Source organism: Luteibacter sp. Sphag1AF (genome assembly GCF_014192715.1).
In the GTDB taxonomy this organism is placed as follows: Bacteria; Pseudomonadota; Gammaproteobacteria; order Xanthomonadales; family Rhodanobacteraceae; genus Luteibacter.
This window is the reverse complement of sequence record NZ_JACHYH010000001.1, coordinates 57,672-111,983: the sequence shown is the minus strand read 5'-3', so window position 1 is coordinate 111,983 and position 54,312 is coordinate 57,672. Positions and strand designations below refer to the sequence as shown.

Sequence of the window (54,312 nt, the reverse complement as noted above, 5' to 3'; positions counted from 1 at the left end):
CAGCTGGGCAATTCGTCACCGTCGTCGTCCTTGCCACCGCCAAGCCAGCCGACCACGATCGAGCGCACCTTGCGGCGACGCTGCAGATCAACGATGCGGCGGCGCAGGATGCCCCAGAACAGCGGTGTCCATTCCTCGGCCGGTTTGTCGCCGTAATGCCGGACCAGACGCAACATCGCATCCTGGACCGCGTCCATGGCGTCTTCGCGGTTGCCGAGATTCAGCTCAGCCATGCGCCAGGCGCGACGTTCCACCTGAGCAAGGAAAGCGTCCATGCTTCGGGGTACCTCGCGCACAGCCTCCAGCAAGGTGCTGTCGAGAGCGACTCCGGCGTTCATGGGCCCGGGGTCCGCCTTGTCCGGTTGCGCATCCTCATGCTCCATACAGCTTGAACTCTCCGGTTAACGCGGTGTGGACCCAACCGTTGACGTATGATCGGGCGGAAACCGGACACAGGCTACGGGGAGTAGGCATGCTCGACGGGTTCCTGGCGTTGTACATCTTCATGCTGGCGGCATTTACGGGTTATGAAGTCATCGCGCGTGTGCCGGTGATTCTCCATACCCCGCTCATGTCCGGTTCCAACTTCATCCACGGCATCGTGGTAATCGGGGCGATGATAGCGCTGGGACGGGCCGAATCGACGCTGGAGATCGCCATCGGCTTTGTGGCGGTGCTTCTGGGCGCCGGTAACGCCGTTGGCGGCTATGTCGTCACCGGGCGGATGCTGGACATGTTCCGCGCCAGCCGGACGCCCCGTTCATGACGGGCTGGCTGACGTCCGTCATCCAGGTCTGCTATTTCGCTGCTGCGTTCCTCTTCATCCTCGGGCTCAAGCGCATGAGCTCGCCCCGCACCGCGCGGGGCGGGATCGGCTGGGCCGGGGTGGGCATGCTGCTGGCGGTGGTGGCCACGCTGTTCCTGCCGGGCCTGAAACACCGGGAACTGATGATTCTGGCACTGGTGCTGGGCACGCTGGCCGCATGGTGGTCGGCACGCCGGGTGGCCATGACGGCCATGCCCGAGATGGTGGCGCTGTACAACGGCATGGGTGGCGGGGCGGCGGCGGCCATCGGTGGCGCGCAGCTTTATGGCTACAGCTCCCATGTGGTGCAGCTGCTGGGCGGCGGCACCTATGCGGTAGCAGGCTACGAAGCGCCGTCCACCTCGCATCTGGCACTGGCCCTGCTGGGAGCGCTGATCGGCGCGGTGAGCTTCAGCGGTTCCCTGGTCGCCTTTGGCAAATTGCAGGGCTGGCTGGACCGGCGTTTCGTGTTTGCCGGCCAGCGGGCCGTCAACGGGGTGCTGCTGGTGGTGACGGTGGCCCTGGGCATCTGGCTGACCACCGGCCACCTGGATACCGCCTCCATCACGATCTTCTTCGCGCTGGCCCTGTTGCTGGGCATCGCCATGACGATGCCCATCGGGGGCGCCGACATGCCCGTGGTGATCTCCCTGTACAACGCGCTGACGGGGCTGGCCGTGGCCTTCGAGGGTTTCGTGCTGGGCAACGAGGCCATGATCATCGCCGGCACCGTGGTGGGGGCGGCAGGCACGCTGCTGACCCAGTTGATGGCCCGCGCGATGAATCGCTCGCTGGGCAACGTGTTGTTTGGCAACTTCGGGGCGTCCGGACAGCCGGGACAGGCCATCGCGGGTGCGCAAAAGCCCATTGATGCGCCGGATGTGGCCGTGATGATGGCGTACGCCGAACGCGTGGTGATCGTGCCGGGCTATGGCCTCGCTGTGGCGCAGGCGCAGCACAAGGTGTGGGAGCTGGCCCAGTTGCTGATCGCTCGGGGCGTGAAAGTGCGCTTCGCGATCCATCCGGTGGCTGGCCGCATGCCGGGGCACATGAATGTGTTGCTGGCCGAGGCCGGCGTGCCTTACGACCTCATCGCCGACATGGAAGACATCAATCCTGAATTCCCGTCCGTGGACGTGGCGCTGGTGATCGGCGCGAACGACGTGGTGAATCCCGTGGCCCGTACGGACCCGTCTTCACCGGTATACGGCATGCCCATTCTTGATGTGGACGCCGCTCATCAGGTGGTGGTGATCAAGCGCGGGAAGGGTACGGGCTTTGCCGGCATCGAGAATGCGCTGTTCTACGCGGACAACGCACGGATGCTCTACGGCGACGGCCAGGCGGCCGTGTCGGCGCTGATCAGCGCGACGAAGGCGCTCGACGCCTGAGGGGCCACGCCACGAAGGCGGACAGAAGGGCGCCGGCGGCATACCAGGCCAGTTCCTGCGCCCCGACGCCCAGCCACGCCAGTTCCAGCAGCATGTGAGCGCCGGCGTCGGATAACGCGTCGCCGAAGCCCATGCCCATGGATGCGGCGATCATCGCGGCGGACACGAGGCACGCCGTGTAGACGCAGGCGACCAGGGTGGCGATAGCCGCCACGACAGCGCCATACAGGCCCGAAGCGCGCAGCCAGCGGCGCACGACCACACCCAGCACCCAGCCCGCAGGCAGCGCGAGCAACGGCAGTGCGCGTCCGTAGAACATGGACGGCAGCATCCAGATGGCGCCCACGGCAAGGCCGAACATGACGGCGCACAGGACGGTGAACAGTTGGCCCGCAAGGGCGCGCAGACGATCAGACGGCATCGGTAGCCTTCAGGAGGGCTGGCACGGTCGTGGGAACCCTGTGGGCGAAAAACGGGGATCATAACCCGGCTGGCTCGCGGGCGCCTTCCCGCGTCTTGAGAAGCGCCATTACGCCCAAACCTTAGCGGTATCGCCCGATGGGCGGCATAATGAACGACTTTGCGGCCGTAAGCGGCCCCATCTCAGGACAGGCATGAGCGGTTTCAGTCTCAGCAGCGAGCCCTTCACACTGGAGCGCGACTGCCAGGCGGTCATGGTGCCCCAGGGTGAAACAGTCACGCTGCCCGCAGGGCAGATTGGCTACATCACCCAAGCATTGGGCGGCAGCTTCACCGTATATGTGGAAGGCAATCTTTTCCGTATCGCAGGCAACGATGCCGATGCACTTGGCAAGGAACCGCCGCGTCCGATCGAACTGGCCGAAGGGGCAAGCGACGACGACGTGGAGAAACTGGTGTGGCAGCAACTGCGCACGTGTTTCGATCCGGAAATTCCCATCAACGTGGTTGAGCTCGGTCTTGTGTACGACGTGAGTCTTGAGCGCGGCGATGATGGCGCGCGCAAGGCATACGTGAAAATGACGCTCACCGCGCCCGGTTGCGGCATGGGCGACATTCTTGTGGATGACGTGCGCACGAAGCTCGAACTCATTCCCACAGTGAACGAAGCCGATGTGGATCTCGTGTTCGATCCACCGTGGAATCATTCCATGATGTCCGATGCCGCGAAGCTCGAAACAGGCATGCTCTGACGCATCGCATGGCAACCCTAGGGTAATCCCTAGGTAGTTCCCCTCTGGCTGTTGCGCTAGTTTCTGTCCCCGACGACCGGTTGGGAGGCTGGCGCGTCGATTCCGGTTACGTGGGACCGTCGTTCCGCGTTCATCATTTTCATGTCCATGTTGTTCCTCTACGGATGCAGGAGGAGAGAACGACGCCCGGACGGATACGGAATCGCAAGGCAAACATACTGCCGCGCCATGCGCGGTTCATACGTTTGGATGTGGTCCGACCGGCCGCAGGGGCCGTGCCGTGCCCATCCTCTGGAGGAGGACGTAATGGCAAGTCATGTTCGCTTGAAATTGCTTGTGGCTGCATTGGGGCTTACTGCCACCACGATCGCGACCGCCGCGACCGAACAGCACCTGCAGGCGCAGTCGCTGGGTGTTACCCCGACCAATCAGCTGGTCACGCGTCTTGGCCTCAGCGCCGACAACGCATTCGTTGCAAAAGCCGCTCTGCCGACCGTGCGTGGCACGCAGACGGTGCGCATGCAGCAGACGTTCAAGGGCGTTCCCGTCTTCGGTCGCGACATCGCGGTTGAACAGGATGCGCAGGGAAATGCCCTGGTTGCCTCGGGCGTCGTCGCCCAGGACCTCGGTGTTGATCTGGCATCGGTAACGCCGAAGATCACGGGTGCAGCAGCGCTGGCCGTCCTTCAGCGCCAGTCGCGTTCGCTGGTGGCGGGCTCTGCCCCCATCTCGAACAGCAAGGCTGATCTGTACGTGTATCCGGTGGAAGGTGGCGCGGCACGTCTGGTCTACCTGACCTCGTACGTGTCCGGCGGCGATCAGCCGTCGCGTCCCACCGCGATCATCGACGCCAACACCGGCGAAGTGATCCAGCAATGGGAAGGTCTGACCACCGCTGACTACAGCGCCACGGGTCCGGGCGGTAACCAGAAGGTGGGCCAGTACACGTACACCGGCACCACCGGTTCGCATCCTTATCTTGCCGTGACGCAGTCGGGCACGTCCTGCACGGCGTCCAATGCCAATGTCAAAACCTACAACCTGAACCAGGGAACGGGTGCCGGCACGCTCTACTCATTCACCTGTACCGCCGGTAGCGCCACGGGCGTGACGGGCAGCGTCAGCGATGCCATCAACGGCGCTTACTCGCCGATCAACGATGCGCATCACTTCGGTGGTGTGGTGCATGACATGTATGTGTCTTACATGGGCGCGCCGCCGTTGAACCAGGTGCTGCTGATGAAGGTGCACTACAGCAAGAACTACGAAAACGCCTACTGGGATGGCACCCAGATGACCTTCGGCGACGGTGCCAGCACGTTCTATCCGCTGGTGGCCCTCGACGTGACCGGTCATGAAATCAGCCATGGTTACACCGAGCAGCATTCCAACCTCACCTACAGCGGCCAGTCCGGCGGCATGAATGAGGCGTTCTCGGACATGGCTGGCGAGGCGGTGAAATACTTTGACCGTGGCACCAACGACTTCCTGGTTGGCTCGGACATCTTCAAGGGCACCGGCGCACTGCGCTACATGTGTAACCCGACCCAGGATGGTGCCTCGATCGACAATGCTGCGAACTACACCAGCAGCCTGGACGTCCATTACTCCAGCGGCGTGTACAACAAGGCGTTCTGCCTGCTGGCCAAGACCTCTGGCTGGGATACGGCCAAGGCGTTCAAGGCTTTCGCCCGCGCGAATGCCGTGTACTGGACCGCTTCCAGCACGTTCAACTCCGGCGCGTGCGGCGTTGAAAGTGCCGCCGTGGACCTTGGCTACACCAAGGCAGATGTCACCGCAGCGTTCACTGGCGTCGGTGTCAGCTGCTCGGGTGGCACCGGCGGCAGCACGGCTCTGACCAACGGTACGGCCGTCACTGGCCTTTCCGGCAGCGCCAGCCAGGAACTTAACTACACCGTCGTGGTTCCGGCCGGCAAGACCCTGGTCATCAAAATGTCCGGTGGCACCGGCGACGCTGACCTGTATGTGAAGTTCGGCTCCGCGCCGACCACGTCCAGCTACGGCTGCCGTCCGTACCTGTCGGGCAATGCCGAGACCTGCACGTTCACGGGCACCTCGGCCGGCACGTACTACATCAAGGTTCGCGGCTATTCCGCGTTCAGCGGTGTGTCGCTGCTCGCTACCTGGTAATACTTGGCGTTGAGTGAGAAGAGAGCCCGGGCGGAGCCGCCCGGGCTTTTTTTCGCCTGTTGACGTCGGTGCCGCGCGTCGCAGATATCGCTCGCGGGCCGTCCGCTCGTTGAGTTCGCCCGCTGGTTTCTTCTGCGCAACTACTACGCATAGCGACGCCAAACACTCATCACCAGCAACCGCCGATATCTTCAGCATGTCCGTTCCCCAACTCAAAGGAATGGTCATGTCGACTCGTCTGTTTGCAGGATGTCTGCTGTTTGTCGCGATGGGTGCGCAGGCTGCCGCGCCATCGTCGCCCCGTCGCGTCATTGTTCATTTCGAGAACGACGCCATGGCGCGCCATGCCAGGGCCGACAGCTCCCGTGCGTTTTCCACCGGCTCGCGGCGAGGTGTAACACACGTGCGCTCACTGGCGGCGGGTGGCGAAGTGTTCGAACTTGAGCCGGGCATGACGATGGAGTCCGTCGCCCACGGGCGGGGCGTGGTGGATGTGGAAGAAGACATCTACATGCAGGCGCTTCGCGTCACCGATCCGTTGTGGAAAAAACAATGGTCACTGCATGACGCGAAGGTTGGCATGGATGTCGAAGTGGCATGGAAGCGTACGAAGGGAGAAGGTACCGTCGTGGCAGTGCTGGACACCGGCATCGTGCCGCATCCGGACCTGGACAGTCAGCGATTGCCCGGCTACGACTTCATCAGTGAAGCGACGGATGCACGCGACGGCGATGGACGTGATGCTGACCCTGCCGATGAAGGCGACTGGAACGAAGCGGGGCAATGTGGGGCCAGATCGTTTATTCCTTCGTCCTGGCATGGCTCGCACGTGGCCGGCATCGCTGTGGGGCGGCAGGGCAACGGGCAGGGAATTGCGGGCGTTGCACCGGAGGCAAAAGTGTTGCCTGTCCGCGTGCTGGGCGCGTGTGGCGGCGCTACCTCCGATATCGCCGACGCCATCGTGTGGGCCTCGGGCGGAAAAGTGAAAGGCGTGCCGCTCAACCCGCATCGCGCCGACGTCATCAACCTGAGCCTCGGCTCGCTGTCATCGTGCGGCCGTGCCTTTTCGCGGGCCATATCGAAGGCGCGTGCCAACGGTAGCGTCGTTGTGGTGGCAGCGGGCAATTCGTCGGTGAACGTGAATTACGCGTCGCCCGCGAATTGCCCCGGCGTGGTCGCCGTGGCGGCGCTGGGACGCAAAGGCGATGTGGCCGGATATTCCAACTTTGGCAAAGGCGTGACGTTGTCGGCTCCAGGCGGGTCCAACAATGGGGCGAAAGAAAACAACGTGGTGTCGTCGGTGGATGCCGGTGAGCGGGGGCGCGAGCGTGCGGGCTTCAGCTACTACGCAGGTACGTCGATGGCAGCACCGCACGTGGCAGGGTTGGTGGCGCTGATGCGCGCGGTGGACCCGGCGATCTCGGTAGATGCCGTAATGCAACAGCTGATGGACAACGCCCGGCCGCTGCCGGGACGCTGTACGGGTGGCTGCGGCGCCGGACTTGCCGATGCCGGAGCCACGGTGGATGCGGTGTCTGAAGACCGCTCGCTGCGTGTGCGCTGAACGTCAGACCGCTTCGAAGCGGTTGGCGTCGCGATTCTTGCGGACTTTCGACGGGTCCCACACACGGCCGTTCATGGCGATGTAGACGCCTTCTTCCAGCGTCTGCACCGCGCCAACGGCGCATCCAATGTTGAAGACGGCGTCCGAACCCTGGAAACGTGCGGGGTTCAGGGCGCCGGTCAGCACGATGACCTTGCCCGGGATGCCCATGAGCACCTGCGCGGTTTCCACCATCGTGTCGGTGCCATGGGTAATCAGCACATGCGAGGTCGGCTGCGCTTCGATGGTGCTGCGGATCAGCGCACGGTCTTCCGCCGTGACGTGGAGGCTGTCCTTGCGCAGGATGGGAATCACGTCGAATCGGAACGCGACGCCAAGCTGCGTCAGGATGTCGCCAATCTGCGGGGCGCCGATCTGGTAGTCCGACTTGTCGTCGAAGTAGACCTTGTCGATGGTGCCGCCAGTGGTGATGATCGTGAGCTGCTGCATGATGGCCTGGGAGTGCGGGAAGGCAAGCGGGCAGTTTACCTCAAACCGGTCAGGCTCCCTGGAAGCTGCGGTGAGTGCCCGTGGAAGGTTCCGGGCTGCTGGCCAGATCAGCTGCCAGCATGACATCGTCGGAGCGCTCATGGACCACCAGGCGATCCAGCCCCAATCCCAGGAATCGGCGGAATGCGGCGGCCGGTCGCGGGTCGCCGTGGCTGCTGGCCCAGTGCGCCGCGTGAGCGAGCAAGGCGGCGGCCATCACCCGTGACAGCGTGATGGCGATGCCCCGGGCGCATGCCTCCAGCCCGGCGCGGTCATTTTGCAGCGACGTGAGCAGGCGCTCGGCGTTGATGAAGGTTTCGTCGATGGCCACGCGCTCGTGTCCGCTGTGGCCTGCCAGCAACTGGTCCAGTGCCTCGCGCATCGGTTGCAGTCCCGCCGGGCCGAAGGCACGCAGCGTGTCCAGTGACAGCACGTTGGTCGTGCCTTCCCAGATGGCATAAACCTGCGCGTCGCGAAGCAACTGCGGCAGCCCCGTGTCTTCGATATAACCCGCGCCGCCAAAGCACTCGATGGCCTCGGAGGTGATGCGGATGGCCATCTTGCCGGTCCACAGCTTGGCCATCGGCGTCAGCAGGCGCAGCAGCGCCGGCTCATGGGCCGCCGCCATGCCTTGTTCCACACGGTCCAGCAATTCGACCACGAAAAAGGTGAGGGCGAACGATGCTTCGAATTCGGCCTGCATGTCGGCCAGGGTGCGTGCGTGCAGGGGCTGGTCGATCAGGCGCGAGCCGAAGACGCTGCGCCGGCCCGCGTAGTCGCGTGCCAGCGAGATGGCACGCGCCATGCTGGCAATGGCACACACCGCGTTCCACGTACGGGTGACATTGAGCATCGGGGTGATCTGCCGCACGCCGTGATCCAGCGCGCCTACCGGCGTGGCCGGTACGCCGTCCAGATGGATTTCGGCGGTGGGCAGCTCGCGTGTGCCGAGCTTGTGCTTCAGGCGGTCGATCGTCACGCCCTGCCAGGCACCCTGGGCGTCTTTGGTTTCCACATAGAACAACGCCAGCGCGGAGGTGCCGCCGCCTGCGCCGTCCGGGCGAGCCAGCGCGAGCGCGGCTTCGCCCACAACGGCCGAGCTGAACCATTTGCGTCCGTAGAGGCGCCACTGGCCGTGCTCGTCCATGCGCGCGGTGGTTTCCGTACGGCCAACGTCCGAGCCCCCCGGGGTTTCCGTCATCCATTGGCCGGAGAGCCAGAAATTGCCTGCCTCCGCGCTGAGAAAGTGTGGCAGTGCGCGGCTGGTGAGTTCGCGATTGCCTGACGCCTTCAGCGCCGTGGCAGCGCCGTCGGTCATGGCAAGCGGGCAGGTGTAGAACTCGCTGGCCACGTGATAGAGGTACACGCGGGCGAACTGCTCGATGCGCGCATAAGGCGAATCGGCATGTCCACTGGAAAGCACACGGTGTGTGGTTGTGATGTGCGGACCTTCTTCCCATGCCGGAGTCAGCGCGATGCGGTCGACGCGGCGACCCCATGCGTCCCACTGGGTAAGCTCTGGCTCGCGGCGCGGCGTGAGTTCGCGACGTCGCCATGCCATCACGGCGTAATCGCTCAGCGCATCCAGGTCCGGCTCCAGTGCGTCGAAGCGGTCGCCGGGCAACGCACGTCCGAGAAAGGCGTGGAGCACGCGGTCATTGCGGTACGGGTGGGCGAGTTTCGGGGCGTCCTGCAGAAAACTCATGGGGTTCTCCATCGCATCGTCGTGGCAGACGCCAAGGGTGCGCCAACTCGCCCGGCCGCGTCCATGCTGCGGTGCACGGTTCAACGACGCCGCTGGACGCCCGCTCCCAATGTGCCGATAAGGAGCAGCGTGACGACCACTTCGGTGATGGCCAGCCAGCGATCATGAGGTGAACTCCATGTCTCTGACACGCCGTGGCAGAAGTAGAAAAGCGCCAGCGTGCCCACCCACAACAGCGCCCGCGTGACGTTCGGCAGTGCAAGCAGGGGCAGCAGCAGGGGAATGACCGTGACGGCCAGTACCAGCGCGGGCGACACGGTCACGGGCGGATAAAGCCACGCGTACCAGACCACCTGCACAAGCAGCAGCGCCGCCCAGGCAAGCAGGCCCACGCGCTGGGTGCGCGTCAATGTGGATGTCATGCGGGCGTGCCGAGGCGCCGTGCGATATCGGCCAGGCGTTTGCCCAGAGCCCTCGCCAGTTCCCGTTCGTGATCGCTGATGCCGTTGTCGCCACGCGGGCCCGCCACGTGGCTGGCGCCATAGGGTGACCCGCCGGTCAATGTGCTGGTCAGAGCCGGTTCCGTATACGGCAGGCCAACGAGCAGCATGCCGTGATGTAGCAGCGGCAGCGCCATCGACAGCAGGGTGGCCTCCTGGCCGCCGTGCATCGTGCTGGTGGATGTGAAGACGCAGGCTGGCTTGCCTGCCAGCGCGCCCGATGCCCATTCGGCGCCGGTGGTGTCAAGGAAATGCTTCAGCGGCGCAGCCATGTTGCCGAAGCGGGTGGGGCTGCCCATGGCAACGCCCACGCACTCGGTCAGGTCCTGGCGGGTGACATACGGCGCGCCGTCTTCGGGCTCGGGCGGCTGCGCGACTTCGGTCACCGGCGCCACCGGAGGCACCTGGCGCAGACGGGCCGACATGCCGGGCACTTCACCCACGCCACGCGCAATCAGACGGGCCAGCTGGGCTGTGTGGCCGGTTCGGCTGTAATACAGAACAAGGATCTCGTGGGACATGGGCCGTTTGGGTGCGCGCTGAACAATGCGCTAGTCTCGCAGAAGTTGGGATGCTCTGGACATGCTGCGCCGGTGTCGTCGCCGTCGCGTGCATCCTCAATGGCAGGTGCTCACGTTAAAGATAAGGATCGACATGGCGTTGCGCTTCAATCGCGATCGCGTGCTGAGTTTCACGCGCTTCACCTGGCTTCGCTTTCTCGACGACAAGTGCTTCGAGACAGCCGGCGCGCTGTCGTACACGACGCTGGTGTCGCTGGTTCCGCTGACCGTGGCAGTGTTTGCCATCCTGTCGGCCTTCCCCGTGTTCGCCGAATGGCGTGGCAGCCTGGCCAATTACGCCTTTGAGAACTTCGTGCCCGCTGCGGGCCTGAAGGTGCAGGAATACATGCTGGCCTTTGCCGACAAGGCCAGCCAGCTTACGGGCATCAGTATTCTGGTGATGCTGTTCAGTGCCATCACGATGATGATAAGCATCGAGGATCGCCTCAACCGCATCTGGCGCGTGCGCAAAGCGCGTGGATGGACGTCCCGCCTGTTGCTGTATTGGGCAGCGTTGACGCTCGGTCCCATTCTCGTGGTGGGTGGCCTCGTGCTGAGTTCTTACATCACGGCGTTTCCCATGGTGAACGAGGCGGCCAGCCAGTTTGGTTTGCCGCGTCTGCTCAACGTGCTGCCGTTTGTCATTACCTTCGTGACGCTGGGGTTGATGTACACGATGATCCCCAATCGGGGGGTGCCGTACGGGCATGCCGCCATTGGCGCGCTGCTGGGTGCCATCCTGTTTGAAATCGCCCGCTGGGGTTTCACACTGTTCGTGCGCAACGCGCCCACGTATCAGGAAATCTACGGCGCGCTTGCGGCCATTCCAATCTTTCTGCTGTGGATCTATCTGTCCTGGATCATCGTGATTCTGGGCGCGTCGATTGCCGCATCCATTTCCGCGTTCGAGTACGTGGTGCCGCATGAGTCGCTGCCCGAAGGCGCCGAATTCCTTGGCTTGCTGGTGGTGTTGCAACACTTCGTGCAGGCCCAGCGCGCGGGCGACAGCGTGGACCCGGCAACTGTCCGTCTACGCGAGCCGTATCTGCAATCGAACGCGATTGCCGCCTATTTTGAAGACCTGCAACGCGCGGACATGATTCAGCGCGGTGAGGCAGGTGGCTGGTTGCTGTCGCGCAGTCTGGACAGTACCGAATTGCTGCGGCTGTACCGTTGCACGCAATATCGCCTGCCTCTGCATCCGCGCGAACAGATCAATGCACTGGGCATCACGCTTCCCCCCGATCTGCTGACGCTGCTCGATTCGCTGGCGCAAGCGCTTGACGCTACGCTCAGTGCGCGTCTTGATGACCTCTTTCCCCCGGGTATCGATCCCGTGATTCAAAAGGATTCCGCCGCATGACTCTCCGCTTGTTTGCCCTGGGTGCGCTCGCACTCGCCACGTTTCCTGCCATGTCGGCCGATCCGGTCAAGCCTGCGCTGAAAGTGACCACGGTCACCGGCAAGACCTTTGACCTGGCCGCGCAGCGCGGCCATTGGGTCATCGTGAATTACTGGGCTACCTGGTGCGTGCCATGCATTGCCGAAATGCCGGACATTTCGGCGTTTGTTGCCAGCCATCCGAACGTGAAGGCTATCGGTCTGGCCTTCGAGGACACGGAAAAGAAAGACGTGCTTGCCTTCCTGGACAAACACAAGGTCGTGTATCCCATCGCGCAGATTGATCCCACGGAGCCGCCGAAGGACTTTGGCATGCCGCGTGGGTTGCCCACCACTTATCTGATTGCGCCGGATGGCCACATCGCGGAGCACTTCGTGGGTCCGGTCACCGAAAAGAAACTGGGCGATGCCATCGCCCGAGGTCAGTAACCATGAACGCCGTACGTTTTCTGGTGCGAGGTCAGGTGCAGGGCGTGTTCTTTCGCGCATCGGCGCGCGAGGAAGCACTACGGCTGAAGGTCACCGGCCATGCGCGCAATCTGGCCGATGGCAGCGTGGAAGTGGTGGCTTACGGCGATTCCACGGCTATCGACCACCTTGAGGCGTGGCTGCACGAAGGTCCGGTGCAGGCGCAGGTGGAGGAGCTGTATCGCGAAGACATCGACGCCGGCGAGGTGCCGGCATCGTTCATCATCCGGTAGCTCAGTCGGTCAGGCTGAAGGCGTTGGCCGGGCGGGCGGTGAAGTCCACCGGCAGCACGCTTCCATCGGCAAGCTGGAAGTTGACCACCACGTGGTCGCCGACCTTCACGGGTTTCTTTGCGTCCATCAGCATCACGTGATAACCGCCCGGCGCAAAGGTGGTGACGGCATTGGGTGGAAGGTCTACTTCGTCAAGCATTTCCATGCGGCCCATGCCGCCTTCCGTGCTGCTGCGATGAAACATCGTATGGCCGTAGAAGGCGCTTTGCGCGCCCACGATTTTCACGGTGTGATCGCTCGTGTTCTTCAGCTCGACATAACCGCCTGCGGGCAAGTTGCCGGGCAGGACGCGAACCCATCCTTTGGTGGCCTGAACTGACTGGGCGTCGTTGGCATGCGCGGCAGTGCAAAGAGCGAGGCCGGCAAGTACGGCGAAAAAGCGGGTCTTCATGACTTGGCTCCGAGTCCGATGAGCAGATGCAGGTCGTGGACGATATCGTCCTGGGCGGCCGACGGCGTGGCCAGCAGGCGAGCCTTGCCGTCGCGGTCGAAAATGTAGATGGCAGAACTGTGGCTCACGTCATACGCGCCATTGCCGCGATCCGGCTCGCGGGTAAAGGCCGAGCGATAGCGCTTCGCCAGTGCTTCGGTATCGCTGTCCGAGCCCACCAGGCCTACGGCGTGCTTGTCGAATGCGTTGACGTACGCGTGCATGATTTCCGGCGTGTCCCGCTTCGGGTCCACGGTGACAAACAGGATGCGCGTGTCGTCGGCCAGCGGGCCCAGCCGCTGAAGCACCACGTGCAACTGGGTGAGCGTGAGCGGGCACACGTCCGGGCAATGGGTGTAGCCGAAATACATCAGCACTACCTTGCCGCGATAGTCGGCACCGGTGACCGGTTTGCCTTCATCGTTGGTCAGTCGGAAGTCCAGGTCGGGGAGATGCCCGCCAACGTCGGTGAGCCTCCACGCGGGCTGCGGTTCACGCTGGCAGCCAGCCAGAGCCAGCACCAGGGTGAGCAGGGCCATGAGGCCGATGCGTGACAACTTCATGCGACACTCCTTCAGGTAACCGCCGAAGGATACGACACCCGTGTATCTGTCAGGCATCACTGTGCAAAAGGAAACGTGGCATGCGACAACCTGTCAGCGGCGGCCTGGCCGCACTCATCGCCCTTCTGGGTGGCAGCGCAGTGATCGCGGGCGCGTTTGGTGCGCATGCGTTGCGGGGAAGCCTTGATGACGCGCACCTGGCTATCTGGAAAACCGGCGTCGATTACCACTTCTGGCACTCGCTGGCGTTGCTTGGCGCCGTGGTGGGCGCCTCGGCCACCCGCGCGCGACACGTTGCCGTGGTGCTGTTCACGGCGGGTATTGTGCTGTTTTCGGGAAGTCTTTACGCGCTGGCGCTTGGCGCACCCCGTTTCCTGGGCATCATCACGCCCGTGGGTGGCGTCGCCTTCGTTGCCGGCTGGATCGCGCTGGCACTGGCGTTGCGTCGACGCGACTGACCGCCCGAGCGGTCAGTCGGTGGGGTCGTCCGGCTTGTCTGCCTTGAGGCGGCCAGCTTTGCGCAGCGCATCGCGGAGCACGTATTCGATCTGCGCGTTAAGACTGCGCAGCTCGTCTTCGGACCAGCGCTGCATCGCTTCCAGAACGCTGCCGTTGATGCGCAGCGGATAGGCTTTTTTGTCGTTGGCCACGTAACGTCGTCAGTTGTAGAGGGAGCCGGCGTTGACCACGGGCTGGGTCGACCGGTCGCCGCAAAGGACGACCAGCAGGTTCGACACCATGGCCGCCTTGCGCTCTTCGTCCAGCTCCACCACGCCCTGCGCGCGCAGCTGATCCAGTGCCATGGCTACCATGCCCACGGCGCCTTCGACGATGCGCTCACGGGCGGCAACGATGGCATTGGCCTGTTGACGCTGAAGCATGGCCTGGGCAATTTCCTGGGCATAAGCCAGGTGGCTGATGCGTGCCTCGATCACCTGCACGCCTGCCTTGATGAGGCGTGCTTCAATCTCGTCACGCAGATGACCATTGACGATGTCGCCATGGCTGCGCAGCGACGGCTTGCTGTCGTCATGGGCGTCGTATGAATAGCTTTGTGCCATCTGGCGCAACGCCGACTCGCTCTGGATCTGCACGAAGTTCTCGTAGTTGTCGACGCAGAAGATGGCCTCGGCGGTGTCCACCACCTGCCACACCACAATGGCCGCAATTTCGATGGGGTTGCCGTCAGCGTCGTTGACCTTGAGCTTGCTGCTTTCAAAGTTGCGCACGCGCAGGCTGATGGGCGCGCGGCTGTAGAACGGGTTGGTCCAGCGCAGGCCTTCGATACGCGCGGTACCCGCATATTTGCCGAACAGCTGCATGACCTGACCCTGGTTGGGCTGCACCTGAAACAGTCCCTTGGACAGGAAGCCTGCAATCAGAAACAGGGCAATGCCCAGGAAGAAGGTGGGGGAGGCGTTGTGAGCGCCGCCGGTCGCAATCTGGAAGCCGCCGAAAACAACACACACCAGCAATACCAGCAACACGGGTATGCCGGGCAAGGAAAAAGCCGAACGCTCGTTCATGGTGTGATCCCCTCCAAAGGTGAGCAAAGTAGATATCAGATTGATATCTACTTCAAGTGCTCCCCGTGTTACTCCCTGCCGCCCCCGCCGCCGGGGGCCATGGCGGGGGTAGGGCCGGGCATGTCAGTGAGGTCGGACCCGGGAAGGATCTTGTCGATCCGGATCTTGCCAAGCACGTTCATGGCCGCGAAGAAGCGCCACGGGTCGCCGCTGCCAGTGGCAAAGGCGATGTGGGTGGAGTCGTAGCGGCGCAGGGCCGAGTCGAAGCTGACCCAGGATTTGCCCAGCCATACCTGCACCCACGCATGGGGCACGAACACGCGGGACAGCCCGCCGAAGCGGTCGGCATACACGATGCCGGTGACGACGCGGGTGGGAATGCCCTCGGAACGGGCGAGCGCGGCCAGCAGCACGGCGTGTTCGGTGCAGTCGCCACGACGCGTGTGCAGCGTTTCCAGCGCCGATGCGTAGCCAACGTCCAGACCTTTCTCTTCGATGTATCCGGACACGAAAGTGCGCAGCCGACGTATGCGCTGAACGTCGTTGGTTGCGCCCGCCGTCGCATTTTTCGCGGCAGCAATGATTTCCGGCGAGTCCGATTGCACCCACGGATTGGGCGCGGTGTCCTCGGGGAGCGGGCCGACCTGCGCGTTGCCGCCCGCAAACCCCACGTCGAGCTGCCAGCGCCCATCGCCAAGGCTGGAGGCATGCTGCTCGTCGGTATCCATGAACGGTTTTTCCGCACCACCTTTCACGTAGATGAAATAGCGCAGGGGTTCACTGCGCAGGTTCTGCGGAAGCAGGCGTGGGGATTGGGTCATGGCTGCGCGCAGCAGGTCCACGTCCTGATCGGGCGCCATCGCGCATGTTTCGGTGCACGCCACCATTTCCAGGCGGAAGCCCAGCAAGGGTGAGATGCCGCGACGAATGTGTCCGGCGTCATCCAGCCAGAGGTCCAGCACCCGATCCGGGTCCCGTTCCTGGGCGAGGCTCTGGCGCAGGTGGTGCAGCCGTTCCTGGCCACTGGGCATGTCCACCAGTTCGTCGCCCACCACCGTGACCTTGACGTCGGCCACCTGCTGGCGAATGGGGTCGAACGTGCGGATGCGGTAGGTGGTGCCAGGTTTGAATCCATGACGAACCAGTGCCAGTCGCTGCCCCTCCGCAAGCAGGGCCTCGGTGGGCCAGATCAGGAGGCTGACCCGCGATTGGCCAGCCACGGTGTTGGATACCTGGAACGACCCGTCATCCCGTCGATGGCCATCGGCCCGGTTGATCTGGGTGGACATGCCGCTCTGCGCTGCAAAGGACAGCGGCGCACCTGTGGCGTCTTCCACGCTGCGTATTTCGGTGTGCAGCTCCAGCGGCGTGCTGATGCGGGTCAGCCGGAAGTCCAGCGTCTGCGTCGTGGTGACCGACGCGTCGGTGATGTCGCGGTCGATGGTCAGGTGGCCGACCTTGCGACCATCCATGAGCACGGCCAGCCACGTGCGGTCAGCGCGCGACAGGGCGGGAAGCAGGCACAGCAATACAGCGACAGCAGCGGTACTGAATCGCATGGCGCCACATCCAGGTGGGTTGGGGACACTTGCATGACACCACGTTTACAAATCGAGTCAAGTCCCCGGTATGCCCCGGCGGGAGGGGCTAGAATTGCCCCATTCTTCCCGGAGCTACCTCATGAAGCCGTTTGGCACGCCACATTCCGACAACGCCCTTCGCGTCCTTCTTCTGGGCTCGGGCGAACTGGGCAAGGAAGTGGCCATTGAGCTGCAACGCTTCGCCATCGAAGTGATCGCCGTTGACCGTTACGCCGACGCTCCCGCGATGCAGGTTGCTCATCGCAGCCACGTGATCGACATGCTGGATGGTGCACAACTGCGTGCCGTGATCGAGTCGGAGAAGCCGGATCTGGTAGTGCCCGAAATCGAGGCCATCCACACTCCCACGCTCATCGACATGGAGAAAGAAGGCCTGCGCGTCATCCCCACGGCGAAGGCGGCATGGCTCACGATGGATCGCGAAGGCATCCGCCGCCTTGCAGCGGAGGAACTGAATCTGCCGACCTCGCCGTATCGCTTCTGTGACACGCGCGAGGAATTCCTGGATGCCGTCGCATCGCTTGGCACACCCTGCGTCGTGAAGCCGGTGATGAGTTCGTCGGGCAAGGGGCAGAGTGTGATTCGCACACCGGATGCTGCCGATGCCGCGTGGGACTATGCGCAGGCCGGCGGTCGCGCTGGTCGCGGTCGGGTCATCGTCGAAGGCTTTATTGATTTCGATTACGAAATCACGCTGTTGACCGTGCGCCATCGCGATGGCGTGTCGTTCTGCGCGCCCATCGGGCATCGTCAGGAAGATGGCGATTACCGCGAGTCCTGGCAGCCGCAGCCCATGAGTGATCGGGCACGCGCAGAAGCCGAGCGTCAGGCCGATGCCATCACGGCCGCGCTGGGTGGCTGGGGCGTGTTCGGTGTGGAGTTCTTTGTGCGCGGCGACGAGGTCATTTTTTCCGAAGTCAGTCCGCGTCCGCATGACACCGGTCTGGTCACGCTGATCTCGCAGGACCTGTCTGAATTCGCACTGCATGCGCGCGCGATTCTCGGCCTGCCCATCCCCGTCATTCACCTGTTTTCGCCGTCGGCATCGTGTGCCGTACTGGTGGAAGGTGAAGGCAGGGCGCCCACCTATCACGGCGTAGCCGAAGCACTGGCCGAATCGGACACCATGCTGCGCATCTTCGGCAAGCCGGAAGTCAAGGGACGCCGGCGCATGGCGGTAACCCTGGCCCGCGCCGACGATGTGGATACGGCGCTGGCGAAAGCCAGGCGTGCGGCAAGCCACATCCGCGTACAGCTCTGAATCGCAGCGACACCTCTCCCCACGCCTGCCTCGTGCAGATCGCAAGGATCAATTCATGGAAGCTCCGGGTTTTTCGCACTGGCTGGTGATGTTTGTCGAGATATCGGCGGCCGTTCTTTTGCTGTTGCTGGCAATGATCGTGTTGTTGCTGTGTGTTGTCTGGTTTGTGGATCGCAACCAGACGGCCAACGCGGTGCTGCGCAACTATCCGGTGATCGGGCATTTCCGTTACGGCTTCCTGAAACTGGGTGAGTTCTTCCGTCAGTACCTCTTCGCGATGGATCGCGAGGAGATGCCGTTCAATCGCGCCGAACGCACGTGGGTGTATCGCGCGGCAAAGAACGTGGACAACACCGTTGCCTTTGGTTCCACCCGTGATCTGCGCGCGGAAGGCGTTCCCTTCTTCGTCAATGCGCCATTCCCCGAACTGGCCGAAGCGCACGTCGAGCCGCGCCCCGTCACCATCGGGCCGTATGCGCGTCAGCCGTATTCGCACGCGGCGTTCTTCAACATCTCGGCGATGAGCTTTGGCGCGTTGTCGGCGCCGGCGGTCAGCGCACTGTCACGCGGTGCGGCACGTGCCGGCATCTGGATGGATACCGGCGAGGGTGGTCTGGCGCCGTATCACCTGGAAGGTGGCTGCGACATCATCTTTGAGATCGGCACGGCCAAGTACGGCTGCCGGACAGCCGATGGCCGTCTGGACGACCAGCGCCTCAAGGAAAACTGTGCGCACGCGCAGGTGAAAATGGTCAGCATCAAGCTGGGGCAGGGCGCCAAGCCCGGTCTGGGTGGATTGCTTCCCGGCTCCAAGGTCACGCCGGAAATCGCGGCCATTCGCGGCATCCCTGTCGGCAAGGATTCGCAGAGCCCCAACCGGCACACGGACATCGGCAACGTCAGTCAGTTGATGGATTCGATTGCCCATATCCGTGAAGTCACCGGCAAACCCACCGGTTTCAAGGCGGTGCTGGGCGATGTGGACTGGATTCGCACGTTGTGTGACGAAGTGTGGGCACGCGGTATCGAAAGCGCGCCGGACTTCATCATCGTGGATGGCTCCGAAGGCGGTACGGGCGCCGCGCCGCAAACGCTGATGGAAGGCGTGGGCCTGCCGTTGCACGAAGCATTGCCGGCGCTGGTCGATACGCTGCTGTCGAAGGGGCTGCGTGAGCGCATCAAGGTCGTGTGTTCCGGCAAATGCATCACGGCCTATGACGTGGCGTGGGCATTGGCCATGGGTGCGGATTTCGTCAATTCGGCGCGTGGTTTCATGCTGTCGCTGGGCTGCATCCAGTCGTTGCAGTGCAATCGCAACACCTGTCCCACAGGCATTACCACGCACGATCCGAAGCTTCAGCGAGGCCTCGTGGTGATGGACAAGGCCGACCGCGTTTTTCATTACGCGACCAATCTGATGTACGAAGTGGGCGTCATCGCCCATAGCTGTGGCGTGAAGGAGCCGAGGCAGCTACGCCGTGAGCACTGCCGCGTGGTGGCCAACGATGGGTTGTCCGTTTCGCTGGGCAAACTGCACCCTTACCCGGTACGCCCCCCGGCGTGAACGGCTTGCTCATCCCTTCCGCTATATAAACGCCAGAGATTGCGCCCGATAGACGTCAGGGCGCCGGTGTTAAGCTTTTTAGCTGAAACGGAATCGGAATGAGCATGAGCGGACGTCGCGACAATAACGACCACGGCCAGCGTGGCCGCACGGAGCCCACCCTGGGGCGCATCGACAACCTCGATGCCCCCGAGATCACGCCTGCGCCGGTCGACGACGGTCTGCCCCATTTCCGGGTCGACGAGCCGCATCGTCGTGCGCCCGCACCCACGCCGCCGCCTCGCCGTTCCGGTGGCAAGCGTGGCTGGCTTTTGCCGGTGCTCGTTCTTGTGCTTATCGGCGGCGGCACCGCGCTGTGGTTGCAGCAGGACAGGCTCCGCGGCCTGGTGCCCAGCACCGAATTGAACGACGTGCTGGCTCAGGCCAACACCGCGCTGGAAGCCGGTCGCCTGGACGGCAGCAATGGCGACAGCGCCCGCGAACTGTTCGAGAAGGCGCGCGCGCAGCAGCCAGACAACGATCAGGCGCGTGACGGCCTGCGTCGCGTGGGGCAGGCTGAAGTGGCGCGCGCCGATGCCGCGCTTACCGGTGGCCGCTACGACGAAGCCGAAACGGCACTCAATGCCGCCCGTGAGCTGCTCGGGGGCGGTAGCGATGTGGAGCGTCTGACCCAGCAGCTTGCGCAGGCGCGCAACCCGCAGGCGCAGGCCGAATCGCTGGTGGATCGCGCCCAGGCGGCATTCGCCGCCGGTAAGCTGGATGGCGATGATGGTGCCGGTGCGCTTTACCGGCGTTTGCTTGATGCGGACAAGACCAACGCGGTCGCCGCGCGCGGCCTCGACAAGGTAGGCGATGCGCTCGCCGCTCAGGCGCGCCAGGCGCTGGCCGATGGCGACAAGGCAAAGTCGGACGCGCTGGTGGATCGCATCGCGGTGCTGGTGCCCGGCTATTCCGATCTGCCGTCGCTGCGTGCGACGCAGGCGGAAACCAAAAAACAGGACGATCAGGCCGTCACCGATCTGCTGACCCAGGGCAACGATGCGCTGCGGGCAGGTCGTTTCACGGGGGATGGCGACGATAACGCCATGTCCCGCTTCCGCGCTGTGCTCGCTGTCGATCCGGACAATGCGGCCGCCAAGGCTGGTCTGGGGCAGATTGCCCAGGCGCTGATTGTGCAGGCCAACGCCGCGCTCGACAGCGACGACGCGAATCAGGCGCGCCAGCTGCTGGACGAGGCGGCCAGGCTGGCGCCGAAGTCGGCCGAACTTGCTGCCACCCGGTCCCGCTTGCCGGGCGGCGGAGCTTCCCATGACGCCAGCCCCGGTCGCGCGCAGGCAGACGACAGTGCCCCGCAGGCGTCCATGGCGGTCAGCCCGGAGCAAGCCGCCAAAGTGGCCGGCATGGTGCGTCAGGCGCAGGCTGCCGCCAGCCGGGGCGACATCATGACGCCGCCCGGCGAGAGCGCATACGACCTTTACCGCGGCGCACTGGCCATCGACGGCAACAACGATGCCGCACGCGCCGGCCTGCAAGGCCTTCCCGCGCAGGTGGCACGTCAGTTCCAGCAGGCGCTGGCCAACGGCAACCTCAATCGCGCCGACGACCTGTACGGCACGCTGGCCGATCTGGCGCCGGGTGATGCCGGACAGAATGACCTGCGCCGCAAGCTGGCCAGTGCGTGGATCGACCAGGCGCTGGCGCGTTCGGACGCTGGGGATCAGGCCAGCGCGTTGCAGTCGCTGGAGCGTGCGCGCCGCCTCGCGCCCGATGACGCCCGCTTGCCCATGGCGTATTCCCGCGTCGGCCGGGCGCACTGATTCCGGATATGACTGTCCTCGTCGTCGGTGCTTCCAGCCAGCTTGGGCTGTTTTTTCTTCCCTTGATCGTGGCGACGGGCCGCGACGTGGTGGCGCTGAGTCGCACGCCACGCGCCGATGAGGCGGGCGTTCGCTGGGTGGTGGGCGAGCTGGATCAGATGCCCGCCGAGGTGGGTACGCTGCCCGGTTTCGAGGCCATCATCAGCTTCGGTCCCCTGGACGGGCTGGCCCGCTGGCTGGCAGGTGCCACCGTCGCGGGCACGCCCCACGTGATTGCCACCAGTTCCATGAGTGCCAAATGGAAGCAGAACTCCTCCGTCGCCAGTGATCGCGAGATTGCCGCGCGCCTCAATGAGGGCGAGGCGTTGCTGGCTGAAAGCTGTGCGGCGCGCGGCATGCCGTGGACGGTGTTGCGGCCCGCGCTGATTTACGGCGCGGGCATGGACAAGAGCCTTAGCCGGATTACGCAACATGCCCTGGCAAGACGCGTATTTCCCTTGCCCGCAGCGCGCGGCCTGCGCCAGCCCGTGCACGCTCGGGACGTGGCGCAGGCTGCGTTGGCGGCGCTGGAGCGTCCGCAGGCGCGGAACCGGATGTTCGAGATTGGCGGAGGCGAGCAGCTGACCACCGCCGACATGTTTCGCCGCCTGCGCCGGAGCCTTCCGGTCTTCACGTGGCCGGTTCCCATTCCGCGGCTGGCGCTGGCCCTTGCGGCGCGTTGCATTCCCTCTGTGCGGGGTGCCATCAGCAGGCTCGATAGCGACCAGATTGCCGACAATGCCGACGCGATAGCGATTCTTGGCGTGCATCCGCAGCGTTTTGCTCCCGTTACATTCGTGCGGATGGTGCCGGTCGGAAAGGCAAAAGCCAGCACTTAGCCACGCTTCGTTCAGATGTGCGCCGGCCTCGTGCCCCTATCATCCCCTCTATTCTTTTTCGCGAAGGCAACCAAGCGTTGGCATTCCTGAACCGTGTCGGCTCCACCTTCCGTGCCTGCTGGCCCTGGCTGCGCATCCCGTTCTGGCTTGTGATGGGCGTCGTGTTCGGCTTCCTCCTGCCCTACACCCTGATCCTCAATGCGCGCCTGCAAGATCGTTTCAACGATCTGGTCTTCGCCGTGCCCACCCGCGTCTACGCGCGTCCGCTGCCTATCGAGCCGGGTGCGGCCATGACGCCGGCGGCGCTGGAGCTGGAGTTGACGTTCGCGGGCTACACCACGTCCGGCGGCGGTCAGGTACCGGGCAGCTACGCGAAAGACGGGGCGCGCTTCACCATCGCCTCGCGTGGCTTCGCCGGCCCGGATGGTGGCGAGTTGCCGCATCGCATTCGTGTGGTGCTGGGCAATGGCCAGGTGTCCTCGCTGGTTGATGTCGAAAACGGCAAGGCGATGAAGCAGACGCATCTGGACCCGGCGCGCATCGCCACGCTTTACGGCGCGCAGCAGGAAGAGCGCCGCATCGTCCGCCTGGACAACGTGCCGCCGCTGCTTGTGTCCGGTCTTCAGGCCGTGGAAGATCGCGACTTCAAGAATCATATCGGCCTGGATTTCTCGGCCATCGCCCGCGCCACCGTCGCCAATCTGCGCGCCGGTCACACGGTGCAGGGCGGCTCGACGCTCACGCAGCAGCTGGTGCGCAACCTGTTCCTGGATCGCGACCAGAACATGATGCGCAAGGTCAACGAAGCGATCCTGTCGCTGTTGATGGAGGCCCATTACGACAAGGGCCGCATCCTTGAGGCCTATGTCAACGAAGTGTTCCTCGGCCAGCAGGGCAGTCAGGCCGTGCACGGCTTCGCGGCCGGTGGTGAGTTCTACTTCGGTCGTCGACTGGAGGATCTGCGTCCTCAGGAGATCGCGCTGCTGATCGGCATGGTCAAGGGCCCCAGTTATTACGACCCGCGCCGTTACCCGGATCGTGCACTGTCGCGTCGCAACCTCGTGCTGCAATTGTTCCGCGACACCGGCCTGATGGACGATGCGGCGATGAAGGCTGCGCAGGCCACGCCGCTGGGCATCGCCACCAACGCGCAGCTTCCGCACAACCGCTTCCCGGCGTTCATGCAACTGGTTCGCGCACAGATCACCGCCGATTTCGACGAGGCGGCGCTGCGCGATGGCAGTCTCAGCATCTTCACCACGCTGGACCCTGCCGCACAGCTTTATACCGAGCAGGCCATCGTCACCACGGCGAAGAATCTCGGCAAGCGCGGTGATGCGGCACAGGCTGCCGCCGTGGTGACCGACATCGCCACCGGGCGCGTGCTGGCCGTGGTGGGTAGCCGTGAGCCCGGCGACCAGGGCTTCAACCGCGCGCTGGATGCACGGCGTCCCATCGGCTCACTGGTGAAGCCGCTGGTGTATCTGGTGGCGCTGTCGCAGCCGTCGCGCTGGTCGCTGGCCAGTATCGTGGACGATTCACCGATCAACATGCGTCAGCCTGACGGCACGCCGTGGACCCCGCGCAACGACGACCGCGAAGTGCACGGTCAGGTGCCGATGGTCGATGCGCTGGTGCATTCGTGGAATCTTGCGACGGTGAATCTCGGCATGGCCGTGGGTGTGCCGCGCATCAAGGGCTTCCTCGAATCGTTCGGTTTGTCTGACGTGAATCCCAGTCCGTCGCTGTTGCTCGGTGCGGTGGATCTGTCGCCGTTCCAGGTGGCGCAGCTTTACGAATACATCGCGGCAGACGGGCATGCGCTGCCGCTGGTGGCGGTGCGTGGCGTGATGGACAACAAGGGCCAGGCCATCAAGCGCTACGAAGTGAAGGGCGGCGATGGCGAATATCAGACGGCCGCGCGCCTCACCACGTGGGCGATGCAGCAGGTAGTGACCAGCGGTACGGCCGCCGCCATTGGCAACTCGGCGCTGGGTTCGCTGCATGCGGCAGGCAAGACCGGCACCAGCGACAGCCAGCGCGACAGCTGGTTTGCCGGATTCACGGGTGAGCATCTGGCCATCATCTGGATGGGCCGCGATGACAACAAGCCCACGGGCCTGTACGGCGCCACAGGAAGCATGCGCGTATGGCAGGAGCTGTTCCGCAAGCTTCCGACCCGCCCGTTGTCCACGAATCTGGGCGACGGTCTGGAAATGGCCTGGGTGAATCCGCAGACCGGCAAGCGCACCGATCCGCAGTGCGAAGGCTCGCGCCAGCTGCCCTTTGTGTCCGGTTACATGCCGGATCAGGAAGAGGGCTGTTTCTGGCAGCGATTCAAGGGTATGTTCGGCGGCGGTGACGCCGAGTCGGCGCCGCCCGCTCCCAGTAATCCTACGGATTGACCATGTATCGTTTTCGCCTGTGCGCCCTTGCCGCCGTTTCCCTGCTCGCCGCTTGCAGTCAGCCTGCACCGCCGCAGGCCACGCGTCCCCCCAAACCCAATTACGACATCGTGGCGCAGATTCGCGCGGCCGGTGAACGTGAGAAGTCGGCCATTGATGTGGCGCCGTTGCGCGATCCGGGCGTGCAGGGTCTGGCTCAGTCAGCCCAGTCGGACGAGCGCGCGGGGCACTTCCCGGAAGCGGCTTCCAAGCTCGATTCGGCATTGAAGATGGCGCCCGATGCGCCGGAGATCATCCAGGATCGTGCGGAAGTGGCGGTGCGCATGAACGACTTTCCGCTGGCTGAGAAGCTGGCACGCCAGTCGTATCAGCTTGGCCCGAAGCTCGGCAGCCTTTGTGCCCGCAACTGGCAGACGGTGATCGAAATGCGCATGCAGGCCGACGACAATGCTGGCGCGGCGACCGCTCGTCAGGAACTGACGAAGTGCCATGTCGCGGGGCCGAATCGCTTCTGATTCGGCTGTTGTTGCGGGAGCGGGCAAGCTCGCTCCCGCATATCGTGGTTCTCAGCCCTGGCGGATCGTCCGGCCGTGGCTGTGTACGGTGTCGACCAGCACGCGCACATTCTCCGGATCCACTTCCGGGGTGATGCCGTGGCCCAGATTGAACACGTGCCCCGGGTGATTGCCGAAGCTGTCCAGCACGGTGCGCGCTTCGCGCTCCACGATCTCCGGGCCTGCACGCAGCACGGCCGGATCAAGGTTGCCCTGTAGCGCCACACGGTCGCCCACGCGACGGCGGGCGTCGCCGATGTCGATGCTCCAGTCGATGCCCAGACCGGTACAGCCGGTGTCCGCCAGCGCTTCAAGCTGACCCATGGCACCCTTGGAAAAAAGGATCACGGGCAGGTCGCGGCTGGCGGCATCGGCGTGCAGTTCGTCGACCACGAGTTTCATGTAGCGCAGCGAAAATTCGCGAAAAGGCGCAGGTCCCAGCAGGCCGCCCCACGTGTCGAAAATCATCAGCGCCTGCGCACCTGCGCGGGCCTGCGCGATCAGATAGGCGGCCACGGAGCGAGCCAGCGTATCCAGCAACTGGTGGGCGAGGGCGGGTTCGTTCCACGCCAGCGCTTTCACGCGTGCGAAGTCGCGCGAGCCTTCGCCTTCCACCATGTAGCAGGCCAGCGTCCACGGACTGCCGGAAAAACCGATCAGCGGCACGCGGCCGTGAAGTTCCTGGCGAATGAGGCGCACGGCATCCATCACGTAGCGCAGCGAACCATCCATGTCCGGCACGCTGAGCTTGCTGATGTCTGCCGCGCTGCGCACGGGCCGCTCGAAGCGCGGGCCTTCGCCCTGCGCAAACGAAAGTCCCAGGCCCATCGCATCGGGAATGGTAAGGATGTCGGAGAACAGGATGGCCGCATCGAGGTCGAAGCGTGCGAGCGGCTGCAACGTGACTTCGCACGCGCGTTCCGGGTGGGTGGCCAGCGCCATGAAACTGCCGGCGCGGCCGCGTGTTTCCCGGTATTCCGGCAAATAACGGCCGGCCTGGCGCATGACCCAGATGGGCGTGGTGTCGACCGGTTCGCGGCGCAGCGCGCGCAGGAAGCGATCATTGGTCAGCGCATCAGCGGCCATGCTCGGACTCCAGTCCCTGACTGAACATTACTTTGAAACCCCGTTTGATCTGCGCGTCACGCGCCTTCGCAAACGCGGCCAGTGCCGCGTCGTGGTCGAGGAAGATGTCGCGCTTCAGCGCCGCCTTGCCGCCTTGCACGCCGGTTTCGCGATACAGCGTCCAGCCGCCCAGCAGATCCTGCTCAAGCACGATCTGAACGTAACGGGGCGCCTCGGCGACAGCGTCGGACACGGTTTGCATGTAAATGCGCATGGGCGGGCGAAGGTCTGACGCAGGACCGGTCATTGTAGGCGCTCCACTGCGGGCGCGCACGCCTGTGCCCGCCCGGGTGTCTTCAGCCAAGCACGGCCAGCACGTCGGCCTCGTTCACGCCCGCCACGATTTCCGCCGAGCCGATACCGCGCCAGAGGATCAGGCGCAGCGTGCCGGCGGTGTTCTTCTTGTCCAGTCGCATCAGTGACAGCAGGCGCTCAGGCGTGTGACCGGCCGGCTGCCGCGTGGGCAGACCCAGGCGCTCCAGCAGCGCAATCAACCGGTGTGTGTCGCCGTCGTGCGACATGCCCAGCCGCGCCGAAAGCCTCGCCGCCAGCACCATGCCGATGGCCACCCCTTCGCCGTGCAGCAGCTCGGTGTAGCCACCCGCCGTTTCCAGCGCATGACCAAACGTGTGGCCCAGATTGAGCAACGCACGTTCGCCCTGCTCGGTTTCATCGCGTGCCACCACGCCGGCCTTGTACTGGCACTTGCGGGCGATGGCGTCGATCAGGGCGGTGGATTCACGCATCGACAGCGAGTCGGCATGGGTTTCCAGCCAGTCGAAAAAAGCGGCATCGCCAATCGCGGCCGCTTTCACCACTTCGGCGAGTCCGGCCCGGTATTCGCGCTGCGGCAATGTGTCCAGGGTGTCGATATCGGCGACGACGGCGCGTGGCTGATGAAACGCACCCACCAGATTCTTGCCAATGGGCAGGTTCACGCCGGTTTTGCCACCCACCGAGGAATCCACCATCGCCAGCAGCGTGGTGGGCACCTGGATGAAGTCGATGCCGCGCATCCAGCACGCGGCCGTGAAGCCCGCCAGATCACCGACCACGCCACCGCCCAGTGCGACGATGCATGCATCACGCGTGGCGCCAAGCTGGCCCAGTGCATCCAGTGCGAGGCCGACGTTCGCAAACGTCTTGTTTGCCTCGCCGTCACCGATGAGGAAACTTGACCACGTCAGGCCATCCAGCCCGCGTGCCAGCCGTTCCAGATACAACGGTGCGACGGTTTCGTTGCTGATGACCAGCACGTGGCGTCCGCGAATGCGTTCGCGCCAGCGCGTGTTGTCGGCCAGCACGCCGCTGCCGATCCATACCGGGTAGCTGCGCTCGCCCAGAACGACGTCGACGGTTTTCATGGTGCGCAACTCCAGTGCTGGTCAATCAGGGCGATGGCGCGCGCAGCGGCGCTTTCCACCGGTTCGTGCTTGCCGGGAAACGCCAGGTCGGCCAGTGCTTCGTAAAGTGGCAGCCGATCATGCGCCAGGGTTTCAAGGCGACCACGCCGGTCAGGCACGGCCAGCAGCGGGCGCTGGCGGTCGTGTTCCAGACGGTCGAGCTGTTCGTCCACCGACACCTGCAACCACATCACGAAGCCGCGTTCGCGCAGCAACGCGCGGTTGGCCGGATCAAGCACCGCGCCTGCGCCGGTCGCGAGCACGATACCCTTTTGAAGGCTAAACTCATCCAGATGCGCGCACTCGCGTGCCCGGAACCCGGCTTCACCTTCCTGCTCGAAAATCGTGGAAATGGTGAGGCCGCAGCGTGATTCGATCTCCACGTCCAGATCGACGAAGGGCATGCGGTAGTGCTCCGCCAGCTGGCGGCCGATGGATGTCTTTCCGGCGCCCGTGGGACCGACAAGAAACAGATTAGGCGAGGGATTCATCGAGTCATGCTAGCAACAAGCGACCTGCCTATGAACGAGCCAGGTCTCAATCACTCGATTCTTGTGGCGGGCGCCGGCGACGTGGGCGGCCGGGCGGCCGCGCTGCTTGCCGCCAGCGGGCACTCTCTCTGGGCACTGCGCCGCCGTCCCGTCGCCGACAGCGGGGACGGCATCCGCTGGATACAGGCTGATCTGGCCTCACCGGACACGCTGCGCCAGCTTCCCCGCGTCTCCCATGTGATCTTTGCGCCCACGCCCGACGCACGCGATGAAGCAGCGTACCGCAGCGTTTTCGTCGATGGCCTTCGCCATCTGCTGGCGGCGCTGAATCCCGAGACGTTGCAGCGGGTCATCTTCGTGTCGTCGTCGGCCGTCTATGGCGATCACGCTGGCGCATGGGTGGATGAAGACACGCCGCCTGCGCCGCCCGGCTTCAATGGCGCCGTGCTGCTGGAAGCCGAGCAGGTGCTGGCATCCAGCCACGTGCCTTCCACCGTGCTGCGTCTGGCAGGACTGTACGGCCCCGGTCGCACGCAGCTATTTCAGGCGCTGCGCGACGGAAAAGTACGCGTGCCGCGGGAGCAGCGCACGTTCGCCAACCGCATGCATGTGGACGATGCGGCGGCAGCGCTTGCCCATCTGCTGACGATGGACGATCCCGATCCGCTGTATGTGGGTGTGGACGATGCGCCGCTGGCCATCGACGAACTCTACGACTACCTGGCCGGCCTGCTGGGTGTGCCGCCTCCGGCGGAAGGGCCCGGGCCGCACGGCGTGGGCAACAAGCGTCTCAGCAACGCGCGCCTTCGCGCTGCGGGTTTCCAGTGTCGCTGGCCCGATGCCCGCGCAGGTTATGCGGCGTTGCTGCGGCGGGCGATGCAACAGCTGCGTTGACGCCGCCTCATGTGCGTTCAGCGCGAAGCGATTGGGTGATCGCCATGGCGATGGCGCCTGGCGTCGCGGGCTTGGGCGCGGGCTTCGCTACCGCAGGCGATGAGCCCGGTGGCGTGCTGCTGAACGTGGGAAGTGGCCCCAGTTTCGGCACCGGTCCTTTGGGTGCCGTCGATGAGGAAGACGATGACGATGACGACGACGCGCCAAAGGCCGGAAAAGACGGCGCCGTCGCCTGTTTGGCTGGAGGTTTGGGCAGATAGCCGCCGCCGTGAATCTGCCCCGGCTTCCCGCGTTCATCGCGCATGGGCGAGTGCGGTCGGCCCGGTTCCAGATAGCGGGTGGTATGGCCCATGGCCTGGACGAACGTGTTCATGTGCGTCATGACCGTGGCTTGCTCTGGCGGCGTCAGCGCCTGGAAATGCACGGCTGCCTCCCTCTTGCCCTGGTTGCGATTGGCCTCGTAGGACGCGCGGGCGCCCTGGTCCTTCATTTTCGACGAGCGGTCCACTGTGCGGGCCACTTCGCCGGGAGCCGTGGAGAACAGGGCGGTCGTGCCAGCGAGCACGCCAGCGGAGGAGGGAGTAAGCGCCGGGTCCTTGAGCGTGCGCATCACCTGGTCGCGAAGCACGTCGTGGCCGGATGCCTGTCCTTTCTGGCTCATGCCCGAACCTGAGTGTCCTGCGCCGCCGCCGCCCGGCACGCTGAGTACCATTCGTGCCGTATCTGTTCGTGCGCCGTCACTGGCTTGCATGACGGGCCCGACGTTGCGCTCGTAGAACGTCGCGCCCGAATGCTTTTTCCATATGCCCCTGGACATCGCAGGCATGGACGACAGGCCCTTGCTGCCCTTCGTTCGCCGGGAGAGATGATCCACGCTGTCCGTGGTTCCGAACGCCTCGTGATAGCCGCTGCTGTGGCCGCTCTTCGTCGGGTTGGATGGTGAGCGAAAAGCGCCTTTCTTTATCTTTTTGCCGCTGGTGACAGCCTCCACCACGTCTGTCCTGAATCCGCCAGCCTTGGCCTGGGATGGCGTGAGGGTCCTGTCCAGGGTCGCGTGATGAAATGGCTTGTTGGCGAAGGGCGCCTGCGTGCGGCTGGTCTTGATGAGCTGGGTGGTGCGCGACCGTGCAGTCGCTTTAGGCGTACTCTTTTTCAGGCGCCCCATGATCCACCCCCGTCGGCAGGTGCTGATCTAAGCACAACGGGCGCGGCGGTGCCCGTTGCCGGATCAGGGCGGGCCGGGCATGACGTGCCTGGACTCGTCCAGCGGCACCAGGATGTCTGCCCGGCTGGGCAGGGTGAGCATGGCCAGTCGGCTGATGCGTTCGTAATGCTGGACGAAACGGCGCATGGCCTGCGCGTCCATCGTGTGTGCGGCACCGCTCTGGCGCAGCTTCTGTTCTGCCTCGGAACGCCAGGCCAGCACGATGTCCCAGGACGGCGCCAGAAGGACGATCAGCGCATCAAGGCGCCGCCATAGCGGCTGATAGTGGACCAGGTTCTGGTTGACCCACTCGCGCCAGCGGCCGTCCGGGTCTTCATCGCGTTCCAGTGCGTTGACCGGTGTGGCGAGCGCGACCTCATCTTCCACGGGAACGCCGACACACCAGCCTTCAAGAATCAGCAGGCGCGGCGGCCGGGTGAGCACGGGCCAGGTGTCCGCTGGAGCGCGGTCATCCATGCCTTTATCGAAACGGGGCAGCGCAACGGGATGAGCTGGCGACGCGTGCGGCAGTTCGCTCATCACCTGATTCAGCAGCCCCAGATCGTGCGTGCCGGGCACGCCCCGCGTCATCAGCAGCGGATGGACGTCTGCGGCCAGGCGCTGGCGCTGCGCCCGGGTGAGGTACACATCGTCCAGCGACAGTACGGCCGCATGCCAGCCGCGCGCGTTGGCCAGCCCGGCCAATGCGCTGGAAAGCGTGCTTTTGCCGCTGCCCTGCAAGCCGGACAAGCCGAGCACAAACATGCCCGGAGAATCGCTTATGGCGTGCTCAAGCTGCGACAAAAGGGTCACGGCCAGGTCATGACCGTGCGTGCTAGCATCCGGGGTCTCCATGCCAGAAGCATAGTCCGACGCCGATGCTAAACGCCGAGATCCTCACCACGTTCCGCTCCCTGCTGGACGAAGCGCGCGCCAGTGGCGACCGCGAACCCACCGCGATGAACCTGGCCACCGCCGATGGGCGTGGGCGCATCCATTCGCGCATTGTGCTGCTGAAGGCCATTGACGAGCGCGGCCTGCAATTCTTCACCAACTACGAAAGCGCCAAGGGCGAGCAGTTGGCGGCACATCCGCAGATCGCGCTGTGCTTCCACTGGAAGCAGATTCGCGAAGGCATTCAGGTGCGTTTTGAAGGCCGGGCCAGCAAGCTTGGCGCGGACGAATCAGACGCCTATTTCGCCAGGCGTCCGCGAGGCAGCCAGATCGGCGCATGGGCCTCGAAGCAGTCGCAGACGCTGCCTGACCGGGCCACGTTTGAAGAGCGCGTGGCGCACTTTGAAAAAGAGTTTGAAGGCCGCGATGTGCCGCGTCCGGATCACTGGGGCGGCTATCTGGTCGATCCTGACCGGGTGGAGTTCTGGTACGGCGCCACGTTCCGTCTTCACGAGCGAATCAACTACGAAACGGATGATGGGAGCTGGACCCACCGCCTGTTGTATCCGTAACCACCGGAGAACACCATGAGCCGCAGCCAGCCCGTGCAGCACGTCGCCCAGAGCACGGTCACCGTTCATACGCGCGGCCGTGGCCTGTTTGAAGTGACCTCGCGCGTTGCTGACGCGGTCACCGCCAGCAACGTGCAGACCGGCGTGGTGAATGTGTTCGTGCAACATACGAGCTGTTCGCTGCTGATTGGCGAGAACGCCGATCCGGATGTGGTCGGCGACCTGGAGCGGTTCTTCGCGCGACTGGTGCCCGATGGCGATCCGCTGTTTCGCCACCGCGATGAAGGCCCCGACGACATGCCGGCGCATGTGCGTTCGGTGCTGACCGGCGTCACGCTGTCCATCCCCGTGCATGGCGGAAAGCCGCTGCTGGGAACCTGGCAGGGCGTGTTTCTTTTCGAGCATCGCCTGGAGGCGCATCAGCGCAAGTTGACCATCAGCACGTTCGGCCACTGATCGCCTAAGCGCGGGGCATGTCGATCCAGTGATTGTTCTGGCGGATCTGCAACGCGTTGAAGCGGCTCTTGTAGTCCATCTTGGGATGGCCGGCGATCCAGAAGCCGAGGTAAAGGTACGGGATGCCGCGTCGCCGGGCCAACTCCACCTGCTGAAGAATGCCGTACGTGCCGAGGCTGCGTGCGGGTTCTTCGGGTGCGAAAAACGTATAGACGGCTGAGGCGCCGCCGAGGCAGATGTCGGTGACGGCCACGCCTTTCAGTTCGTCGCCTTGGCGAAACTCCACGAATACGGTCGGGCTCCACGGTGCGACGAGGAAGCGCTGGAAGTCTTCGGTGTCGGCCGCATCCATGCCTCCGCCGGGATGGCGGGACTGGAGGTAGCGTGCGTAAAGCGCGTGGCGTTCTTCGGTGAAGCCCGGGCCTGTTTCCACGACGCGAAGATCGGCATTGCGCTTGAGGCAGCGGCGCTGGCTGCGATCCGGTTCAAAGCGCTCGATGTCGATGCGGCAGGGCACACAGGCCTGGCACTCGCCGCAACGCGGCAGGTAGAGGTGGCCACCTGCACGGCGAAAGCCTTTGGACAGCGCGCCGCCGTATAGCCGATCCAGATGAGGCGCCCCGGGATCGACCACAAGATTTTGCGCCGTGCGGTCAGCGTAGTAGCCGCAAGCGTGGGGCAGCGTCTGAAATAGCCGGACACGGTCAGAAGACATGGGGTGATTCTAAGCTGGCTTTCTGCCGACTGGCGCGGAAGTTTCGGGAAAGCCGGCTTTGCGGCGTTATGGCAAGCCTCGCCCCCCCAATCACGGCTCCGGGTGGTGGATGGTCATCCAGTGGGTGACACGGCCCTGGCTGTCGGTGACCGGCTCCAGTTCGACGCGGCCGGGGCGGGAGCCGCCGTCGTGGTGGCGCAGTGCTATGCGCAGGCGGGCAATGGCCTGGGCGTGGAAGGCGCTTTCCAGTGCGGCGAGCGCAGCCGGGTCGGTGTCGTTTTCCGCCAGCAGGTTGCGCATGGGAATGCCGGCGACCTGTTCGATGGCGTTGCCGGTGGCCCGGGTGTAGGCGTCGTTGACGAAGACCACGGCGCAATCCTGCCAGCGGTCGGCGGAGGCGTCGGTGATGATGGTGACCTCTTGCAGGCGTGCGAGCGACGCGCGCAACAGGGCGAAGCTCTGCTGGTAATGCTTGCGTTCCATCATCTCGATCAGCACGCGCAGGCCGCGCGCGGAATCCAGATGGGCGCGTGACCATGGGCGAGAACGGCCGCGCACCGTTTCCTGCCACGACGTGAAGCTCTGGCGCGGCGACATGCGTGCGCCGGGGATGTTTTCGAGCTTGGCCAGCTGAGGGTTGCCTGCCCAGCGCACGTGCCTCACTTGTTCGGCACGCGTCCAGATCACGGCGTTGTGCGCATCGGATTGCAGCGGCATGAAGATGGCGCCCGCCGCCAGCGAGGTCATGGCCGGATCGTTCAGTGCAGGGAAGCGTTCGCCGATGGCATCGGTATGCAGCACGCCTGCAATGCCGTCCGGGTCGTTCGATATGCCGGTGCCCACATATTCGCGAATGGCGAGCAGCGAGGCCTCGTCGGGCAACATGCCGTGACGCATGACGAAGTTGCCGGCGAAGATGGCCACGCCATCGGCGTCCACCACTTCCAGCAGTTCCGGCGCCAGCGACGCGAGCAGTTCCGGATCAATGTGCTCGCTTTCGTTGAATGCCGTGATGAGTTTTTCGCGCACGGTGAGCAGCGTGCTTTCGACGTCGATCGTGTGGATTTCCTCGATGGCACCCACACGCGCGGCAAAGGCGCGTGCCAGCGCATCGGCGGTGTCGCGCATCTGGTGATCGGCGAAGAAGGGCGAGTAGTGATGGCAGGCGATCAGCCCCCACAGCTTGCCGTTGTTCACGATGGAGGCAACCAGCGTGGCGGTGACGCCCATGTTGCCCAGATATTCCAGGTGCACGGGTGACACGCTGCGCAGCGACACGTCACTGAGGTCGGTGGCTTCGGAGGTTTCCGGATCGTATGGCGGCAGGATGCGCGAGGGCACGTAGCGGCAGTCGCTGATCTGGCGCACGCGGTTGCGCAGATACAAGGCGCGCGCCTGCACGGGAATATCGGTGGCCGGATAGTGCATGCCGAGATAGGCCTCAAGGGTTTCCTCGCGCGCCTCCGCGATCACTTCGCCATGCCAGTCGTGGTCGAAGCGGTAGACCATCACCCGGTCGTAGCCGAACAGCGAACGCACCAGTCGCGCCAGTCGCTGCGCGGCGCGTTCCACGGTCTTGTCCGATTCCAGGCGACGCCCGAAGTCGTAAGCGACACGGATGGGATCGTCTTCAAAATAGGACTCACGCGGCTCGATCTCGATCATCCAGCGTGTGTCGTAAACATGCACGCATGCCCACATGGACGCACCGCCCGGTATGGCGTGCGGCAGCGTGACGGCCATCCACGGGCTGTGGAACGGCGGTTCCTCGTGGACGTGCGTGTCGTCGGGAAAGTGCAGCACTTCGTGCAACGGCGCTTCAAGCAGTTGTTCGAGCGGCAGGCCAAGGATGTCCGGCGCGTTTTCGCTGGCCTGAAGGATGGCGTGCGAGGTCGCATCCACCACCAGCAGTACGCCGTGTGGCTGGATGGATCCGGGAATGTGGATCGGTTCGCGGTCGCAAGCGGTAAGGTCTGGCAGGTCGCGTGTATCAGGCATGCGAGATGCGGTCCTGGAAGGTGGTCTGGAAGCGCGCGAACATGTGCCGTGCGCCGCGGATCGCCCTCGCCTGCGCCGGTTCTTCGGCGAGCACGTCATCGAGAATCTGCTGGAAGCACCGCCAGGATGAACCCTGATCGTCACCCACGCCATAAAAGCGATGAGCCGCATCGGGGAACCGCTGGCGAAGTCCGCGCACGATCAGCTGTCCGCCGAGCGCCGATCCTTCGATGACATAGAGCATGCCCCATGATGCGGATTCATCGACCACGTGGCGTGAAGATACGGCCGCCTCGGTGGGCAGTGTGCCGCCCAGTTCAGCTACATCCCGGGCGAGCAGATCGGCGCGCGAACGCCATGTCCAGCCGTGGCGGGCGACGGTGTCGGCCAGCCACTGGGCGTGGTCGCGTTCGAAGTCGCGGAACAGCACCCATTGAGCCGCAAGCAGGCCGGCATAGCCTGCGCGGCTGAGCGTGCCATCCAGCAGATGGCGCATGACGGGCGCGGCTTCTGCCGCATCGTGGGCGTCGCGCGTTTGCTCGCGCAGCAGGCGGTGGGGCACCACCTAGATGACCCGCATGGCCTTGAGGAGATAGACCAGGCCCATGCCGACGACCACCGCGAGCATCATCAGGCGAACGCGTGAGGCGGTGCGCATCTGCGGGGCACGGCGATCAGGCTGCCGGGACATGGCCAGTTCTTCCTGAAAGCGCACGACCGGCTCGATGCCGATCTCTTTCAGGAGTGCGCGGGCGGGGGCGAAATCATCGGCACCGTTGACCCACACCTGTGGCCAGGTTTCGCGATTGTCCATGCGCTGGGAATAGCTGAAGCGCTGATACGTCGGGCGATTCCAGGTGGAGCGGTTGGTCACGGTCGTTTCGATGCCCTTCTCGGCGAGAAGGGCAACGACACGGTCGATGTTTTCGAGTCGGGGCGATGTATAGAGTTGACGCATGCCCCAATTCTACGCGAGCCCGCCGGTCAGCGGGCAGCGGGCCGGAGTGCGTCTTTCACCTCATCGAAATGACCGTCGTTCGATTCACCGTGGATGCCCAGCAGATGGATCATCAGCGGGTATACGTCCACGTTCGGGAACGGCGCGATGGTGGCACCCGGCTGGAACGACGGGCCACGGGCCACGAAGAGGGCGCGCATCGTGGGGTCCTGATTGTCGTAGCCGTGCTCACCCAGTGACATGGGCGACGTGCGCTTGGCCAGGCCCGCGTGGCTCACGATGGTCCAGCCGGTCTGTGCCATGCAGATGATGGCCGGTACGCGCGGGTGGGTGCCGTACTGGAAACGCGCGGGCAGGTCGCCCTTGCGGTAGCACTGCATGTGCTCGTGCGGCGCCAGCAGGGCAGCTTCGGCCTTCGCCGAACCTGAGCCTTCACGCAGGTTGAAGGTGGCCATGACGCCGTAGGAGACCTCGTCCAGCTGGGTCACATCGGCGATGTCGTCGGCGAAGATCACGTGATCCGGCGGCAGGTAGGCCATGCCGTGGTCGGACAGCACGATGATGTCCATGCGGTCGTACAGGCCGCGGGCCTTCAGACCAGCTACCAGACGTGCCAGGGCGGCATCCACATCCACCAGCGCGGCGTTCACTTCCGGTGAGTCGGGGCCGTGCTCGTGGCCAGCGTGGTCCACGGTGTCGAAATACAGCGTGTCGAACATGGGCTTCTTGCCCGGCTCGTCGATCCACGCCAGCAGCTGGTCCACGCGGCCGTTTGAGGTGATGTCGCCGTCGTAGGCGATCCAGTGGTCCGGGCGCATGCCGCGTATGCTGGCCTCCGTGCCCGGCCAGAACATCGTGGCGGTGCGCAGGCCCTGCTTCTGGGCGGTGACCCAGATGGGTTCGGCGCCGTCCCACCAGCGGCCGTCGCTGGTGGCCGAGCGATTCGACAGGCTGAAGCGGCCCAGCGCCGGATCGGACATGGTGTTGTTCACGATGCCGTGGTGATCGGGAACCCGGCCGGTGACCAGCGTGTAGTGGTTGGGGAAGGTCAGCGACGGAAACGACGGCAGCATGTACGGCGCATGGGCGCCTTCGGTGACCATGCTGGCGAGCGTGGGGGTCAGATTGCGGTCCAGATAGTCCGGGCGGAATGCATCAATCGAGATGAGCAGCAGCGGGTGACGTTCACGCGTATCTGGCTTGATGGAGGGGCTGGCGCACGCCGACAGCGCCGCGAACGTGAACACAAGCATGCTGCGCAACAGCGGACGAAACGGGAAATTCATGGAGGAGACCGTAGGCTTGGAACAGGAGGAAATCCTCCTATGATGGCCTGTCCATATGACTAATTCATCTCGTTTTCCGCATCAGGTGTCGTTATTACTTGCGTCCATGGCCTTTTCAATGGCTGTTTTCGCGCAGACAACCACACCTGCCAAACCGGCCCGCGCAGTGGCATCACCGCCTCCGGCGGCTCATGCCGTGGTTCCCACGCGGCCCGCTGAAGTCCGCTGGCAGCAGGCGGCGCAACAGCAGCGCGCCCAGGGTCAGATCCAGCAGAACGCCGTGCAGCAGCAGATTCGTCAGGGCAATCAGGCGCAGATTCGCCGGAACACCACGGACCCCAATCTGCAACGCCAGCAGGATCAGAGCGCCCAGTCGCAGCAGCAGCTTTATCAGAACCAGCAGCAGTCGGCGGTGCAGCGTTACAACGCCACACCTGCCGGGCAGAACCCTGGCAACGCGCCGGTTACGGCCGGGTCGGCGGGGCGCTGAACAGCGACGGTTCGCTTGACGCGCGTTCCAGCGCCAGCAGGTAGCGTTTGGCGGGAAGGCCGCCGCCAAATCCGGTCAGCGTGCCGTTGGCGCCAATGACACGATGGCACGGCACGACGATGGATAGCGGGTTGGCGCCGTTCGCGGCGCCAACGGCGCGAATGGCTTGTGGATGGCCGATACGGCGTGCGAGCTGACCGTAGCTTTCGGTCACGCCAAACGGGATGTCCTGTAGCCCGCGCCATACGGCTTGCTGAAACGGCGTTCCTTCCGCGCACAGCGGAAGGTCGAAGCGTTCGCGTTTTCCTGCGAAATGATTTTTCAGTTGAGCGACAGCGTTGTGGAGGATGTCCGCCGCGTCGCGTTCTTCAGGCGTGCCAGTTTCTTCCAGCGCCATGGTGGGAGGCGCGGGGCTCCAGCGTCGGCGTTCGTGGAAGTCGGCGAATTCGATGGCCGTGAGGCCTTCTTCGGTAGCCAGCAGGCGAAGCCGCCCCACGGGTGAGGCGATGGTGTGTTCTACGTGGCGTCGTGTCATGGCGCAGGTCCGTCCGTGCTCAGGCGCCACAGATGCATCACTGCGTACGCGCGCCACGGCCGCCATGCTTGTGCGCGCAGCGTGAGCGCGCGCGTGGAGAGTTCTTCGCCTGTGGTCGATGCCGCCCGACGCAGAATCAGGTCGGCCGCAGGGAACGCATCCGGGTGGCCCAGTGCGCGCATGGCCAGATACTGGGCCGTCCAGTCCCCGATGCCGGGAAGGGCGGTCCACAGCGCTACCAGTTCGTCCAGCGTGCGATCCGTGCGAAAGTCCACCCGGCCGTCGCGCACAGCGGCGGCCACCGTATTGATGGTGGCTGCGCGGCCGGTAGTCAGGCCGATGTCGCGCAGGTCGACGTCGGCGAGGACTGCTGGCTCGGGAAACAGGCGATCCAGCCCCGGAAGCGGCGATGGCTCGATGCGCTGGCCGTAGCGATCCACCAGGCGCGTGGCCAATGTGCGGGCTGCCGCCACGCTGACTTGCTGGCCGAGAATCGCGCGTACTGCGATTTCAAAACCGTCCCATCCGCCGGGCAGTCGCAAACCCGGGCGACGGCGCACGGCCGGCCCCAGCACCGGATCGTCCTCGAACGTCGCGGCGACCATGGCCGGATCGGCATCCAGATCGAACAGCCGGCGAAGCCGGATCACGATGTCCTGCAAGCGCGCGGTATCGGGGCAATGCAGTTCCAGGCGCAAGGCGGCGCTGCCATCGGGCCATGCACTCACGCGCAGCCAGCCGGGGCGATCAGCGGGACCGAACACACGTGCGTACGAGGTGTCGTCCACTTTTTCGATACCGGGCAACGCGCGCGTTGCGAGGAATTGCAGCAACGCATCCAGATCGTAGGGTGGCCGATAGGCGAGCCGAAGCACCAGCGGCTCGCCCGCCACGGCGCGCGGATGGCGGCGCAGCTCGCGCGGTTGAATATGGTTGGCATGGGCAAAGGCCGCATTGAACCGACGCAGGCTGCCAAAGCCCGAAGCCAGGGCTACTTCGGTGATCGGCATCGCGGTTTCGGTCAGCAACTGCTTGGCGAACAGCAGGCGTTGCGTGGTGCGCACTTCGATGGGGGATACGCCGAGCCGCTCCACAAACAACCGGCGCAATTGCCGCGAACTCAACGAAAGCTGCGCAGATAGCGCATCCAGTGATGCGCCATGCATGGCGTCGCTTTCCAGCAGCTTCAGCGCGCGTGCCAGCAGCGTGTCTCCGCGCCGCCATGCGCCATCGGCGGGTGACAACTCGGGTCGGCAGCGCAGGCAGGGGCGAAAGCCTGCGGCCTGTGCTGCTGCGGCATTGGCGAAGTACACGACGTTGGATGGCTTGGGCGCTGGTGCGGGGCACACCGGACGGCAATAAATGCCTGTGCTGGTCACGGCGGTGAAAAACAGGCCGTCGAAGCGCGCGTCGCGGCTCAGGCGGGCCGCTTCACAAATGGCCGTGTCGGGCAGGTGGCGGGTAGCTTGGTCCGGGGTCATGGAGGGAAGCGTACACCGCGCAAAATCATGAAACTCGCCGTTTCCGGACATCAATGCTGCGTTGCGGATGGCCGTTCTGACAGGTCGCGGCACATAATCGGCGATTCGCCTTCCCCACGCTTCCGAGATAAACCATGACTGCCGCGACGCGTATCGACACCACCCGCACCATCCGCGCACCGCGCGGCACCGAGCTGACCTGCAAGAGCTGGCTGACTGAAGCGCCGTTCCGCATGCTGCAGAACAACCTCGATCCTGAGGTGGCAGAGAACCCTGCCGAACTGGTGGTTTACGGAGGCATCGGTCGTGCGGCGCGCAACTGGGAATGCTTCGACGCCATTCTTCGTGCGCTGCGGGAACTGCGCGACGACGAAACGCTGCTCGTGCAGTCCGGCAAGCCGGTGGGTGTGTTTCCCTCGCATGTGGATGCGCCGCGCGTACTGCTTGCCAATTCCAATCTGGTGCCGGCGTGGGCCAACTGGGAGCACTTCAACGAACTGGATCGCAAGGGCCTCATGATGTACGGCCAGATGACGGCCGGCTCGTGGATCTACATCGGTTCGCAGGGCATCGTGCAGGGCACGTACGAAACCTTCGTGGAAATGGGTCGCCAGCACTACGGCGGCAACCTTGCCGGTCGCTGGATTCTCACCGCCGGCCTCGGTGGCATGGGCGGCGCGCAGCCGCTGGCCGCAAGCCTCGCCGGTGCTTCGTCGCTGACGATCGAATGCCAGCAGAGCCGCATCGACTTCCGTATCAAGACCCGCTACGTGGACGAACAGGCGCACGACATCGACGACGCACTGGCGCGCATGGAGCGCTACGCGAAGGAAGGCCGTGCAGTATCCGTGGCGCTGCTGGGCAACGCGGCGGATGTGCTGCCGGAACTCGTGCGCCGCGGCGTGCGTCCGGATGCCGTGACCGATCAGACCAGCGCACACGATCCGGTCAACGGCTATCTGCCCTCCGGCTGGACGGTGGAGGAATGGATGGAGCGCCGTGTGTCCGACCCCACGGGTACCGCACGTGCCGCCAAGGCATCCATGCGCACGCACGTGGAGGCCATGCTGGCGTTTCATGCGCGCGGCATTCCCACCTTCGACTACGGCAACAACATCCGCCAGGTGGCCAAGGACGAAGGCAGCACGAATGCATTCGATTTCCCGGGCTTCGTGCCGGCATTCGTGCGTCCGTTGTTCTGCCGCGGGGTTGGCCCGTTCCGCTGGGTGGCGCTTTCGGGTGATCCGGAAGACATCTACAAGACCGATGCCAAAGTGAAGGAACTGATTCCCGACGACGCGCACCTGCACAACTGGCTGGACATGGCGCGTGAGCGCATCAGCTTCCAGGGTCTGCCAGCGCGCATCTGTTGGGTGGGTCTTGGCCAGCGTCACAAACTCGGCCTCGCGTTCAACGAGATGGTCCGCAATGGTGAACTCAAGGCGCCGGTGGTTATTGGCCGCGATCATCTGGATTCAGGCTCCGTCGCCAGCCCGAATCGCGAAACCGAGTCGATGAAGGACGGTAGCGATGCCGTCAGCGACTGGCCGCTGCTGAACGCGATGCTCAACGTGGCCGGTGGCGCCACATGGGTCAGCCTGCATCACGGTGGTGGCGTGGGCATGGGTTACAGCCAGCACAGCGGCGTGGTCATCGTGTGCGATGGCAGCGAGGCCGCAGACAAGCGCATCGCGCGCGTGCTGTGGAACGATCCGGGCACGGGCGTGATGCGCCACGCTGACGCGGGCTATCAGGACGCCATCGACTGCGCCCGCGAGCAGGGCCTCAATCTGCCCATGATCTGACGACGCGCGCCCGCCGGATCATCAGCGGGCGTTGGCCCAGGTGGCTGTGTATTGCTGCGGATAAATGCGCTGCAATGCCAGCACCTTGGGCAGGTCGTTGATCCGGATGTACATCGAGTCCGGATTCAGGCGCATGTAATTCTGGTGGTAATCCTCGGCCGGATAGAACGCCGTCAGCGGCGTTACCGCCGTGACGATGGGGGCGGAGAACGCGTGCGCCGTGCCCAGTTGAGCGATATAGGCCTCGGCCACACGCTTCTGCTCCGGTGTGGCATAGAAGATGGCCGAGCGATACTGCGTGCCATGGTCCGGCCCCTGTTCGTTGAGCAGGGTGGGGTCCTGAGCGACCGAGAAATACACCTTCAGCAACTGGCCGTAGCTGACGACGGCCGGGTCATAGACGATGCGCACCGACTCCGCGTGACCGGTGTCTCCCTCGCTCACATCCTCATAATTGGCGTGCCGGGCGTCTCCCCCGGTGTAGCCGGCCGTGACGTGCTTCACGCCGCGCACATGCTCAAACACACCTTCCACCCCCCAGAAGCACCCGCCCGCCAGCACGGCGATCTGCTCGCCGGAGGCAGGCGCGGCATCTGTGGCGGGGTCGGGCAGCCGGATACCGTCATCGCGCGCAAACGCGGACGTGCAGGCAGTAAGAGAAAAAGCGGCGAGAGCAACAAAAAAGGGGCGGCGGAACATGGATGGTTCTCCTGTGCTTACCCGTGGCTTACATACAGACCGGGGCAGGACGGATTCCATGGCAGCAGGTTTGTTACAGTTCCCGATGATGTAGCCGATACATCGGAGCCACCTTTCAGAAGGATCGGCGCGTCAGGGCAGATACACACAGCGTGCACACGTCCTGCCTGACGCTGCCGCGCGCGCTTGGGGGCGCGCCAGGGGGCGGGTCGGTCGATCCGCTGCAGCGGGTGGATGTCGTTCGGTTTTGGGGGAAGTGTGGCGTACGATCTGGTGGAAAGGCGGGTCGCCGTAAGTGCTCTGGAGGTCGGCATGTATGTATGCCGACTGGACTGCGAGTGGGACGAAACGCCGTTTCCCCTCCAGGGCGTGCCCGTCCGCAACCAGAACGACATCGACGCTCTCCGCCAGCATTGCCGTTATGTCTTCGTGGACCTGTTGCGCCGTGTGACGCCTGATCCCGTACCGGGTGACACCGCACGACCGCCGCCCCGGACAGCCCGCGCTGCTCCGACCCACCGGCCGCCGTCCCGGCGCCTGTTTCCCGAGCGCACCTACACGGATACGGCCATCTTCGACGACGAACTGCCCCGCGCAGGTGACGCTTATGAGTCGGTTTTGAGCTATGTCGAGAAGATCGTCGACGATCTGGCGCATGGCCGTCACATTGATCCGCAGGAAGTGGAAAACGCCGTGCGGCCGATGGTCGAGAGTGTGTTGCGCTCCGGCGACGCCTTCCTGTGGATCGAGAGCCTGCGTCAGCGCGACAGCTACACCTACCGTCACGCCGTGAGTTGCAGCACGCTTGCTGCGGCCTTCGGACGGCATATGGGTTTTTCAGAGGACGCCATCGTCAGCCTCGCGGCGGGTGGCCTGCTGATGGACGTGGGAAAGTCGCAGCTGCCCGATGAGCTGCTGACCCGCGCTGGTGCCCTCACCGAGGCCGAAACCCTGCTGGCCCGCCATCACGTCAATGAGGGACTGGCCATCCTTGAGCATTCCGGTGTCACCGACCAGGAAGTGCTCGATATGGTGCGAACGCATCACGAGCGGTTCAACGGCACGGGCTATCCGGAAGGGCTGACCGGTACCGATATTCCCCTGGCCGGGCGCATGGCGGCGATCATTGATACGTACCACGCCATGTCCTCGCCGCGCCCCTATCGACCGGCCGTCTCCCAGCACGTGGCGCTGCGCACGCTTTACGCGGGGCGTAACGCCGACTTCCAGGCAGAGCTGGTCGAGCAGTTCCAGGCGTGCATCGGCGTTTACCCTACCGGTTCGCTCGTGGAACTGGGAACCGGCGAAGTTGCCATCGTTATGGTGCAAAATCACGCCCGGCGCCTACAGCCCCGGGTGGCGATTCTCACCGCCCCGGACAAATCGCCGCTGGACGATTTTCTTATCGTGGACCTGATGCGACAGGTGGGCCCGGAGCGCAGAGACATCGTGCGCACGTTGCCGCCCGGAAGCCACGGTATTGATCCCAAGGAGTATTTTTTGCAATGAGCGCCACGTTCCAGTCATCAACAGCACGCCAACCGGGGTTCCTGTGACCGACCGCGCTCATATTTTCACCGCGATGCAGGCGTTGCTTGATCGCGACAGTTCCCGCGAGGGACTGTGCGCCGTGCTGGTGGTCCGCCTGCGTGGCATGCGCGAGGCACAGCTGCGTTTCGGCTACGGCTTCGGCAACGAGATCATGCTGGCGGCGCGCGAGCGCATCGTGGAAATCGTGCGCCATATCGACAAGGTGTTTGTCGCGGCCGACGACACGTTTTTGCTGTTGCTTCCCGCTGTGCGCAACCGCACGCATGCGCTGCTTGCTGCCACGCGCCTGGTTGGCGCATTCGACGAGCCACTGATGTGCGGTTCGCGTCCCTGGCACGGTCGCGCGGTAATCGGCGCGGCGATGCATCCGGAGCACGGCGCTGCCGCGGAGCTTCTGTGTCGACGCGCAGAGATCGCCCACGACGAAGCGCTTCGCATTGGCGAACCGTTCGCGATGTATCAGCCGGACAACACCCAGGTCGAAATTCTTTACGGCGAGCTTCGCGAAGACATCGAGGCCAATCGCCTGCAAGTCTATTTTCAGCCGCTGATGGACGTGCGTCAGCAGACCATCACTCGCGTGGAATCGCTGGCGCGGTGGAACACCCAGAATCACGGGGAAGTCGCTCCGGTCGACTTCATTCCCTTTGCCGAACGCAGCGACCTGATCGTGCCGCTCACGCGGTGGAGCCTCAACGCGTCGCTGCGTCAGGCGGCCGCCTTGCACCGCGCTGGCTCGCCGGTGGATGTGGCGATCAATCTGTCGCCGCGCGTGTTTGTGGAGCAGGGTTTTGCCGAGCAGATGCTGGGTGCGCTGGATATATGGGGCGTGCCTGCCGAATCGGTGATTGTCGAAGTCACGGAAACCGCGTTGCTCACCGACCTGGACATGAGCGTGCGCGTGCTGCGTCGGCTGCGTGATCGGGGCGTCCGCGTGGCCATCGACGACTTCGGCACCGGTTACGCCTCGTTCGCGTACCTGCGCCATTTTCCCGCGACCGAGCTCAAGATCGACCGCACCTTCGTGGACGCCATCATCGAGGACGCCCGTACCGAGCAGCTGGTGCGCGCGATGGTGGAAGTGGCGCACCGGCTTGGCATGGAGGCGGTGGCCGAGGGGGTGGAGAACCAGGAAACCCTGGATCGACTCATGGGCATGGACTGCGACATGGTGCAGGGTTTCCATATTGGCCGCCCGGTTCCGGCCGACTCATTTGTGACCCAGCGGCTCGCGGGGGTGGCCATCGTGTAGGCTTTGCGGCCTCTACGCTGGAATTTCCCCGCCCATGGCACTCAAATCCACGGTCTTCAAGGCTGACCTTCAGGTCAGCGACATGGACCGCCACTACTACCAGGCCCACCCGCTCACCATTGCTCAGCATCCGTCGGAAACCGACGAGCGCATGATGGTCCGTGTGCTGGCCTTCGCGTTGAACGCCGACGAGTCGCTGGTGTTCGGCAAGGGGCTGAGCTCGGACGACGAGCCGGATCTGTGGCGCAAGGAGCTCACCGGCGAGGTCGATCTGTGGATCGAAATCGGCCAGCCGGACGAGCAGCGCATTCGCCGTGCCGCCGGCCGCGCCAACCGCGTCATCGTCTATACATACAGCGGCCGCAGCGCCGAGGTGTGGTGGAAGAAGACGGCGGCGGCCGTCGCGCGCACGAAGAATGTGACCGTGATTGATATCGCACCGTCCACGGTGGATGCGCTGGCCGCACTCACCGCCCGCACGATGCAGATACAGTTCATGGTGCAGGACGGCCAGGCCCAGATCATCAGCGGCGATGCCGTGGTGCCGGTGGAGCTGACCGTGCTGTCCTGAGCCTGATCCTTGTGGGAGCGAGCGTGCTCGCTCCCCAAGGGTCATTTGGCCTTGAGCTTTGCCACCAGCGCCTTCAGCGTGCTCTGGGTTTCTTCCGACAGGAACGCGTCGACGAAATCTTCGATGGGCAGCGACGCCGGGTCTGCATAGGCCTGGGTCAGATCGGCGCGTGCGATGGCGCGCGTGCGCAGCATCGCCTTGCGCGGCATGGCCAGAAGGTCACGCAGCCACACCGTGGCGCGCGTGGTCACCTGTTCCACGCCCACCAGTTCATCCACCAGCCCGACAGCCAGCGCCTGCTCGGCGTCGAGCATGGCGCCCGCCGTCAGCAGGCGTTCCGAGCGATATGCCCCGACGGTGCGACGCATGATGAGCTGGATCGGTTCGGGCACGGGCAGGCCCACCTGTACTTCATTGAGGCCAATCCGGAACGGCCCGTGCGCCATCACGCGGTAGTCGCAGAACAGTGCGATCACCGCGCCGCCAGCGGGGCTGTGCCCCGTGACGGCGGCCACGATGGGCACCTGCGAATTGGCCAGCGCGCCACACATCAGGAAGAACTCGCGCCAGTACTCACTGATGCCCGCCCTGTCCTTGACCAGCAGGGCAGGCACGTCCACGCCGGCAGAGAACATGCCCTGCGCACCGGAAATGACGATACCCTGGGCGCCGTTCGCCGGCGCATCCGTCACGGCGTCCCGCAGTGCCCGGACCAGTTCCACGTTCAGCGCATTGACGGGGGGACGGGCAAGGCGGATTTCGTGAATGCCGTCTTCCAGCGGAAAGATGTCGATCATGGAAACTCCAGGCGTATTCGGGTGGTTACCGGTCGCGTCGTGCTTCGCTGGCCAGCCAGCTGTAGTGCACCGAATATTGAAGTGTAGCGCTGCCGTGGGCCGGAACGCCGATCTCGTAAAGCAACCCCTTTTTCGACTGCTTTGCCGGTTGCACGCGTCGGCCTCTGCTGTTTCAACGGTTGCGAGCCACGTCGCCAGCGGTCCAGGTGTAACGGACGGCGTAGTCGAGCGTGGCCGAGCCGTGCGCCGGAATGTCGACCTTGAACTCAATCGTATCGGGCGTCTGCTTCGATGCCTTGACCGATGAGCTGGTGAGTTTCCAGCCACGCCAGCGGTTGGGATGCTCGCGCACGAGGACGGTGCGTGCGGTGTCACCTGCATTCTTCAGCGTGACGCGGAAACCTTCGTCCAGTTTGTGGCCGGCGTCATCGAGGGTGAAGCTGGTCTGTTCGCGCGACGCGGTGAGGTCGAAGGCTGCGCCCAGAACGATGGTGGCATCGTTGCCCTTCGCGGTGTCGGACAGGCGGCCTTCGCCAAGCAGTTCGGCGTTGCCATCGCGGTCGTCGATCAGTACGCGCACGTAACCTGCGGGCATGCTGTCGAAAGCCTTCATCTTGATGACGGTCTGAATCGGCGTGCTCTGATCGCCGAAGAATTCGCGCTGCAACTGCGGCTGCGGCGGAAGGTATACGCCGCCGTTTTCATACAGCGCGATGCGCTCGCACGCGATGTCGCGCGACGCATACAGCGGCGTTTGCGTGACGCTGCCATCGGGCAGGTCCACGGGCGAGGGCAGAGTGAAGGTGCGCAGGTCGGCGAGCGTGGCCTGCTCGGGCATGGCGGCGTCCATGGCCATGGGCACCTCAGCCACGCCGCGCGCAGCCATCGAGAACATGCGGGCAGGTGGTGCCTTGGCGCGGTTGGCATCGCCGGCCACCAGCTTCAGCGTGGCGCTGTTCCAGTCGCGGCCGCTGCGGTTGGCGATGCTGGCGGCTGCGTCCAGCGTCATGTGGCAACCTTCGCCCGGCGCCAGGAGCGCCGTGTAGGCGCCGCGCCAGCCCAGACCCGAGGTCGGGTAGCTGAGCGATGCCGTGGATGCGCCTGCGCTGCCCGCGTTGACGCGCACCTGAAGCGACGAGCCGCGTGCCACATCGCTGTTGCCCGCGACGCGAAGGGCCGCGTAGTCGCGAACCAGCGTGGACTGGCCGCTGCTGTCCTTGACCACGAGACCGTCGCCACCACGCTGCAATACGCCGCTGACGATGGGCTGGCCACTGCTGCCGATCACGACGACCTGTTTGCCAACCAGGCCTGCGACGGCGCCGGTATAACCCTGGCCGAGCAGCAGTCGCTGCGATACGACGGAGGTGTTCTTGCCGGGGAAGCGAAGCGACATGGCTTCGCTGTCCAGTGCGGCGGGAAGGCCGTCCACTGTCAGGTCCTGGACGCCGCTGCGCAGATCGAAATCCCGGCGCTCGTGCACCACGGCGTAGCCGTCGCTGGAGAAGGCCTCTCCCGTGGTCTGGAACAGCGAGTCGCCATCGGCGCGATAGAGCGTGATGCTCACCGGCGGCTCAGCCGCGAGGGCAGGCAGGGCAACGGCGGATGCGACGGCAAGGGTGAGCAGGCGACGATACATGGCACTCTCCATGGGGATGTGCCGGAGATCATACGCAACATATTGCGCCGCTTGATGTACCGGAGCCCACCGGCTGGCGGCGGGCTCGGGAAGGCTCAGGCCGCCGCGGTGACGGCGTTGCGCACGGCGTCGGGCAGCGGGACCGGACGACCGGTTTTCGGATTGACCCACACCACCGTGACGTTGCCATCGCAGTGGATGCGCGTGGCGTCATCGCGCGCGACCATGCGATGTCCCACGGTCATCGAGCTGGTGCCGACGCGCTCGCAGAAAAGCTCCACGTCGATCTGCGCCGGCCACTCGATGGGCATGCGGTAGTTGAGCTGGCTGGCCGCCATCACGGGTGCGCATTCGGCCGAGTACCACTCACCGTCCAGCGTCAGCAGCCATTGCAGACGAGCTTCTTCCAGGTAGGTGAGGTAGTTGGAATTGTTGACATGGTTATAGGCGTCCAGATCGCGCCAGCGCACCGCAATGGGGGCGATCAGCAGCGGCGAGGGCGAGGGCGTCTTGCTGGCTTCGGTCGTCATGCGGATTTCTTTTTCTTCGCGGCGGTCTTGGCCACCGGCTTCGTGGTGGATTTGGCGGCCGTCTTTTTGGCAGCCGCTTTGGCAGGTGCCTTCGCTGGCTTCAGATGCGGCTTCAGGAAACGTCCCGTATGGGACTGCGGCGTGGCGGCAATGGTTTCCGGCGTGCCGCTGACCAGGATGCGTCCACCACCGGCACCGCCTTCGGGGCCAAGGTCGACCAGCCAGTCGGCGGTCTTGATCACATCGAGGTTGTGTTCGATGACGACCACGGTATTGCCGTGATCCACCAGCTGATGCAGCACGGCCAGCAGTTGTTCGATGTCGTGGAAATGCAGACCCGTGGTCGGCTCGTCCAGCACGTACAGCGTGCTGCCGGTGTCGCGCTTGGACAGTTCCTTGGACAGCTTCACGCGCTGGGCTTCGCCACCGGACAGCGTGGTCGCGCTCTGGCCGAGCTTGATGTAATCCAGGCCCACGGCGCGAAGCGTTTCCAGTTTTCGCGCAATGACCGGCACCGGCTCGAACAGGCGGAAGGCATCTTCCACGGTCATGTTCAGCACGTCGGCGATGGTGTGGCCCTTGTAGAGCACTTCCAGCGTTTCACGGTTGTAACGCTTGCCGTGGCACACGTCGCAGGGAACATACACGTCGGGGAGGAAGTGCATTTCCACCTTGATCATGCCGTCGCCTTCGCAGGCTTCGCAGCGACCGCCGCGCACGTTGAAGCTGAAGCGGCCCGGCGTGTAGCCGCGCTGGCGTGACTCGGGCACCTGCGCAAACAGCTCGCGCAATGGTGTGAACAGGCCGGTGTACGTGGCAGGGTTGGAGCGCGGCGTGCGGCCGATGGGGGACTGGTCGATGTCCACCACCTTGTCGAACAGTTCCAGGCCTTCCACCGATTCGTACGGCGCGGCCTGTTCACTCGAACCATTGAGTTCGGTAGCGGCAAGGCGATAAAGCGTGTCGTTGATGAGGGTGGACTTGCCCGAGCCGGACACGCCAGTGATGCAGGTGAACACGCCCACGGGAATCGCCAGATCCACGTTCTTCAGGTTGTTGCCGGACGCACCCTTCAGTTCGATCCACTGGTCGTCGCGTGCTTCGCGGCGCGTCTCGGGCACCGCAATGCCACGCTCGCCGGAAAGGTATTTTGCCGTGACCGAACGCGGCGACTTCATCAGCTGGTCGAGCGTGCCCTGACCGACGATCTCGCCACCGTGCACGCCCGCGCCGGGACCGATGTCCAGCACGTAGTCGGCTGCACGGATGGCGTCCTCGTCATGTTCCACCACGATCACGGTGTTGCCGAGGTCGCGCAGGCGGGTGAGGGTGCCAAGCAGGCGTTCGTTGTCGCGCTGATGCAGGCCGATGGACGGCTCGTCCAGCACGTACATCACGCCCACGAGGCCCGCGCCAATCTGGCTGGCCAGGCGGATGCGCTGGGCTTCGCCACCGGAGAGCGAATCAGCCTGGCGATCCAGGGTGAGGTAGTTCAGGCCCACGTCGTTGAGGAAGGTCAGGCGTTCGCTGATTTCCTTCACGATCTTGACGGCGATCTCGCCGCGCCAGCCTGGCAGTGAAAGCTTCTGGAAGAAGCCCAGCGCGTCGTCGATGGCCAGCGAGGTCAGGGACGGAATGGCGCGGTCAGCCACAAACACGTTGCGGGCCGACGGGTTCAGTCGCTGGCCTTCGCAATCGGGGCAGGGATGATCGGCGATGTACTTGGAAAGCTCTTCGCGGACAGCGGCCGATTCGGTTTCCTTGTAGCGACGCTCAAGGTTGACCAGGATGCCTTCGAAGCGATGCTCGCGGGTGACCTTGCCGCCGCGCTCGGTGACATAGCGGAACGGAATCACGTCCTTGCCCGAGCCGCGCAGCACGGCGTTCTGCACGGATTTGGGCAGCTCGCGCCACGGCGTGTCCGGGTCGAAGCCGTAGTGCTTCGCCAGCGAAACGATCATCTGGTAGTAGTACGCGTTGCGACGGTCCCATCCACGGATGGCGCCGCCAGCCAGGCTGAGTTCCGGATGGCCCACCACGCGCGCGCCGTCGAACACCTGGGTGACGCCCAGGCCGTCGCAGGTGGGGCAGGCGCCCACGGGGGAGTTGAACGAGAACAGGCGCGGTTCCAGCTCCGGTAGCGAGTAGTCGCACATCGGGCAGGAGTAGCGCGACGAGAACAGTTGTTCGTCTGCCTTCTCGTCGTCCATGTCCACCAGCACCACAATGCCGTCGCCGAGACGGATGGCGGTCTCGAAGGATTCGGCCAGGCGCTGCTTGATGTCTTCGCGCGGACGGAAGCGGTCGATCACCGCTTCGATTGTATGTTTCTGGCGCAGCGTCAGCGCCGGCACGGCGTCCAGGTCGTACACCACGCCGTCGACGCGCGCACGCACGAAGCCCTGCGCGCGCAGCTGGTCGAACACCTGCACGTGCTCGCCCTTGCGCTCACGGATGACCGGTGCCAGCAGCATCCAGCGCTTGTCGGCGTCCAGCGCCAGCGCGTGGTCGACCATCTGGCTGATGGTCTGTGCCTCCAGCGGGATGCCGTGGGTCGGGCAACGCGGGGTTCCTACGCGGGCATACAGCAGGCGCAGGTAATCGTAGATCTCGGTAATCGTGCCCACGGTGGAGCGCGGATTGTGCGAGGTGGATTTTTGCTCGATGGAGATGGCCGGCGAAAGGCCTTCAATGTGATCGACGTCGGGCTTTTCCATCATCGACAGGAACTGTCGCGCGTACGCCGAAAGTGATTCGACGTAGCGGCGCTGACCTTCGGCATAAATCGTGTCGAAAGCGAGCGAGGATTTGCCCGAGCCGGATAGTCCCGTAATCACGATCAGGCGATCGCGGGGGAGGTCCAGGTCGATGTTCTTGAGATTGTGCGTGCGAGCGCCGCGGATGCGAATAGTGTCCATGTACGCAGCGAAGTGGGGGAAGTCGCCGACTATAGCAAGAGGGCGTGGACGGCCTGTGGACAAGACTGCTGACACGCGTTCAGCGCAGGTCTGGTGTCAGTCCTTTCAGGGGCGTGCTCAGGGTAACGCGGGCCTTTTCCCACTCCGGTTTCCAGGGAACGACGGCCACGCCGCGCGGGTCGGCCGCGTAGGTCTTGCGCCCGTCCGGCCCGTCGATGGTGGCCGTCTGGCCGGGGCCGGGGAAGATCAGCTTCAGTCCGCGCACCTTGGGCGCGAAGATCCGCAGCAGGCCCGCCTGCAAGCGGATGGCCTCCATCATCACCGGCACGGATTCGGCCAGGGTCGCGTAGGACATGCTCGTGCCGGGCGGCACGCGGGCCGGGAAGGTCATGTCGAAGTCGAGACGGGACTTCGGGTAGTTGATCCGGATGGTGGACTCGGGCATCCCGGCCACTTCGCAGCGCGGATCGAACGTATGGTCGGCGTCCAGTACGACCGGCGAGGTGCGGCCGTCGGGCTGGTGCAGCTCCATGGTCAGGTCGGCGGGAATGGGGCCGCCCCTGGGTTTGGCCACCAGACGGGGGTGAAAGATGTGCTCCGGATCGGCCGGGCGGGATTTGGCAATGCCCGCGCAGATGGGCGCCAGAGCCATGTCGCGGTAATCGGCAGCCGCGGTGGAACCGCAGCCGATAAGGCAGACCAGAGGCAGGAGGCGGGCAGACGGCATGGGCTCAGGGTTCCCTTTCAGGGACGCGGCGGTGGGCCGCAAACACCCCAGGTGTTCAGGGGCCGGTCGTTCGTGGCTAATATGCAACGCCGCCCTGTCTGGGGCGCGTCAATCATCATTGAGGAGCGTAGCGATGCGGAAGTGGACAGGGATTGCCGTCGGCCTTGCGCTGGCGGGTTGTGCGGGTCAGGCGCTTGCGGCACCGCCCAGCGAGCAGCAGGTTCGCCAGTTGATGGACGCCGTGGGCATGGGACGCATGTTGAGTGCGATGAACGGCCAGATGGCGGCGGTCATGCAGAAGTCGCTTCCGTGCGTCCCGGCCAGCTACTGGCAGGGTTTCGTTGACGCCAACGCCACCAACCAGCTCATCAGCCGCATGGTGCCCGTCTACCAGAAGCATTTCACGGCCGAAGATATCGACGGTCTGCTTACGTTCTACAAATCGCCGCTGGGCCAGAAGGTCATCACCCAGATGCCCGCCACGATGTCCGAAGGCATGGTCGTGGGCCAGGCCTGGGGGCGCGAGCGCGGCGAGCAGATGATTTCCCAGTTGCGCACCCAGGGCACCCTGAACGCTCAGGGGCAGTGCCCGGCTACGGCGCCTGCCGCAGCGCCCGCTGCTGCGCCGGCCAAGGCTCCGTCGAAGAAAAAGTAACAAAAACAGCGAGATGAGCTTTTCATCCGGGGAAGGCGAGCCATCTGGCTCACCGAGGGAAGCCCCACCGGGCTTCCCCTCTGCCGCTGCCTTGGGCGCCCCCAACCCCCTGTTTGACCTCGCCTTTCCGAGGTAGCTATAATTCGCGATTCGCAGTACCCCCAAGAAGAACTACAGAAGGGATAATCCCATGAGCTACGCAGTCATCAAGACTGGCGGTAAGCAGTATCGCGTCATGCAGGGCGAAGTCCTGCGCGTGGAGCTGCTCAACGCCGAAGTCGATTCCACGTTCACGTTCGACCAGGTTCTCCTGGTTGGCGAAGGTGAGTCGATCACCGTCGGCGCCCCGCTGGTCGCCGGTGCCACCGTCAGCGCGAAGATTCGCAACCACGGTCGCGCGGATAAGATCCGCATCATCAAGTTCCGCCGCCGCAAGCACAGCAAGAAGCAGCAGGGACATCGTCAGCATTACACCGAAATCGAGATCACTGGCATCACTGCCTGATCTGCTGGAGGATATGAGTCATGGCACATAAAAAAGGCGTAGGTTCCAGCCGCAACGGTCGCGATTCGAACCCGAAGTATCTCGGTGTGAAGATCTACGGTGGCCAGGCTGTTGAAGCCGGTAACATCATCGTGCGTCAGCGCGGTACCAAGTTCCATGCAGGCGTTGGCGTCGGTCTCGGCCGCGACCACACCCTGTTCGCGCTCGTTGACGGCACGGTTGCCTTCAAGGTCCGCGGCGACAAGGGTCGCAAGTTCGTCGACGTCGTCCAGGCTTAATCGCCTCGCTCGATGCGACAGCAAAGGCCCCGCTCAGGCGGGGCCTTTCGTTTATGCGGCAATGGTTTCAGGCATCGGCTTACAATGGGCCGGGCCACTTCAAGGTCAGGCAATACCCATGAAATTCGTCGACGAAGCGAACATTAAGGTCACGGCCGGAGACGGCGGCAACGGCTGCGTCAGCTTCCGTCGTGAAAAATTCATTCCCTTCGGTGGCCCCGATGGTGGCGACGGCGGCAACGGCGGCTCGGTCTGGCTGGTTGCGGACGAAGGCCTGAACACGTTGGTCGACTTCCGTCACCAGCGCACGTTCAAGGCGCCTCGCGGTCAGGGCGGCATGGGTAGCCAGATGTACGGCAAGGGCGGTGACGACATCGAAGTCCGCGTGCCGGTGGGTACGGTCATCACCAACGTCGATACCGACGAAGTGATCGGCGACCTCACCGCCAACGGCATGCGCCTGAAGGTGGCGCAGGGTGGTCGTGGTGGCCTGGGCAACATCCATTTCAAGAGTTCAGTGCATCGCGCGCCGCGCAAGATGACGCCGGGCACGCCGGGCGAAGTGCGCGAGCTGAAGCTCGAACTTCGTCTGCTGGCCGACGTCGGTCTGCTCGGCTTCCCGAACGCCGGCAAGTCCACGTTTATTCGTGCCGTGTCGGCGGCGACGCCGCGCGTGGCCGATTATCCGTTCACGACGCTGCACCCCAACCTGGGCGTGGTGCGCATCGGCACCGACCAGAGCTTCG

57 protein-coding genes (2 of these 57 running past the window's edge) are annotated in these 54,312 nt (G+C 64.5%); 27 read left to right on the top strand and 30 right to left on the bottom strand.

Annotation, left to right across the window (positions count from 1 at the left end; all coding sequences use genetic code 11):
- Nucleotides 1-338: the 5' portion of an RNA polymerase sigma factor gene (locus FHW69_RS00520; RefSeq protein WP_183421049.1), read on the bottom strand. Its footprint begins 244 nt before the window's first position; the window shows 338 of its 582 coding nt (coding positions 1-338); the start codon lies at nucleotides 336-338; its stop codon lies off the left edge, out of view.
- Between the two features lie 134 nt (nucleotides 339-472).
- Between FHW69_RS00520 and FHW69_RS00515 the strand changes: the two genes are divergently transcribed.
- The gene (locus FHW69_RS00515; protein WP_183421048.1) at nucleotides 473-766 is read left to right on the top strand and encodes an NAD(P) transhydrogenase subunit alpha; all 294 of its coding nucleotides are present in this window, start codon (nucleotides 473-475) and stop codon (nucleotides 764-766) included.
- Nucleotides 763-2,196 carry an NAD(P)(+) transhydrogenase (Re/Si-specific) subunit beta gene (locus FHW69_RS00510; protein WP_183421047.1) on the top strand — a complete coding sequence of 478 codons (1,434 nt, stop codon included), beginning with the start codon at nucleotides 763-765 and terminating at the stop codon, nucleotides 2,194-2,196. The genes FHW69_RS00515 and FHW69_RS00510 overlap by 4 nt, the downstream gene beginning before the upstream one ends.
- Here the strand turns inward: FHW69_RS00510 and FHW69_RS00505 are convergent.
- Entirely contained in the window at nucleotides 2,168-2,617 is a 450-nt protein-coding gene (locus FHW69_RS00505; RefSeq protein WP_183421046.1) for a hypothetical protein, read from the bottom strand. The two genes, FHW69_RS00510 and FHW69_RS00505, sit on opposite strands and share 29 nt — an antisense overlap.
- A 193-nt stretch (nucleotides 2,618-2,810) precedes the next feature.
- Here FHW69_RS00505 and sufT point away from each other — a divergent pair, with 193 nt between their 5' ends.
- The 3 genes from sufT to FHW69_RS00490 all read left to right on the top strand — a co-directional run bounded on the left by sufT (nucleotide 2,811) and on the right by FHW69_RS00490 (nucleotide 7,083).
- Nucleotides 2,811-3,368, top strand: a complete 558-nt coding sequence (gene sufT / locus FHW69_RS00500) for a putative Fe-S cluster assembly protein SufT (RefSeq protein WP_183421045.1) — start codon at nucleotides 2,811-2,813, stop codon at nucleotides 3,366-3,368.
- Between the two features lie 306 nt (nucleotides 3,369-3,674).
- Nucleotides 3,675-5,519, top strand: coding sequence for a M4 family metallopeptidase (locus tag FHW69_RS00495; protein WP_183421044.1), 1,845 nt, complete (start codon nucleotides 3,675-3,677; stop codon nucleotides 5,517-5,519).
- A gap of 226 nt (nucleotides 5,520-5,745) precedes the next feature.
- Entirely contained in the window at nucleotides 5,746-7,083 is a 1,338-nt protein-coding gene (locus tag FHW69_RS00490) for a S8 family peptidase (RefSeq protein WP_183421043.1), read from the top strand.
- 3 nt (nucleotides 7,084-7,086) lie between these two features.
- On the opposite strand, the gene FHW69_RS00485 is transcribed toward FHW69_RS00490, so the two are convergent.
- From FHW69_RS00485 to wrbA, 4 genes are all read right to left on the bottom strand, one after another.
- A complete protein-coding gene (locus tag FHW69_RS00485) occupies nucleotides 7,087-7,572 on the bottom strand; it encodes an asparaginase domain-containing protein (RefSeq protein WP_183421042.1) in 486 nt (161 codons plus the stop codon).
- A 49-nt stretch (nucleotides 7,573-7,621) separates the two neighbouring features.
- Entirely contained in the window at nucleotides 7,622-9,316 is a 1,695-nt protein-coding gene (locus FHW69_RS00480; protein ID WP_183421041.1) for an acyl-CoA dehydrogenase family protein, read from the bottom strand.
- An 80-nt stretch (nucleotides 9,317-9,396) separates the two neighbouring features.
- On the bottom strand, nucleotides 9,397-9,738 hold the full coding sequence (locus FHW69_RS00475) for a DUF2069 domain-containing protein (protein WP_183421040.1): 342 nt from the start codon (nucleotides 9,736-9,738) through the stop codon (nucleotides 9,397-9,399).
- Entirely contained in the window at nucleotides 9,735-10,337 is a 603-nt protein-coding gene (gene wrbA, locus FHW69_RS00470) for an NAD(P)H:quinone oxidoreductase (RefSeq protein ID WP_183421039.1), read from the bottom strand. Before wrbA ends, FHW69_RS00475 begins: the two co-directional genes overlap by 4 nt.
- A 133-nt stretch (nucleotides 10,338-10,470) precedes the next feature.
- Here wrbA and FHW69_RS00465 point away from each other — a divergent pair, with 133 nt between their 5' ends.
- Genes FHW69_RS00465 through FHW69_RS00455 form a run of 3 tightly spaced genes read left to right on the top strand, consistent with a single transcriptional unit; the run spans nucleotide 10,471 to nucleotide 12,478 of the window.
- A complete protein-coding gene (locus FHW69_RS00465) occupies nucleotides 10,471-11,739 on the top strand; it encodes a YihY family inner membrane protein (protein WP_183421038.1) in 1,269 nt (422 codons plus the stop codon).
- Nucleotides 11,736-12,206: a TlpA disulfide reductase family protein gene (locus FHW69_RS00460; protein ID WP_183421037.1), complete on the top strand. Its 471-nt coding sequence runs from the start codon at nucleotides 11,736-11,738 to the stop codon at nucleotides 12,204-12,206. The genes FHW69_RS00465 and FHW69_RS00460 overlap by 4 nt, the downstream gene beginning before the upstream one ends.
- A gap of 2 nt (nucleotides 12,207-12,208) precedes the next feature.
- On the top strand, nucleotides 12,209-12,478 hold the full coding sequence (locus FHW69_RS00455) for an acylphosphatase (RefSeq protein ID WP_183421036.1): 270 nt from the start codon (nucleotides 12,209-12,211) through the stop codon (nucleotides 12,476-12,478).
- Between the two features lies 1 nt (nucleotide 12,479).
- Here FHW69_RS00455 and FHW69_RS00450 read toward each other — a convergent pair whose 3' ends face one another.
- Both FHW69_RS00450 and FHW69_RS00445 read right to left on the bottom strand, forming a co-directional pair.
- Nucleotides 12,480-12,929: a copper chaperone PCu(A)C gene (locus FHW69_RS00450; protein WP_183421035.1), complete on the bottom strand. Its 450-nt coding sequence runs from the start codon at nucleotides 12,927-12,929 to the stop codon at nucleotides 12,480-12,482.
- Nucleotides 12,926-13,531 carry an SCO family protein gene (locus tag FHW69_RS00445; protein WP_183421034.1) on the bottom strand — a complete coding sequence of 202 codons (606 nt, stop codon included), beginning with the start codon at nucleotides 13,529-13,531 and terminating at the stop codon, nucleotides 12,926-12,928. Before FHW69_RS00445 ends, FHW69_RS00450 begins: the two co-directional genes overlap by 4 nt.
- A gap of 80 nt (nucleotides 13,532-13,611) precedes the next feature.
- Between FHW69_RS00445 and FHW69_RS00440 the strand changes: the two genes are divergently transcribed.
- On the top strand, nucleotides 13,612-13,989 hold the full coding sequence (locus FHW69_RS00440; protein ID WP_183421033.1) for a DUF423 domain-containing protein: 378 nt from the start codon (nucleotides 13,612-13,614) through the stop codon (nucleotides 13,987-13,989).
- A 12-nt stretch (nucleotides 13,990-14,001) separates the two neighbouring features.
- On the opposite strand, the gene FHW69_RS00435 is transcribed toward FHW69_RS00440, so the two are convergent.
- The 3 genes from FHW69_RS00435 to FHW69_RS00425 all read right to left on the bottom strand — a co-directional run bounded on the left by FHW69_RS00435 (nucleotide 14,002) and on the right by FHW69_RS00425 (nucleotide 16,616).
- Nucleotides 14,002-14,181 (bottom strand): Arc family DNA binding domain-containing protein, encoded by a 180-nt coding sequence (locus FHW69_RS00435; protein ID WP_183421032.1) that lies wholly within the window; start codon nucleotides 14,179-14,181, stop codon nucleotides 14,002-14,004.
- Nucleotides 14,182-14,190: 9 nt separating this feature from the next.
- The gene (locus tag FHW69_RS00430) at nucleotides 14,191-15,057 is read right to left on the bottom strand and encodes an SPFH domain-containing protein (RefSeq protein WP_183421031.1); all 867 of its coding nucleotides are present in this window, start codon (nucleotides 15,055-15,057) and stop codon (nucleotides 14,191-14,193) included.
- A 68-nt stretch (nucleotides 15,058-15,125) separates the two neighbouring features.
- A complete protein-coding gene (locus tag FHW69_RS00425) occupies nucleotides 15,126-16,616 on the bottom strand; it encodes a transglutaminase-like domain-containing protein (protein WP_183421030.1) in 1,491 nt (496 codons plus the stop codon).
- 121 nt (nucleotides 16,617-16,737) lie between these two features.
- On the opposite strand from FHW69_RS00425, the gene purT reads away from it, so the two are divergent.
- From purT to FHW69_RS00395, 6 genes are all read left to right on the top strand, one after another.
- Nucleotides 16,738-17,919 (top strand): formate-dependent phosphoribosylglycinamide formyltransferase, encoded by a 1,182-nt coding sequence (gene purT, locus FHW69_RS00420; protein WP_183421029.1) that lies wholly within the window; start codon nucleotides 16,738-16,740, stop codon nucleotides 17,917-17,919.
- 55 nt (nucleotides 17,920-17,974) lie between these two features.
- Complete coding sequence (locus FHW69_RS00415) at nucleotides 17,975-19,483, top strand: FMN-binding glutamate synthase family protein (protein WP_183421028.1); 1,509 nt, start codon at nucleotides 17,975-17,977, stop codon at nucleotides 19,481-19,483.
- A 104-nt stretch (nucleotides 19,484-19,587) separates the two neighbouring features.
- On the top strand, nucleotides 19,588-21,300 hold the full coding sequence (locus tag FHW69_RS00410) for a hypothetical protein (RefSeq protein ID WP_183421027.1): 1,713 nt from the start codon (nucleotides 19,588-19,590) through the stop codon (nucleotides 21,298-21,300).
- Nucleotides 21,301-21,308: 8 nt separating this feature from the next.
- Nucleotides 21,309-22,178 carry an NAD-dependent epimerase/dehydratase family protein gene (locus tag FHW69_RS00405; RefSeq protein WP_183421026.1) on the top strand — a complete coding sequence of 290 codons (870 nt, stop codon included), beginning with the start codon at nucleotides 21,309-21,311 and terminating at the stop codon, nucleotides 22,176-22,178.
- Between the two features lie 152 nt (nucleotides 22,179-22,330).
- Nucleotides 22,331-24,583 (top strand): penicillin-binding protein 1B, encoded by a 2,253-nt coding sequence (gene mrcB, locus FHW69_RS00400; RefSeq protein ID WP_183422212.1) that lies wholly within the window; start codon nucleotides 22,331-22,333, stop codon nucleotides 24,581-24,583.
- A 2-nt stretch (nucleotides 24,584-24,585) separates the two neighbouring features.
- The gene (locus FHW69_RS00395) at nucleotides 24,586-25,098 is read left to right on the top strand and encodes a tetratricopeptide repeat protein (RefSeq protein ID WP_183421025.1); all 513 of its coding nucleotides are present in this window, start codon (nucleotides 24,586-24,588) and stop codon (nucleotides 25,096-25,098) included.
- A 51-nt stretch (nucleotides 25,099-25,149) separates the two neighbouring features.
- Here the strand turns inward: FHW69_RS00395 and hemE are convergent, their stop codons facing one another.
- The 4 genes from hemE to FHW69_RS00375 all read right to left on the bottom strand — a co-directional run bounded on the left by hemE (nucleotide 25,150) and on the right by FHW69_RS00375 (nucleotide 28,156).
- Nucleotides 25,150-26,223 (bottom strand): uroporphyrinogen decarboxylase, encoded by a 1,074-nt coding sequence (gene hemE, locus FHW69_RS00390; protein WP_183421024.1) that lies wholly within the window; start codon nucleotides 26,221-26,223, stop codon nucleotides 25,150-25,152.
- Nucleotides 26,213-26,476: a hypothetical protein gene (locus FHW69_RS00385; RefSeq protein ID WP_183422211.1), complete on the bottom strand. Its 264-nt coding sequence runs from the start codon at nucleotides 26,474-26,476 to the stop codon at nucleotides 26,213-26,215. The genes hemE and FHW69_RS00385 overlap by 11 nt, the downstream gene beginning before the upstream one ends.
- A gap of 82 nt (nucleotides 26,477-26,558) precedes the next feature.
- Entirely contained in the window at nucleotides 26,559-27,626 is a 1,068-nt protein-coding gene (gene aroB / locus FHW69_RS00380; protein WP_183421023.1) for a 3-dehydroquinate synthase, read from the bottom strand.
- Nucleotides 27,623-28,156, bottom strand: coding sequence for a shikimate kinase (locus FHW69_RS00375; RefSeq protein ID WP_183421022.1), 534 nt, complete (start codon nucleotides 28,154-28,156; stop codon nucleotides 27,623-27,625). The genes aroB and FHW69_RS00375 overlap by 4 nt, the downstream gene beginning before the upstream one ends.
- A 30-nt stretch (nucleotides 28,157-28,186) precedes the next feature.
- Between FHW69_RS00375 and FHW69_RS00370 the strand changes: the two genes are divergently transcribed.
- Nucleotides 28,187-29,050, top strand: coding sequence for an NAD-dependent epimerase/dehydratase family protein (locus tag FHW69_RS00370; protein ID WP_183421021.1), 864 nt, complete (start codon nucleotides 28,187-28,189; stop codon nucleotides 29,048-29,050).
- Nucleotides 29,051-29,057: 7 nt separating this feature from the next.
- On the opposite strand, the gene FHW69_RS00365 is transcribed toward FHW69_RS00370, so the two are convergent.
- A complete protein-coding gene (locus FHW69_RS00365; RefSeq protein ID WP_183421020.1) occupies nucleotides 29,058-30,215 on the bottom strand; it encodes a hypothetical protein in 1,158 nt (385 codons plus the stop codon).
- Nucleotides 30,216-30,278: 63 nt separating this feature from the next.
- The gene (locus FHW69_RS00360; protein WP_343203934.1) at nucleotides 30,279-31,067 is read right to left on the bottom strand and encodes a kinase; all 789 of its coding nucleotides are present in this window, start codon (nucleotides 31,065-31,067) and stop codon (nucleotides 30,279-30,281) included.
- A gap of 65 nt (nucleotides 31,068-31,132) precedes the next feature.
- On the opposite strand from FHW69_RS00360, the gene pdxH reads away from it, so the two are divergent.
- The gene (pdxH, locus tag FHW69_RS00355) at nucleotides 31,133-31,720 is read left to right on the top strand and encodes a pyridoxamine 5'-phosphate oxidase (protein ID WP_183421019.1); all 588 of its coding nucleotides are present in this window, start codon (nucleotides 31,133-31,135) and stop codon (nucleotides 31,718-31,720) included.
- Nucleotides 31,721-31,735: 15 nt separating this feature from the next.
- Nucleotides 31,736-32,176, top strand: coding sequence for a secondary thiamine-phosphate synthase enzyme YjbQ (locus FHW69_RS00350; protein ID WP_183421018.1), 441 nt, complete (start codon nucleotides 31,736-31,738; stop codon nucleotides 32,174-32,176).
- Between the two features lie 4 nt (nucleotides 32,177-32,180).
- Here FHW69_RS00350 and FHW69_RS00345 read toward each other — a convergent pair whose 3' ends face one another.
- From FHW69_RS00345 to FHW69_RS00325, 5 genes are all read right to left on the bottom strand, one after another.
- Nucleotides 32,181-32,891, bottom strand: a complete 711-nt coding sequence (locus tag FHW69_RS00345; RefSeq protein ID WP_183421017.1) for an arginyltransferase — start codon at nucleotides 32,889-32,891, stop codon at nucleotides 32,181-32,183.
- A gap of 90 nt (nucleotides 32,892-32,981) precedes the next feature.
- Nucleotides 32,982-34,889, bottom strand: a complete 1,908-nt coding sequence (locus FHW69_RS00340; RefSeq protein WP_183421016.1) for a GAF domain-containing protein — start codon at nucleotides 34,887-34,889, stop codon at nucleotides 32,982-32,984.
- Nucleotides 34,882-35,451, bottom strand: a complete 570-nt coding sequence (locus FHW69_RS00335) for a biliverdin-producing heme oxygenase (RefSeq protein WP_183421015.1) — start codon at nucleotides 35,449-35,451, stop codon at nucleotides 34,882-34,884. The genes FHW69_RS00340 and FHW69_RS00335 overlap by 8 nt, the downstream gene beginning before the upstream one ends.
- Before the next feature lie 3 nt (nucleotides 35,452-35,454).
- Nucleotides 35,455-35,847, bottom strand: a complete 393-nt coding sequence (locus FHW69_RS00330) for a hypothetical protein (RefSeq protein ID WP_183421014.1) — start codon at nucleotides 35,845-35,847, stop codon at nucleotides 35,455-35,457.
- A 26-nt stretch (nucleotides 35,848-35,873) separates the two neighbouring features.
- The gene (locus FHW69_RS00325; RefSeq protein WP_183421013.1) at nucleotides 35,874-37,133 is read right to left on the bottom strand and encodes an ectonucleotide pyrophosphatase/phosphodiesterase; all 1,260 of its coding nucleotides are present in this window, start codon (nucleotides 37,131-37,133) and stop codon (nucleotides 35,874-35,876) included.
- A 118-nt stretch (nucleotides 37,134-37,251) separates the two neighbouring features.
- Between FHW69_RS00325 and FHW69_RS00320 the strand changes: the two genes are divergently transcribed.
- The gene (locus FHW69_RS00320; RefSeq protein WP_183421012.1) at nucleotides 37,252-37,623 is read left to right on the top strand and encodes a hypothetical protein; all 372 of its coding nucleotides are present in this window, start codon (nucleotides 37,252-37,254) and stop codon (nucleotides 37,621-37,623) included.
- Here FHW69_RS00320 and FHW69_RS00315 read toward each other — a convergent pair.
- Entirely contained in the window at nucleotides 37,598-38,158 is a 561-nt protein-coding gene (locus tag FHW69_RS00315; protein WP_183421011.1) for a methylated-DNA--[protein]-cysteine S-methyltransferase, read from the bottom strand. The two genes, FHW69_RS00320 and FHW69_RS00315, sit on opposite strands and share 26 nt — an antisense overlap.
- Nucleotides 38,155-39,639 (bottom strand): DNA-3-methyladenine glycosylase 2, encoded by a 1,485-nt coding sequence (locus FHW69_RS00310; RefSeq protein ID WP_183421010.1) that lies wholly within the window; start codon nucleotides 39,637-39,639, stop codon nucleotides 38,155-38,157. Before FHW69_RS00310 ends, FHW69_RS00315 begins: the two co-directional genes overlap by 4 nt.
- A 134-nt stretch (nucleotides 39,640-39,773) precedes the next feature.
- Here FHW69_RS00310 and hutU point away from each other — a divergent pair, with 134 nt between their 5' ends.
- Entirely contained in the window at nucleotides 39,774-41,444 is a 1,671-nt protein-coding gene (hutU, locus tag FHW69_RS00305; protein WP_183421009.1) for a urocanate hydratase, read from the top strand.
- 21 nt (nucleotides 41,445-41,465) lie between these two features.
- Here hutU and msrA read toward each other — a convergent pair whose 3' ends face one another.
- A complete protein-coding gene (gene msrA / locus FHW69_RS00300) occupies nucleotides 41,466-42,143 on the bottom strand; it encodes a peptide-methionine (S)-S-oxide reductase MsrA (protein ID WP_183421008.1) in 678 nt (225 codons plus the stop codon).
- Nucleotides 42,144-42,377: 234 nt separating this feature from the next.
- Here msrA and FHW69_RS00295 point away from each other — a divergent pair, with 234 nt between their 5' ends.
- Genes FHW69_RS00295 through FHW69_RS00285 form a run of 3 tightly spaced genes read left to right on the top strand, consistent with a single transcriptional unit; the run spans nucleotide 42,378 to nucleotide 45,517 of the window.
- Nucleotides 42,378-43,652: an HD-GYP domain-containing protein gene (locus FHW69_RS00295; protein ID WP_221195339.1), complete on the top strand. Its 1,275-nt coding sequence runs from the start codon at nucleotides 42,378-42,380 to the stop codon at nucleotides 43,650-43,652.
- A 43-nt stretch (nucleotides 43,653-43,695) separates the two neighbouring features.
- A complete protein-coding gene (locus FHW69_RS00290) occupies nucleotides 43,696-44,946 on the top strand; it encodes a GGDEF domain-containing phosphodiesterase (protein WP_183421007.1) in 1,251 nt (416 codons plus the stop codon).
- A gap of 34 nt (nucleotides 44,947-44,980) precedes the next feature.
- Nucleotides 44,981-45,517 (top strand): YaeQ family protein, encoded by a 537-nt coding sequence (locus FHW69_RS00285; protein WP_183421006.1) that lies wholly within the window; start codon nucleotides 44,981-44,983, stop codon nucleotides 45,515-45,517.
- A 41-nt stretch (nucleotides 45,518-45,558) separates the two neighbouring features.
- Here the strand turns inward: FHW69_RS00285 and FHW69_RS00280 are convergent, their stop codons facing one another.
- From FHW69_RS00280 to FHW69_RS00260, 5 genes are all read right to left on the bottom strand, one after another.
- The gene (locus FHW69_RS00280) at nucleotides 45,559-46,314 is read right to left on the bottom strand and encodes an enoyl-CoA hydratase/isomerase family protein (RefSeq protein ID WP_183421005.1); all 756 of its coding nucleotides are present in this window, start codon (nucleotides 46,312-46,314) and stop codon (nucleotides 45,559-45,561) included.
- A gap of 172 nt (nucleotides 46,315-46,486) precedes the next feature.
- A complete protein-coding gene (locus tag FHW69_RS00275; protein WP_183421004.1) occupies nucleotides 46,487-47,953 on the bottom strand; it encodes a DUF4139 domain-containing protein in 1,467 nt (488 codons plus the stop codon).
- 95 nt (nucleotides 47,954-48,048) lie between these two features.
- Nucleotides 48,049-48,483, bottom strand: a complete 435-nt coding sequence (locus FHW69_RS00270; RefSeq protein WP_183421003.1) for a thioesterase family protein — start codon at nucleotides 48,481-48,483, stop codon at nucleotides 48,049-48,051.
- Entirely contained in the window at nucleotides 48,480-51,401 is a 2,922-nt protein-coding gene (uvrA, locus tag FHW69_RS00265) for an excinuclease ABC subunit UvrA (RefSeq protein ID WP_183421002.1), read from the bottom strand. Before uvrA ends, FHW69_RS00270 begins: the two co-directional genes overlap by 4 nt.
- Before the next feature lie 79 nt (nucleotides 51,402-51,480).
- Nucleotides 51,481-52,128, bottom strand: coding sequence for a hypothetical protein (locus tag FHW69_RS00260; protein ID WP_183421001.1), 648 nt, complete (start codon nucleotides 52,126-52,128; stop codon nucleotides 51,481-51,483).
- Nucleotides 52,129-52,261: 133 nt separating this feature from the next.
- On the opposite strand from FHW69_RS00260, the gene FHW69_RS00255 reads away from it, so the two are divergent.
- The 4 genes from FHW69_RS00255 to cgtA all read left to right on the top strand — a co-directional run.
- On the top strand, nucleotides 52,262-52,783 hold the full coding sequence (locus FHW69_RS00255; protein WP_183421000.1) for a DUF2059 domain-containing protein: 522 nt from the start codon (nucleotides 52,262-52,264) through the stop codon (nucleotides 52,781-52,783).
- Between the two features lie 190 nt (nucleotides 52,784-52,973).
- Nucleotides 52,974-53,288, top strand: a complete 315-nt coding sequence (gene rplU / locus FHW69_RS00250) for a 50S ribosomal protein L21 (RefSeq protein ID WP_183420999.1) — start codon at nucleotides 52,974-52,976, stop codon at nucleotides 53,286-53,288.
- Between the two features lie 20 nt (nucleotides 53,289-53,308).
- A complete protein-coding gene (rpmA, locus tag FHW69_RS00245) occupies nucleotides 53,309-53,566 on the top strand; it encodes a 50S ribosomal protein L27 (RefSeq protein ID WP_139984162.1) in 258 nt (85 codons plus the stop codon).
- 118 nt (nucleotides 53,567-53,684) lie between these two features.
- Nucleotides 53,685-54,312, top strand: the 5' portion of a protein-coding gene (cgtA, locus tag FHW69_RS00240) for an Obg family GTPase CgtA (protein WP_183420998.1). Its footprint extends 440 nt past the window's final position; 628 of the gene's 1,068 nt are visible here — the first part of the coding sequence; it begins with the start codon at nucleotides 53,685-53,687; its stop codon lies off the right edge, out of view.

Excerpts from the sequence above, each read along its gene's own strand:
- FHW69_RS00350 (WP_183421018.1), top strand. The coding sequence starts at position 31,736 with ATGAGCCGCAGCCAGCCCGTGCAGCACGTCGCCCAGAGCACGGTCACC.
- FHW69_RS00515 (WP_183421048.1), top strand. The coding sequence starts at position 473 with ATGCTCGACGGGTTCCTGGCGTTGTACATCTTCATGCTGGCGGCATTT.
- FHW69_RS00410 (WP_183421027.1), top strand. The coding sequence starts at position 19,588 with ATGAGCGGACGTCGCGACAATAACGACCACGGCCAGCGTGGCCGCACG.
- FHW69_RS00405 (WP_183421026.1), top strand. The coding sequence starts at position 21,309 with ATGACTGTCCTCGTCGTCGGTGCTTCCAGCCAGCTTGGGCTGTTTTTT.
- FHW69_RS00370 (WP_183421021.1), top strand. The coding sequence starts at position 28,187 with ATGAACGAGCCAGGTCTCAATCACTCGATTCTTGTGGCGGGCGCCGGC.
- FHW69_RS00440 (WP_183421033.1), top strand. The coding sequence starts at position 13,612 with ATGCGACAACCTGTCAGCGGCGGCCTGGCCGCACTCATCGCCCTTCTG.
- FHW69_RS00450 (WP_183421035.1), bottom strand. The coding sequence starts at position 12,929 with ATGAAGACCCGCTTTTTCGCCGTACTTGCCGGCCTCGCTCTTTGCACT.
- FHW69_RS00475 (WP_183421040.1), bottom strand. The coding sequence starts at position 9,738 with ATGACATCCACATTGACGCGCACCCAGCGCGTGGGCCTGCTTGCCTGG.
- FHW69_RS00340 (WP_183421016.1), bottom strand. The coding sequence starts at position 34,889 with ATGCCTGATACACGCGACCTGCCAGACCTTACCGCTTGCGACCGCGAA.
- purT (WP_183421029.1), top strand. The coding sequence starts at position 16,738 with ATGAAGCCGTTTGGCACGCCACATTCCGACAACGCCCTTCGCGTCCTT.
- FHW69_RS00490 (WP_183421043.1), top strand. The coding sequence starts at position 5,746 with ATGTCGACTCGTCTGTTTGCAGGATGTCTGCTGTTTGTCGCGATGGGT.
- hutU (WP_183421009.1), top strand. The coding sequence starts at position 39,774 with ATGACTGCCGCGACGCGTATCGACACCACCCGCACCATCCGCGCACCG.
- FHW69_RS00295 (WP_221195339.1), top strand. The coding sequence starts at position 42,378 with ATGTCGTTCGGTTTTGGGGGAAGTGTGGCGTACGATCTGGTGGAAAGG.
- FHW69_RS00430 (WP_183421031.1), bottom strand. The coding sequence starts at position 15,057 with ATGAACGAGCGTTCGGCTTTTTCCTTGCCCGGCATACCCGTGTTGCTG.
- FHW69_RS00375 (WP_183421022.1), bottom strand. The coding sequence starts at position 28,156 with ATGAATCCCTCGCCTAATCTGTTTCTTGTCGGTCCCACGGGCGCCGGA.
- FHW69_RS00465 (WP_183421038.1), top strand. The coding sequence starts at position 10,471 with ATGGCGTTGCGCTTCAATCGCGATCGCGTGCTGAGTTTCACGCGCTTC.
- FHW69_RS00385 (WP_183422211.1), bottom strand. The coding sequence starts at position 26,476 with ATGCGCATTTACATGCAAACCGTGTCCGACGCTGTCGCCGAGGCGCCC.
- rpmA (WP_139984162.1), top strand. The coding sequence starts at position 53,309 with ATGGCACATAAAAAAGGCGTAGGTTCCAGCCGCAACGGTCGCGATTCG.
- FHW69_RS00255 (WP_183421000.1), top strand. The coding sequence starts at position 52,262 with ATGCGGAAGTGGACAGGGATTGCCGTCGGCCTTGCGCTGGCGGGTTGT.
- FHW69_RS00315 (WP_183421011.1), bottom strand. The coding sequence starts at position 38,158 with ATGACACGACGCCACGTAGAACACACCATCGCCTCACCCGTGGGGCGG.
- FHW69_RS00285 (WP_183421006.1), top strand. The coding sequence starts at position 44,981 with ATGGCACTCAAATCCACGGTCTTCAAGGCTGACCTTCAGGTCAGCGAC.
- FHW69_RS00325 (WP_183421013.1), bottom strand. The coding sequence starts at position 37,133 with ATGAATTTCCCGTTTCGTCCGCTGTTGCGCAGCATGCTTGTGTTCACG.
- FHW69_RS00425 (WP_183421030.1), bottom strand. The coding sequence starts at position 16,616 with ATGCGATTCAGTACCGCTGCTGTCGCTGTATTGCTGTGCCTGCTTCCC.
- FHW69_RS00320 (WP_183421012.1), top strand. The coding sequence starts at position 37,252 with ATGGCTGTTTTCGCGCAGACAACCACACCTGCCAAACCGGCCCGCGCA.
- hemE (WP_183421024.1), bottom strand. The coding sequence starts at position 26,223 with ATGGCCGCTGATGCGCTGACCAATGATCGCTTCCTGCGCGCGCTGCGC.
- rplU (WP_183420999.1), top strand. The coding sequence starts at position 52,974 with ATGAGCTACGCAGTCATCAAGACTGGCGGTAAGCAGTATCGCGTCATG.
- pdxH (WP_183421019.1), top strand. The coding sequence starts at position 31,133 with ATGCTAAACGCCGAGATCCTCACCACGTTCCGCTCCCTGCTGGACGAA.
- msrA (WP_183421008.1), bottom strand. The coding sequence starts at position 42,143 with ATGTTCCGCCGCCCCTTTTTTGTTGCTCTCGCCGCTTTTTCTCTTACT.
- FHW69_RS00280 (WP_183421005.1), bottom strand. The coding sequence starts at position 46,314 with ATGATCGACATCTTTCCGCTGGAAGACGGCATTCACGAAATCCGCCTT.
- FHW69_RS00510 (WP_183421047.1), top strand. The coding sequence starts at position 763 with ATGACGGGCTGGCTGACGTCCGTCATCCAGGTCTGCTATTTCGCTGCT.
- FHW69_RS00415 (WP_183421028.1), top strand. The coding sequence starts at position 17,975 with ATGGAAGCTCCGGGTTTTTCGCACTGGCTGGTGATGTTTGTCGAGATA.
- sufT (WP_183421045.1), top strand. The coding sequence starts at position 2,811 with ATGAGCGGTTTCAGTCTCAGCAGCGAGCCCTTCACACTGGAGCGCGAC.
- wrbA (WP_183421039.1), bottom strand. The coding sequence starts at position 10,337 with ATGTCCCACGAGATCCTTGTTCTGTATTACAGCCGAACCGGCCACACA.
- FHW69_RS00485 (WP_183421042.1), bottom strand. The coding sequence starts at position 7,572 with ATGCAGCAGCTCACGATCATCACCACTGGCGGCACCATCGACAAGGTC.
- FHW69_RS00275 (WP_183421004.1), bottom strand. The coding sequence starts at position 47,953 with ATGTATCGTCGCCTGCTCACCCTTGCCGTCGCATCCGCCGTTGCCCTG.
- aroB (WP_183421023.1), bottom strand. The coding sequence starts at position 27,626 with ATGAAAACCGTCGACGTCGTTCTGGGCGAGCGCAGCTACCCGGTATGG.
- FHW69_RS00495 (WP_183421044.1), top strand. The coding sequence starts at position 3,675 with ATGGCAAGTCATGTTCGCTTGAAATTGCTTGTGGCTGCATTGGGGCTT.
- FHW69_RS00395 (WP_183421025.1), top strand. The coding sequence starts at position 24,586 with ATGTATCGTTTTCGCCTGTGCGCCCTTGCCGCCGTTTCCCTGCTCGCC.
- uvrA (WP_183421002.1), bottom strand. The coding sequence starts at position 51,401 with ATGGACACTATTCGCATCCGCGGCGCTCGCACGCACAATCTCAAGAAC.
- FHW69_RS00270 (WP_183421003.1), bottom strand. The coding sequence starts at position 48,483 with ATGACGACCGAAGCCAGCAAGACGCCCTCGCCCTCGCCGCTGCTGATC.
- FHW69_RS00455 (WP_183421036.1), top strand. The coding sequence starts at position 12,209 with ATGAACGCCGTACGTTTTCTGGTGCGAGGTCAGGTGCAGGGCGTGTTC.
- FHW69_RS00445 (WP_183421034.1), bottom strand. The coding sequence starts at position 13,531 with ATGAAGTTGTCACGCATCGGCCTCATGGCCCTGCTCACCCTGGTGCTG.
- FHW69_RS00505 (WP_183421046.1), bottom strand. The coding sequence starts at position 2,617 with ATGCCGTCTGATCGTCTGCGCGCCCTTGCGGGCCAACTGTTCACCGTC.
- mrcB (WP_183422212.1), top strand. The coding sequence starts at position 22,331 with ATGGGCGTCGTGTTCGGCTTCCTCCTGCCCTACACCCTGATCCTCAAT.
- FHW69_RS00480 (WP_183421041.1), bottom strand. The coding sequence starts at position 9,316 with ATGAGTTTTCTGCAGGACGCCCCGAAACTCGCCCACCCGTACCGCAAT.
- FHW69_RS00260 (WP_183421001.1), bottom strand. The coding sequence starts at position 52,128 with ATGCCGTCTGCCCGCCTCCTGCCTCTGGTCTGCCTTATCGGCTGCGGT.
- FHW69_RS00345 (WP_183421017.1), bottom strand. The coding sequence starts at position 32,891 with ATGTCTTCTGACCGTGTCCGGCTATTTCAGACGCTGCCCCACGCTTGC.
- FHW69_RS00460 (WP_183421037.1), top strand. The coding sequence starts at position 11,736 with ATGACTCTCCGCTTGTTTGCCCTGGGTGCGCTCGCACTCGCCACGTTT.
- FHW69_RS00310 (WP_183421010.1), bottom strand. The coding sequence starts at position 39,639 with ATGACCCCGGACCAAGCTACCCGCCACCTGCCCGACACGGCCATTTGT.
- FHW69_RS00365 (WP_183421020.1), bottom strand. The coding sequence starts at position 30,215 with ATGGGGCGCCTGAAAAAGAGTACGCCTAAAGCGACTGCACGGTCGCGC.
- FHW69_RS00330 (WP_183421014.1), bottom strand. The coding sequence starts at position 35,847 with ATGCGTCAACTCTATACATCGCCCCGACTCGAAAACATCGACCGTGTC.